Genomic DNA, 55,849 nt, shown 5'->3' on the forward strand with positions numbered 1-55,849 from the left:
CACCCTCGCCCCCGCAAGCACTTCGCGTGGGGCGCGATGGATCCTGAACCAAGTTCAGGATGACGAGGTTTTGTGACGAGGTGCGGCAGCGGCCACGAACGTCTGCTGGTACGCCGCACGCCGTCTGCCATCCCCCAAAATCCTCCCCGGGACGGGGAGGGGGACCGCTCGCGAAGCGAGTGGTGGAGGGGGCCCGCGGCAATCACCCTCGCCCCCGCAAGCACTTCGCGTGGGGCGCGATGGATCCTGAACCAAGTTCAGGATGACGAGGTTTTGTGACAGGGTGCGGCAGCGGGCACGAACGTCTGCTGGTACGCCGCACGCCGTCTGCCATCCCCAAATCCTCCCCAGGACGGGGAGGGGGACCGCTCGCGAAGCGAGTGGTGGAGGGGGCCCGCGGCGAGCAGGGAGCAAGAGGCGACCCCCTCCGTCACCGACGTCGCCTCCCCAATATTGGGGAGGAACCACGTCAATCCTCCTCCAGCACCAGCAGTTCCACCTGCAGCGCCAGGCGCGGGTCCGCGCCGATGCGGTGATCGACCGACGTGACCGTGGCGTCCGCCACGAGGCGCTTCGGCAGGCTGAACTCGTGCTCCGGCAGGAAGGCGATGAACTCCTCGCCTGCCGCCACGGCCTCGTCGCCCTTGAACGAGAGGTCGATCCTGTGCCGCGCCCCGGCGAAAGTAACGCTGGCCCAGTTCCGCTCCGCATGGGCGATGAAATCCGCGTGGCCTTTTGCGAGCGTCTGGAGTTCTTCCCGAAGGCGTTCGGCGCAGCTGCGGCGGTAGCGGCGGCGCGGCGGCAGGTGCGGTTTCGCAGGCGGATCAAGTTGCATGGGTTTTCTCGCGATGATAGGAGTTCATGAAATGTTCCACTCGTCTTTCCATCGGCGGGCGGGGCTCGCGGCCCCTGCGCAAGTCGAACACGAAGCGGGGATCGCGCGCTGCCAGGCGGCCGAATTCGGTCGGCGGCATGCTGGTGCGGCGCAGGAAAACCTCGATCTTTCGGATCAGCACGGGCGGCTCCTCTTCGGCGGCGATTCGGCATGCCAATGCGTCGCCGCCGAAATCCTACTTGTCTAGGAAAAATACTTCATATAAGAGAAAATCCCTATCCCATGTTGGAGAAGCGCCGATGGATCCGCGCGAAAGACTGGCCGCGCTGGCGAGCGAGACCGGCAACAGCCTGGCCGCGCTGTCGCGCATGATCGGGCGTAATTCTAGCTACTTGCAGCAGTACATCACCAAGGGAAGCCCGCGGAAGCTGGAGGAGGAGGATCGGCGCCGGCTGGCCGAGTTCTTCGGCGTGCGCGAGCTGGAGCTCGGTGCTCCCGAGGAAAAATCCTCGGTCGATCGGCGTGAATGGGTCGAGGTGCCGCGCTTGGCGCTCGAAGCCTCCGCAGGGCCCGGCGCGACCCCGGCGGAGGAAATTCCCTTCGATGCGTTGCGCTTCTCGCGTCGCTGGCTGCGCGAGAATGGGCTCGATCCGGCGCAGCTCTCGGCGATCCGGGTCATGGGCGATTCGATGGACCCGCTGCTGCGCGACGGGGACGAGATCCTCGTCGACCGCTCGCCGCGCCCGTTCCGTGAAGGCGTCCACGTCATCCGCCTAGGCGAGGCGCTGCACGTCAAGCTGCTGCAGGCTGTCCCGCCCGACCGCCTGCGCCTGATCAGCAAGAACCCGGCGTACGAGCCGGTCGAGGTCGCTGCCCAGGATGTCGACGTCGTCGGCCGCGTGGTCTGGAAAGGCGGGCGGCTCTAGGAGGCGGGGCCCCGCGGTCGCACGGGTAGCTGCCCGGGTCGCGATGGATGGCAAAGCGCCGCCGGTGCTTCCACCCGCGGCGCCCCGGCACCCCTTTGGCGAGCGCCTAGTGGTCTCGGCGCACCGTCAGCGCGGCCAGCCGAGATCCCTCACCCTTCTCCAGCCTGGCGAGCACGTCGGCCTTGGCAGCCATAGCGCGCGCCGAGGAGTCCTTGATGCAGTTCGTTTTCAGTATCGTGATTTTCAGCGGCTCCCGCGTCGCGGAATTCGCTCCGCAAACCAGCCTGACCGCCCTGTGGATGCGCCGGTCGAGTTGCTGAAGGCCAGCTTCGGACGCGAGATTGAGATCGCTGTAAACCACTTCTCGTTGTTCCTGCGCTTGCGCCGGTCCGGCAAGGCAGAGGCTCAGTGCGCCGATCATCGGCGTCAGCAGATGTTTGCTACGCATGCGTATGCTCCCTCGGTTGCTTCCGTCCGAACGCTGCCTTGCTGGCTTTCTAAGCAAAACCGGCGCGCGAAACGAACTCGTCTCCCTGATATTCGTTCTGTACCGCGAGTGGCCGGACGTTTGACACTATTACGCGCGATTCTCAATACAAAAATCCGCAGTGCCTCTTTTCATATCACCAATTCTGCACTGCTATGCTTATATCCCTAAGTAAAGATCGCTAGACCAATAACTCTATTGCCTAGATGTCTACTAGTTGCTTAGCGTTCTACTCAGCCATCCGCGTCCTGCGGTTCGGACCGCGGCGCTCATCGGGTCGCTTGCAAACCGGGGCCGCTCCCGCCACCTAGCCGGGCATGACCGCCGCACCCGTATCGCCCCTCCGGGCCGCCATCGTTCCCGTCACGCCGTTCGTGCAGAACTGCTCGCTCGTGTGGTGCAGCAAGACCATGCGCGGCGCCCTGGTCGATCCCGGCGGCGATCTCGACAAGCTGAAGGACGCGGCCCGGCGCGCCGGGGTCACGCTCGAGAAGATCCTGCTGACCCACGGCCACGCGGACCACTGCGGACAGGCTGGCATGCTCGCCGCCGAGCTTGGCCTGCCCATAGAAGGCCCGCACGAAGCGGACCGGTTCTGGATCTCCCGTCTCGACGAGGACGGTCCCCGCTTCGGCATCGAAACCAGAGTGTTCGAACCGACTCGCTGGCTGCAGGATGGCGACACCGTAAGCTTCGGCGAAATCGAGCTGGAGGTAATCCACTGCCCGGGCCACACCCCGGGCCATGTGGTCTTCTTCCACCGGCAGACCAAATTCGCCTTCGTCGGCGACGTGCTGTTCGAAGGCTCGATCGGACGCACGGATTTCCCGATGGGCAACCACCAGGATCTGCTCGATTCGATCACCGGCAAGCTCTGGCCTCTGGGAGACGAGGTGACCTTCGTTCCCGGTCACGGCCGCACCAGCACGTTCGGCCGGGAGCGGGAGGGCAATCCCTTCGTCGGCGACGCGGCGATCGCGGCCGGGCGCCAGCCCCGCTTGCGCGGCGGCGAAAAATCGCTATAGGGCGCGCCTCACCGCAGGGCCGAACCGCCGCCGCCGCGCTTGCGCGGGCACGGGGCTTGGCCTAGGGCGTTGTCGAAAATTCAGATCGAATATCCAAGGAATAGGTGCCGCAATGGCTGTCCCCAAAAGAAAAGTATCGCCGCATCGCCGGGGCAACCGCCGCTCGCACGATGCCCTCAAGGTCGAAGCGTTCCACGAATGCGGCAACTGCGGGGAGCTGAAGCGCCCGCACAACCTGTGCATTGCGTGTGGCCACTATAACGGGCGAGAGATCGTCTCCGTCGGGCTCTAAGCCCAGTTAGCAAGGAAGATCGCATGAGCCTGCCGCGTATCGCGATCGATGCGATGGGCGGCGATGAAGGCGTGCGCACGATGATCTCCGGCGCCGCCCTCGCGCGCCGCGATCACGATCGCTTCCATTTCCTGCTGGTCGGCGACCGGGCGCGCATAGAGCGTGCCCTGGAAGCCCATCCCAACATGCGTGAAGCCAGCGAGATCCTCCATTGCGAGGATGTCGTCGGCGGCGACGAGAAGCCGACTCAGGCGCTCCGCCGGGCCAAGACCACTTCGATGGGCCTGGCCATCCAGGCCGTGAAGGACGGCCGCGCCGGCGCCGCCGTCAGCTCCGGCAACACCGGCGCGCTGATGGCGATGAGCAAGCTGGCCCTGCGCACGATGCCGGGGATCGACCGGCCCGCGCTTGCCGCGCTCCTGCCCACGCTCGGCGAGGATGACGTGGTCATGCTCGATCTCGGCGCGAACACCGATTGCGACGCCCGCAACCTCGTCCAGTTCGCGATCATGGGCGCCGCTTATTCGCGGATCGTCACCGGGCGCCAGGCGCCCCGCGTGCGCCTGCTCAACATCGGCACCGAAGAGACCAAGGGGACGGACCAGCTCCAGGTCGCCGCCGCACAGCTCCGCGCCGCCACCGGGCTCGACATGAGCTTCGAAGGCTATGTCGAGGCCGACAAGATCAACCGCGGCGATTGCGACGTTGTCGTAAGCGACGGGTTCTCCGGCAACATCGCCCTCAAGGCGATCGAAGGCTCGGCCCGTTTCGTGACCGACCTGCTCAAGACCGCGTTCCGCAGCTCGCTGCGCTCGAAGATCGGCTTCCTGATCTCGCGCCCGGCGACCGAGCTGCTGCGCCACCACCTCGATCCCAACAACCACAACGGCGCCGTCTTCCTCGGGCTCAACGGCGTCGTGGTGAAGTCGCACGGCAGCGCCAACGCCGCCGGCGTGGCCAATGCCGTGGCCGTGACTGCACGCCTGCTGGAGGAAAGCCTGACCGAACGCATCCTGGCCGATCTGGCCGAACTGGGCGAAGCGCGCCTGCGGGAAACCCGCGGCGGGGTGCCGGCCAAGTGATCCGCTCCGTCATCAAGGGTTCGGGCTCGGCTCTGCCGGCCCGCGTGGTCACCAACGACGAGCTCGCGCTCCAGGTCGACACCACCGACGAATGGATCCGCGAGCGCACCGGCATCACCCAGCGCTACATCGCGGGGGAGGGGGAGACGACCGCCAGCCTCGCGACCGCCGCGGCCCGCGCAGCCCTGGCCGACGCCGGGATCGATGCGGCCGAGATCGACCTGATCGTGCTCGCCACCGCCACGCCGGACCAGACGTTCCCCGCCACCGCCACCCAGGTGCAGGACGCGCTCGGCTGCAACGGCGGCGCCGCGTTCGACATCGCGGCGGTCTGCACCGGCTTTCTCTACGCGCTCGGCACCGCGGATTCGATGATCCGCGCCGGCATGGCCACGCGCGCTCTGGTGATCGGCGCCGAGACTTTCAGCCGCATCCTCGACTGGGAAGACCGCACCACGTGCGTCCTGTTCGGCGACGGGGCCGGCGCGATGGTCCTCGCGGCCGAGGAAGTTGCCGATGAGGGCCCCGGCGTTCTCGGCACGCGCCTGCACGCCGACGGCGCCCACCGCGATCTGCTGCATGTCGACGGCGGCCCTTCCACCACCGGAACGGTCGGCAAGCTGCGCATGAAGGGCCGCGAGGTGTTTCGCCACGCGGTCGTCAACCTTGCCGAAGTGCTGCAGGAAGTGCTCGTGGCGACCGGCTTCACCAGCGACGATATCGACTGGGTCGTGCCGCACCAGGCCAACCGCCGGATCCTCGAAGCCACCGCCAAGAAGCTCGGCCTGCCGGTGGAGAAGGTCATCATCACGGTCGACCGCCACGCCAATACTTCGGCGGCCTCCGTCCCGCTCGCGTTCGACGAAGCACGGCGTGATGGACGCCTGAAACCGGGCGATCTTGTCATGCTGGAAGCCATGGGCGGTGGGTTCACCTGGGGTGCCAGTCTGATAAGATTGTAGTAATGTATGGAAATTCGCGCGCTGAACTTGCCAACTGGCGCGGGTTTGTTAGGTAGGATCGCGTAGGATTTCGTTGGGAGGGTGGCAACGCCGATGATGCGTTCCGTGGGGACATTGACTCGTGCCGACCTGGCCGAGACTATCAATCGCAAGATGGGCTTCTCCCGGTCGGAGAGTCTCGCCCTCGTGGAGCAGATCCTCGCCAAGATGTGCGACGGGCTGAGCGAAGGCCAGAACGTCAAGATCTCCGGCTTCGGCAGCTTCATCCTGCGCGACAAGCGGGAACGCGTCGGCCGCAACCCGAAAACCGGGGTCGAAGTACCGATCACGCCGCGCCGGGTCCTGACCTTCCGCGCCAGCCAGAAGCTCAAGGCAAGGATCGCCGAAGGGTGAGCGAGGGCGGGCCGGACCAGCTGCGTTTCGACGACGGCAAGGACGCCCAGGCCCTCCGCACGATCGGCGAAGTCGCCAACGCCCTCGGCATCCGCCAGCACGTGCTGCGCTACTGGGAACAGCAGTTCCCGATGCTCGAGCCGCTCAAGCGCAGCGGCGGCCGGCGCTACTACCGGCCGGACGACGTCGCCCTCGTCCGCACGATCGACCGCCTAGTCAACCGCGAAGGCTACACCCTGAAGGGCGCGCGGCAGGCCATCGCCGGCGGCACCGCTGCTCGATCAGCTTCTGTCAGCGCACCTGCGCCTGCGCCCGCTGCCGAAGCAGCCGCACCGGCGCCGGACATCCTCCCCCAACTCCGCGCCATCCGCAACCGCCTCGCCCGAGCCCTCGACGCCGCCTGAGGCGCTCTACTCGTCCGTCCGTGGTGAGCCTGTCGATCCACGGGTCAGCGCGCCCTATCATCCTTCGACAAGCGCAGGACGAACGGAGCGAGCACTGACCGACTCAGTGCTACCGCCGCAGCGCCTGGCGATCCCCGTCACCCTGAACTCGTTTCAGGGCCCATTCCGCCGCTGGGGCGGAGCTTGCCCGAGGGGCAAGGCGGGGCCGCTCGCGCCTGTCCGCGCGCATCGGTCCCGGCGGAGCGATGGATGCTGAAACGAGTTCAGCATGACGAGTTGGGAAGGATAGGGAAAGGGCACTACCCGATTTCCCTCCTCGTCACCCTGAACTTGTTTCAGGGCCCATTCTGCCGCTGGGGCGGAGCTTGCCCAGGGGCAGGGCGGGGCCGCTCGCGCCTGTCCGCGCGCATCGGTCCCGGCGGAGCGCTGGATGCTGAAACGAGTTCAGCATGACGAGTTGGGGAGCATGGGAAAAGGGCGCCACCCTATCTCCCTCCTCGTCACCCTGAACTTGTTTCAGGGCCCATTCCGCCGCTGGGGCGGAGCTTGCCCAGAGGCAAGGCGGGGCCGCTCGCCCCTGTCCGCGCACATCCGTCCCCGCGGAGGAATGGAAGCTGAAACGAGTTCAGCATGACGGGATTGGGGAGCATGGGAAAAGGGCGCCACCCTATCTCCCTCCCCGTCACCCTGAACTTGTTTCAGGGTCCATTCCGCCGCTGGGGCGGAGCTTGCCGAGGGGCGGGGCGGGGCCGCTCGCGCCTGTCCGCGCGCATTGGTCCCGGCGGAGCGATGGATGCTGAAACGAGTTCAGCATGACGAGTTGGGAAGGATAGGGAAAGGGCACTACCCGATTTCCCTCCTCGTCACCCTGAACTTGTTTCAGGGCCCATTCTGCCGCTGGGGCGGAGCTTGCCCAGGGGCAGGGCGGGGCCGCTCGCGCCTGTCCGCGCGCATCGGTCCCGGCGGAGCGATGGATGCTGAAACGAGTTCAGCATGACGGATGGAGGAGGCGAACCAGAGCTGGTTCGCATCCGCCCACGGCAGGCTCAACCAACCTCCGCCGGAACCACCCCCGGTCGCAACACCGCCCCATAGTCCTTCTCCGTCGGCGTCTGGCGCACGTGCATGAAGGGGATCCACACGTCCCCGTACTCGGCCCGTTGGTACCACACGTCGAGCACGTCGTAGGAAGCCCAGAGCCCGTCCGGCTCGAGCAGGCGAATGCCCTCTCCGATGCGTGGGACGACCAGGAACTTCAGCGTGCTCTGGGTCTGATGGGTCTCGTTCTGGACTTCGATTTCGATCAAGGTGCGTCGCCCCCAGCGGAAAGCCGAAGCTTGGCACCGAAGACCTTGCCGAAATGCAAACCTGGCCCGGTTTTCCTCAGCGGCTCTCCGGCCCCAGCGCGGGGTCGAGGTCACGCGGGCGGGTGAAGCGGACCAGCTTGCCGGATCCTTCGGCCAGATCGGCCCAGCTCTCGATGGCGAGCTCGAGCAGCGCGAAAGCGGCGGTGGGAAACTTCTCCGCCGCCTGTTCGAACAGCGCGTCCTCTTCCGCCGGGTCGACCAGGCGGAACACCAGCTCCTGCAGGCCGGGGTTGTGGCCCACCAGCAGCACCGTACCGGGATCGCCCTCGATCTCGCGCAGCAAGTCCATCAGCGTGGCCGCACCCGCCAGATAGGCGCGCTCATCGAACGCCGGGGCGATGCGCAAGCCGCTCGCGTCGATCGTCCGCCGCACGCGTTCCGCCGGGCTGGCGATCGCGGCGTCCCAGGCGATCCCGCTTTCGGCAATATGCCGGCCGATCAGCGCGGCGCCCCTGCGCCCGCGGTCGTTGAGCCCGCGGTCGAAGTCTCGCAAGTCGAGGTCGTCCCAGTCGGACTTCGCGTGGCGCAGCAGCCCGAGCCGTTTCACTTCACCCGCGCTCCTGTTCCCGCGCCTCGTCCGGCGCCGGCGCCGATGAAAGCCCGCCGGCGAGCCGCTGTAAAGCCTCGTCGAGCGTGCAGCGGATCACCGGCGTGCCCTTCGGGAAGGCGGAAAGGAGGCGGCTCGGAAACGCCGGTGAGAGAACCACGAAGTGCCCGCGGTCGTCCTTGCTGCGGATCAGGCGGCCGAACGCCTGGGCCAGCCGGGCGCGGATGATCGCATCGTCGTGCGCCCCGCCGCCGCCCGCCGCGCGCCGCGCGCGGTGGAGGATCGAGGGCTTGGGCCAGGGCACTTGCTCCATGGCCACGCAGCGGAGCGATTCGCCCGGAACGTCGACACCGTCGCGCAGTGCGTCGGTACCTAGCAGGCTGGCGCGCGGATCGTCGCGGAAGATGTCGACCAGCGTTCCGGTGTCGATCGGATCGACGTGCTGGGCATAAAGCGGCAGGCCCTCGCGCGCCAGGCGGTCGGCAATGCGGCCATGCACGACGCGCAGGCGGCGGATCGCGGTAAACAGGCCGAGCACGCCGCCACCGCACGCCTCGATGATCCGGGCGTAGGCTCCGGCGAGGCCCGCTAGGTCGCCCTTCTTCACGTCGGTGACGATCAGGACTTCGGCGTTGTTGGCATAGTCGAACGGGCTTTCCGCCGCCGCCAGCAGCGGCTGGGCTTCGATGTGGGCGGCGCCGGAGCGGGCAATCGCGCCGAGCCAGTCCTCGCCGTCCCGCAAAGTGGCGCTGGTCAGCATGACCCCGTGGGCCGGCTCCAGCACGACTTGCGCGAACGGCTTCATCGGATCGAGGAACCGCCGGTGAATGCCGATGTCGAACTCGCGCGCGTCGGAGCGGTCCACGGCAAGCCAGTCGACGAAATCGGGATCGGCCGGCCCGCCGAGGCGGTTGAGCAGGGCTTCCCACGCCGCCAGCGTGTCGGCCCGCCAGGCGAGCGAGTGGCGCGCGCCCTCGATCCGCGCTCGGCCGGGGCCGTCCAGCCAGTCCGGCGGATCGGTCACGAGCGCTTCCAGGCGCACGCCGAGCTTGAGCAGCGGCTGGCGGATCTCTGCGAGCGCGACCGCCGCCTGCTGCGCCATCTCGACCAAGTAGCCGTCGAGCTGCGCCGCTTCGGTTTCGATGCCGTAACCCGCTTCCTGGCCGCCGCTCTCGTCGCGCGAGTAGGTCGCCGCGCGCACGGCGGCGAGCAGCGCTTCGATCGGCCCGGAGGGCGTGCCGTCGGCGATCCGCTGCAGCCAGCCGGTGCCGGGCAGGGCCTCCGCCGCCTCGCAGGCCGCGGCGACGGCATTACCGCCCGCCTCGTCATAGCTGGCGACGTCCGCCAGCCGCGCCGCCAGACCGCGCCGGCGGCCCCTGGAGCCGCGCTCCGGCCCGACGATCCAGCGCTTGAGCTCGACGGCTTCCTGCCCGGTCAGCGCGGCGGCGAATGTGCTGTCGGCCGCGTCGAACACGTGGTGCCCTTCGTCGAACACGATCCGCGTCGGCCGCTGGGCATGGTCGCGGCCGCGCGCAGCATTGATCATCACCAGGGCATGGTTGGCGATCACCAGGTCGGCCTGCGCGCTGGCCCGCGCGGCGCGCTCGATGAAGCACTTCCGGTAGTGCGGGCACCCGGCATAGACGCACTCGCCGCGCTGGTCCGTCAGCGAGCGGATGGCCCGCTGGCGGAACAGGGTGCCGAGCCAGCCGGGCAGGTCGCCGCCGATCATGTCGCCGTCCTGGGTATAGGCCGCCCAGCGGGCCACGAGATGCGCCAGCACCGCCGCGCGCCCGCCGAACCCGCCTTGCAGCGCGTCCTCCAGGTTCAGCAGGCAGAGGTAGTTCTCTCGCCCCTTGCGCACGACCACCGGCTTGCTGCCGTCGGGCCGCTCCGCAGGCCAGGCCCGGGTGCTTTCCCGGCGAAGCTGGCGCTGCAGGTTCTTGGTGTAGGTCGAGACCCACACCGTCCCTTGCGACTTCTCCGCCCACAGCGATGCCGGGGCGAGGTACCCCAGCGTCTTGCCGATGCCCGTGCCGGCCTGGGCCAGCAGGATATGCGGCGCGCGGCGCTTCTCGCGCGGGGCGAACACGCGCCCGGCCTCACGCGAATAGGCGCGCTGGCCTTCGCGGCGCTCGGCCCCTTCGCCGGTCAGGCGCTCGAGCCGGGCGTCGATCTCGAACTCGTCGATGGCGACTTGCGCGGGCTGCGGCCGCTCCGGCGCTTCCTCCCACTCGGGCAGGCGCGAGAACAGCCATTTTTCCGCCCGCTCCGGCTGGCGGATATGCGGCACCAGCACTTGCGCCCAGGGCCAGCGCAGCCGCGCAAGCGACTGCAGCGCCGACCAGGCGCCCTCGCGCTCCTGCCAGTCCTCCGCCGTGCAGCGGTCGAGCAACTTGCCGGCAGCCGCCTGCAGCAGGGCCGGCACGGTGTCGTCGCTCGCCGGCTCCGGCAGGTCCAGCGCATGGGCCAGGCCCTTGGGGGTGGGCACGACGAACTTCGCCGGATGGACGAAGGCATAGAGCTCCAGCAGGTCGAGCCCCGACAGGTCCGGATAGCCGAGCCGCGTCGCCACCAGCGGCGCGTTGAGCATGAGCAGCGGGGTGTCCGCCGCCGCCATGATCGCCTCGCCCTTGCCGAGCGCGCGAGTCGTCCCGCCCCGGTTCAGCCAGGTGCCGGCGTGGCTGGCATGGAGCGCGGGAATGGACAGGGCGGGCATCCCCTGATCGATGCCCGCCCTGGAACGAAAAGTAAACGCCCGCAGCGGCTTAGCGGGTCACTGCCTCGGCAATCGCGGCGATGTGCCGGTGATCCGTGCCGCAGCAGCCGCCCAGGACCGTCAGGTGCGGCAGGCTGGCCATCAGCTCGCCATGTTCGCGGCCAAGCTCCTCCGCATCGCCGGCGTCGAGTTCCTCCATCCCGTCCAGCTCGGCATGGCTGAGCCGCGAGGCATTGGCGCGCAGGCCCCTGATGCGCTTCGTCCATTCGCCGCCCGCGAGCAGCGCGGGGGCGAAGTGGGAGGGGTGGGCGCAGTTGATCATGTAGTAGGCGGGCCCGCCGCCGGTGGCGCGATCCACTGCCGCGATGGCGTCCGCGATCGTGTCGCCCGTCGGCAGCCGCGAATCGGTTTCCACCGTGAAGGAGATGGCCGCAGGCAGGCCCGCGTCCTCCGCCGCTTGCACCAGCCCGATCGCCTCCGGGACGTTGGTGATCGTGATCCCGGTGATCATGTCCGCGCCGGCGTCGGCGAAAATGCCCGCCTGCCAGGAATGATACTCGCGCGCCTCGTCCACGCTCATGACCTTGCCCGGGTCGTAACCGTCCCCGCGAGGGCCGATGCAGCCGCTGACCACGATCGGGCACTCGGGCGTCTCGTGCCGCCGGCGCAAGTCGACTAGCATCTCGATCGCCTCCCGGTTGCAGGCCGCCAGCTCCTCCAGCGACATTCCCAGCGGCTCGGCCCAGTCGCGGCTCGCCCGCCAAGTCGCGCTTTCCAGCACGAAGCCGGTCCCGGCCTCCTTCGCGATGGCGAGGTATGTCTCGAAGTACCGCTCCAGGTGAGCCCGTCCGCCGGGCTTGCGCAGCATGTCGACCGCCGCGAAGCAGGCGAGGTCCACGCCGTCCAGGAACAGCAGCGTGGTCTCCAGCCCGCCGTCGGTCAGGAACAGTTTGTCCTGGAGTTGCGGCAAGTCGCGCGCCCTGGTCGGCGTAGCAGTAAGGGTATCGGTCATCTCGTGTCCTCTCTGAGTTGCATCGACACCGGCTCAGGCGCCTCCCGCCACGGGCAGAAGTGTGGTAGAAGCGGCACGGCGGTCGTGTCGAAGAGTGGGCACAATGTACCGGCGCCGGGGCGCCCGGTTCTAGCGGACCCGTGGTCGGTTAGTTGGGAAGCCCGCGTAAATTGCTGTTTTGGCGGCCCTGTTTCGGGGCCCGAACGACGGAGCCAGTCGATGCACGGCACTCTCGAGGCGCAAAAGCGACCGGCGGTACAGTCCGCCGAGCCTACCAAGGGGGAGCGCACACGCCAGCGGCTGATGGACCTCGCCGAAGACGCGGTGATGCACAAAGGCTTCGCGGCCACGTCGATCGACGAACTGGTCGATGCCGCGGGCATCACCAAGAGCGGCTTCTTCTACCACTTCCAGGACAAGGACGACCTGGCGAAGCAACTCGTCGCCCGCTTCATCGAGCGCGACACGCAGCTCCTCGACGAACTGGCAGGCCGGGCCCGCTCGCTGTCCGACGATCCGCTGCAGAGCTTCCTCATCTTCCTCAAGCTGTTCGCCGAGATGATGGACGACCTGCCCAACGTGCACCCGGGCTGCCTGGTCGCCTCGGTGATCTACCAGGACCGCGCCTTCAAGCGCGACGTTTCGGCAATGGCCGCCCGGGCGATCCTCCTCTGGCGCGAACGCTTCCACGCGTGGCTGAGCGAAGTGGCCGAACGCTATCCGCCGAAGCTGGAGACCGACCTCGTGGCCCTGGCCGACCACTTCAGCGTCGTCGCCGACGGCGCCATCGTCACCTCCCGCGCCCTGCAGGACAAAGCGGTCTTCGGCCGCCAGGCGCGGCTCCTGCACGACTACGTGAAGCTCCTGTTCGACGGCCGCTAGCTGCTGGCCACGCAGCGCCAGCTTGCCGGGTCGTTCGGGTTCCCGTTGCCGGTGAAGCGCGCGACCTTCGGGAAGGCGCAGTGCGGGCGGGTGAGCGAGCCGTCGGCCTTTCGGCCGATCAGCACTTCGGGCGCATCGCCGCCTTCGCTCCAGGCGTCGAGCGTATCGAGCACCGCCACCTGGTCCGCGCCCGGGCCTCCGGCGCAATGGCCGACTCCGGGATAGAGGAAATGGCGCATGTTCTGCGCCGCCGCCGGTGCGCTCGCGAGCACGGCGCGGGCATAGTCGTTGGTGCCGACCGGGCTCGGGCCCGGATCGCTTTCCCCGTGCCACAGCAGCAGCTTGCCCCCGCGGGCGAAGAACGGCCGCAGGTCCGGGTCCTTCGCTTCGTACATCTTCGCGAATTCCGTGCTCCGCAGCGCCCGGAGATCGGCGATGGAGAAAGCCGACAGGTCGACCGTGCGGCCGAGCGCGATCGGGAACAGGGTCTCGAGCGCGCTGTAGCTCATGTCCGCGCCGGTGCCGTTGGTGCCGACGAACGCAGACCAGCCGGCTTCGCCGCCGCGGCTCAGCGGGTGCATCGCCCAGTCGCCCTGGCCGTCGCCGGCGCCCTGGTAGACCGTGCGCAGCGCCGTCACCTGCGCGGGGGCGAGGCAGCTGGCGGTCTTCGCGCCGCTGCATTGCAGCTCCGCCGGATCCCAGCCGCACTGGCGCGGATCGTTGATCAGGCCGTCCTCGACCCCGTCCCGGCCGTCGCAGGCTTTCAGCGCGGCGCTTTGCGCCAGTTGCAGGTCGGCCGGGGAGAACCCGCCGTTGCCGCGCGCGAACGCCTGGTTGCGGAAGATCGCGCTGCTCTGCACTTGCAGCGTATAGACCGGCGCGCCGGCGCTGATCGCGTCGTAATCGTCCGGGAAGCGCTGCGCTTCCATCAGCGCCATGCGCCCGCCGGTGGAGCAGCCCTGGAAATAGGCGCGGCGATGCGGGCGGGCGTAATGCTCGGCGACCAGCTTCTTGCCGGCGACCGTCATCTCATGGACTGCGCGCCAGCTGAAGTCCTTCAGCGCCTCCGGGTTGGTGGCCCAGGAGGTGTTCCACACGGTCGTGTCCGCATGGCCGCCGTCGGTCTGGAACGTCGCGTAGCCCTTGCGCAGGCCTTCGCTCGCGGCCTGGAGCGTGACGTTGCCCGCCCAGCCGCCGCCGCCGAGGCCCAGGACTTTGCCGTTCCAGCTTGCCGGCAGGCGATAGACCACGCCGATGTTCGAACCGGTTACGGGGGAGAGCGTCGCGGTCACCTCGCAGAAGCCCGGCAGGCCGTTCGCTTCCGCGACCCACTTGCCGCTGGCGCTGGTCGCGCCCAGCATCGCCGGCGTCACTGCCTCACAACGGTCCGCGCCGGCGAGGGCGGGATAGCTCGCTGCCGAAGGTGCGGTGGCCTGCTCGCTGTCGTTGGCGGTGCAGCCTGCGGCGAGCGCCGCCAGTGCGACGGTGGTGAAAAACCTCATTGTGCCCCCTCTTCCCGGGTTATTGTTGACTTTATCCTGCCACAGCCGGGCACGAGCGCAAGACGGGAATTGCGCGCTGCTCAGGCCTTGGCCGCGCCGCGCCTTGCGAGGGCGACACCCACCGCCGTCAGCGCCATGCCCAGCAGGGCGGCGGTGCTGAGGGTCTCCCCGAACAGCGGCCAGGCGATCAGGGCGGTGCAGGGCGGAACCAGGAAGAACAAGCTGGCGACTTGCGCCGCAGCGCCCCGGCGGATGAGCACGTAGAGCAGGCTGATCGCCCCGAGCGACAGGACCAGTACGAGCCAGAGCAGGGCGAACACGAACTCCCCATTCCAGTCGATCCGCATGTCCTCGAACAGCAGCGCCAGGGGGAGGGTGGCGATCCCGGCGGCGGCGAACTGGACGACGCTGCCGGTGCGCAAGTCCATGCTTCCGCAGTACCGCTTCTGGTAGAGCGTGCCCGCGGTAATGCCGAGCAGGGCCACGAGGCAGGCGACACTGCCCAGCGCATCGCCGGGCCCCTGGCCGAGCTTCCGCTCCAGCACCAGCGCCACGCCGAGCAGCCCCAGAGCGAGCCCAGCCCATTGCCACGCCGTCACCCGCTCGCCGAGAAGCATCCCAGCAAGCGCGGCGGTAAGGAGCGGCTGCAGCCCGACGATCAGCGCCGCGACTCCGGCTTCGACCCCCAGCGAGATGCCGAGGAACACACCGCCGAGGTAGACACCATGCACCAGCAACCCGGCGACCGCGTAATGGCCGACCTCGCTCATCCGGCGCGGCCACGGCGCCCGCATGGCAACAGCGACGAGCACGAGCAGCGCCGCGGCAATGGCATAGCGCAGCGCCAGGAAGGTCAGCGGGCCGGCGTGGGGCAGGCCGAGCCGCGCGCCGATGAAGCCGGTGCTCCACAACACGACGAACAACGCGGGCACGCCGATGTCCGACAGGTGCATCGTGAACCTGGACGTCATGTCAGCCCCCCGCAATCGCATGGCTGCCGGGGCCTTACCCGGCGTATTCCTCCAGCCGCTCGCCGGCGCTGACCCAGCGCTCTTCGGCGCGCTCCAGCTCCTGCACGAGGTCCGCCCGGCGGCGCGACAGATCGCCCATCTTCAGGTCGCGCAAGTCGCCGTCCGCGGAGGCCGGGTCGGCCATCGCCTGGTCGATCCGCGAGACTTGCGCCTGCAGACGCGCGATCTCCGCCTCGGCGTCCTTGACCTCCTTGCGCGCAGCCCGCTCCTCCTCGCGCGAGCGGGCGGCCGCCTTGCGGTCCTTCTTGCTGCCTGCCGGGCGCTTGTCCTGCTTCGGCTGGTTCCGGCCGAGCACGAAATCGATGTAGTCCTCGATGCTGCCGGCGTAGTCCACCGCCGTGCCGTTATCGACCAGCACCAGCCGGTCGGCGGTCAGCTCGACCATGTGGCGGTCGTGGCTGATCAGGATGACGGCGCCTTCGTAGTCGTTGAGCGCCTGCACAAGCGCCTCGCGCGCGTCGACGTCGAGGTGGTTGGTCGGCTCGTCCAGGATCAGCAGGTGCGGCGCGTCGCGCGTGATCAGCGCCAGCGCCAGCCGCGCGCGTTCGCCGCCCGAAAGCTGCCCGACGTTGGTCGTCGCGCGGTTGCCCGAGAACCCGAACCGGCCGAGCTGGGCCCGCACCGCGCCCGGCGTCTTGCCGACCATCGCCCGGGTCATGTGCTCCAGCGGCGTGTCGCCGGAGGCCAGCTCTTCCACCTGGTACTGCGTGAAATAGCCGACCCGCATGCGGCCAGACGACTGCATCGCCCCGTCCATCGGCGGAAGCTGCGCGGCCAGCAGGCGCGCCAGCGTGGTCTTGCCGTTTCCGTTGCGCCCCAACAGCGCGATCCGGTCGTCCGGGTCGATCCGCAGGTTGAGCCGCTGGAGGATCGGCGTCTCGCCATAGCCCACCGCTGCGAGGTCGAGCGTGATCAGCGGCGGGCGCAGCTCGTCGGGGCTGGGGAAGTCGAAGCTGAGGCTCGGGTCCTCCATCAGCGCGGCGATCGGCTGCATTTTCGCCAGCATCTTGGCGCGCGACTGGGCTTGCTTGGCGGTCGAGGCGCGGGCGCTGTTGCGCGCGACATAGTCCTGCAGCCGCGCGCGTTGCGCATCCTGCGCGGCCCGGGCGGATTCGAGCTGCGCGGCCCGTTCGGCCCGCTGCTTTTCGAAACTGTCGTAGCCGCCGGCATAAAGCGTCAGCTTGCCGCCCTGCAGGTGCAGGATCGTATCGACCACGTTGTTGAGCAGGTCGCGCTCGTGGCTGATGACGATCAGCGTGCCGGGGTAGGACTTGAGGAAGTTCTCCAGCCACAGCGTCGATTCGAGATCGAGATGGTTCGATGGCTCGTCCAGCAGCAGCACGTCGGGCGCGGAGAACAGCAGCGCCGCCAGCGCGACGCGCATCTTCCACCCGCCCGAGAAGCTGTCGAGCGGCCGCGCCTGCATGTCCTCGTCGAAGCCGAGGCCGGTCAGGATGATCGCGGCGCGCGAGGGGGCGGAGTAGGCGTCGATCGCCAGCAGCCGGTCGTGGAGATCGCCCAGCCGGTCGGGATCGGCGCAGTGTTCGGCTTCCTCGAGCAGCTCCGCCCGCTCGACATCCGCCGAGAGCACCGCTTCGAACGGAGTGATCTTCCCGCTTGGCGCTTCCTGCGCGATGTAGCCGAGCTTGGTGCGGCGGGGCATCTCGATCGCACCTTCGTCCGGATCGAGCTGTCCGATCAGCACTTTCATCAGCGTGGACTTGCCCGCGCCGTTGCGGCCGATCAGGCCCACGCGCCCGCCGGGAGGGATCGCGGCCGAGGCCTTGTCGATGATGGTGCGGCCGCCGAGGCGCACGGTGATGTTGCTGATGGTGATCATAGAAGCCGCGCCCCTAGCAGCGCCGCCCGCCAAACCCAACCGATTGGCGATAGCTGCGTGAAATGCGCCTCGCCGCGCCCCGGCGGCACGCGCGCGACAATGGCTTGCGCTGGAGCCGCAGAAGACTAGCGAAAGGCGATGGACTTCGACGATCTGCTCCGCCGCTACTTCGGCACCTCCGACCTCGATGCGGTGACGCCGGGCGGGCAGGCCGCCGGCATCGACCGGATGCTGGTCGATTTCGGGCTGGAGCGGGACCGCGGCAAGCGGTTCGCGATCTGGTCCCTGCTCTACCTGCTCGGCGCCGCGCCCGATCTCGAGGTCGCCTTCAAGGACGATGCCGACCGGGAGGCGGCGCGCAACTTCATGGACCTCATGGCCGCGGCGGAAGGGGAGTGACCCCGATGGAGATGGTTCCCGGCCGGTTCGACAGCGAGTGGTTCCTGCGGGAGTACTGGCAGAAGAAGCCGCTCCTGATCCGCAATCCTTGGAAAGCATGGGAAAACCCCATGGAGCCGGACGAACTGGCCGGGCTCGCGTGCGAGGACGGCGTCGAGTCGCGGCTGGTCACCCAGGCGAGCGACAACTGGGAACTGGAGCACGGCCCCCTGCCGGAACCGCGCTTCGGCCAGCTCGGCAAGAAGCCGTGGACGCTGCTGGTGCAGGCGGTCGATCACCTCGTGCCGGAAGTGGCCGCGCTGCTCGAACCGTTCCGCTTCATCCCCAACTGGCGGGTGGACGACGTGATGGTCAGCTACGCCGTGGACGGCGGCGGCGTTGGGCCGCATTTCGACCAGTACGACGTGTTCCTGGTGCAGGGCCTCGGCCAGCGCCGCTGGCAGCTCGGCGGCCTGTGCGACGACGCCACCGAGCTGTTGCCGCACGACGACTTGCGCTTGCTCGCGGGCTTCGAGCCGGCCGAGGAATGGGTGCTGGAGCCTGGCGACATCCTCTACGTGCCGCCGCGCTTCGCCCACAACGGCGTGGCCGTCGGTGACGACTGCATGACGTATTCGATCGGCTTCCGCGCGCCCTCGCGCCGCGAGCTGGTCGGCGGCTGGGCGGAAAGCCTGCTGGCAGAACTCGACGACGACGACCGTTATGCCGACCCGGACCTGCCGGCGCAGGACAATCCGGGCGAGATCACGCCCGAGGCGCTCGACAGGCTCCACGCCATGGTTGCCGAGAAGATGCTCAACCGGGCTGCCTTCGCGCGCTGGTTTGCGCAGTACAGCACCACCCCGAAGAATCCGGAGTTCGACTGGCGGCCGGAAGAACCGATCGGGATCGACTACCTGCGCCGCTGCCTGGCGGAAGGCGTGCCGCTGCTGCGCAATCCGGCGAGCCGCTTCTCCTTCGTCCGGGAACTGGGCTCGCTGCTGCTGTTCGTCGACGGCCAGTGCCTTCCCTGTACCGGAGACGCGGCGAAGTTCGCCGAGCTTATCAGTGCGCACGACCGGCTGACGGTCGATCCCGCCATGAGCGCATCGGAGCCGGTGCTGGAGCTGATCGTCGAACTCTACAACATGGGCAGCATCGCGTTCGATCTGGAGGATTGACGCTCGTCCTCTAGACGGCCGAAGTCTCGCTCCACTCCCCGGGAGCGATGCCCTCCAGCGTCCAGTCGCCGATGGACCAACGCACGAGCCTCAGCGTCGGCAAGCCCACCGCCGCGGTCATCCTGCGCACCTGCCTGTTGCGCCCCTCGCGGATCGTCAGCTTGAGCCAGCTGTCGGGAATGCTCTTGCGGACGCGGATCGGCGGGTCGCGCGGCCAGATATTCGGGGCGTCGATACGTTCCGCTTCGGCTGGCCGGGTCAGGCCGTCCTTCAAGCGCACGCCCTTCCTCAGCAGTTCCAGGCTCGCATCGGCCGGCTTGCCTTCCACTTGCACGAGATAAGTCTTGGGCATCTTGAAGCGCGGGTCGGCGATCCGTGCCTGCAGTCGCCCGTCATCGCAGAGCAGCAGCAGCCCCTCGCTGTCCCGGTCGAGCCTCCCCGCCGGATAGACGCCCGGCACAGCGATGAAATCGGACAGCGTCTGCCGCTCGGTCTCCGTGCCGCGATCAGTGAACTGGGAGAGCACGCCGTACGGCTTGTTGAACAGGATCAGCCGCGCCATGCCCGTAAATCCTTCATGTTTCGCTCCGACCGGGCCGCGGGATCCGCTTGCCTTTGGTCCGGCTGGTCAGATGGAATCTGCCGCACCGGTCGCATCGATAAGGCAGGAGCGGCAGGCCGAACCGCGCGGCGGCGGAGACCGCATCCTGCTCCGTACCGTAGCGCACCTTTCGGGCGCATATGCTCAGCCTCGTTCGCACGTCGGTCCCCTATGCGCCCGCAGGCGGAGTGTCAGCCAGCGAATGTTCTCGCGCTCCCGCCGACTCGGTGCTTGCACGGGCGCTCCCCTTCGGCAAAAGCGCGGCCATGATTGACGAGACCCTGATCGAAGGCGCCCGCGTGTCCAAGGCCTGGCCGTTCCAGGAGGCGATGAAGCTCGTCAAACGCTATCCCGACGGCAAGCCTGGTGGCGCGCCGGTGCTGTTCGAGACCGGCTACGGCCCCTCGGGCCTGCCGCACATCGGCACGTTCCAGGAAGTCCTGCGCACCACGCTGGTCCGCCGCGCCTACGAGATCGTCAGCGGCGGCGCGCCGACGCGGCTGGTCGCCTTCAGCGACGACATGGACGGTTTGCGCAAGGTCCCCGACAACGTGCCCAATGCCGACGTGCTCGCGGCCAACATCGGCAAGCCGTTGAGCCGCATCCCAGACCCCTTCAACAGCGGGTTCGAGAGCTTCGCCCATCACAACAACGCGATCCTGCGCACCTTCCTCGACCGCTTCGGCTTCGAGTACGAGTTCGTCTCCGCCGCCGAACGCTACAACTCCGGCGCGTTCGACGGCGCGCTGAAGAACGTGCTCCAGCACTTCGGCGCGATCATGGACATCATGCTGCCGACCCTGCGGGAGGAGCGCCGCCAGACTTACTCGCCGGTCCTGCCGATCAGCCCGACCAGCGGCGTCGTGCTGCAGGTCCCGGTCGAGGTGGTCGACGCCGGTGCCGGGATCATCCGTTTCGAGGACGAGGGCAGGGTGGTCGAGCAGTCCGCCCTCGGCGGCCTGTCCAAGCTGCAGTGGAAGGTCGACTGGGCGATGCGCTGGTACGCGCTGGGCGTCGACTACGAGATGTGCGGCAAGGATCTGACCGACAGCGTCACCCAGTCGGGCCGGATCGTGAAGGTTCTTGGCGGGCGCAAGCCGGAAGGGCTGATCTACGAGCTGTTCCTGGACGAGAAGGGCGAGAAGATCTCCAAGTCGAAGGGCAACGGCCTGACGATTGAGGAGTGGCTGACTTACGGCACCGAGGAGAGCCTCGGCTTCTACATCTTCCGCGAGCCGAAAAGCGCCAAGAGCCTGCACGTCGGGATCATCCCCAAGGCGGTCGACGAATACTGGCAGTTCCGCGCCAAGATTCCCGAGCAGCCGCTCGAGCAGCAGCTCGGCAACCCCGCCTGGCACTTGCTCCGGGCCAATGGCGACAAAGGCGGCGCGGGCGACACATTGCCGGTCAGCTACGGCCTGCTGCTCAACCTCGTCGGCGTGCTCGGCACTCATGCCACGCACGAGCAGGTCTGGACGTACCTCGGCAACTACGTCCCCGATCTCGATCCGGCGCATCGTCCCGCGCTGGAAACGCTGATCGACTGCGCGCTCGCCTACAACCGCGATTTCGTCGCACCCACGCTGACCCGGCGCGCGCCCGAACCGAACGAAGCCGAGGCCCTGCGGGCGCTCGACGCCGAACTGGCGAAGGCCACCGAGGACACGCCCGCCGAAGAGCTGCAGACCGCCGTCTACGAAATCGGCAAGCGCGAGGAGTTCGGCTTCGAAAACCTGCGCGATTGGTTCCGCGCGCTTTACGAAACCCTGCTCGGCAGCTCGCAAGGCCCCCGCATGGGCAGCTTCATCGCCCTCTACGGCATCGAGAACACCCGCCGCCTCATCGCCGAGGCGCTGGCGCGGTAGGGGGTTCCAATAGGATCGAGGAGCTCCGCCCTAAATCCTCCCCGGAACGGGGAGGGGGACCATCCGAAGGATGGTGGAGGGGGCCCGCCGCATGCGCTGCGCCAGGAGGCGGGCCCGCTCCGTCAGCCCTGCGGGCTGCCACCTTTGCAGGGGAGGACGCGACGATGGGCGATCCCCGCGCGGCCCTGCGCGTGTGGCAGGATGGATCCTGAAACAAGTTCAGGATGACGGATGGGGCTGTCTGAACCTGCCCCCCACCAATCGTCACCCTGAACTTGTTTCAGGGTCCATGTGGCAGTCACGCACGGACGCCTCCGTGGGGCGCGTACCTGAACTCTCTGATCATCTAAGGACAGGCTACCCCTCAAGCCCAGGGCCGGGTCCGGTACCACTTGGTGATGATGTACTTCACCCCGGCTTTCACCGGCATCCCAGCGTGCAGCGTCCACGGGTTCGGCACGCCTTCCGCATCGGCGTTGTTCCACGCCAGGAGCGCGCCCTGCTTGGGTTCGATCGACAGGCCGATGTGGCCGAAGTCGGTGCTGCCGCCGTCTTCCACAGCGTTGAGGAAGACCATCGCGGTGTAGCTCCGCTGCCCGCCGCGGGTCTTCTCGGTGGCCCAGTACTTGGCATCGGTGAAGAACCAGTCGCAGTGCGCCTGGAACTGCTGGCCCGGCAGGTAGCGCTGGCCCTGGATCGTCTCGCCCCAGCGTGAGTCCAGGCCGAGCAGGTCGTCGATCCGGCGGCTGATCTTCTTCACGAACGGATCGGCCGGATCGACGTCGCCCGAATAGGAGGTCCGGTAATCCGCGCCGTAGGAGAGATCGAACACCTTGCTCGGCTTGGCCACCTGGTCGATCATCTCGATCATCCGTCGGCACTCGTCCGCGCTCATGAAGTCGCCGAGCGCGAAGATCTCCGCCAGGTCGGTCGGCAGCTTGTAGATGTCCTTGTTCGCGGCGAGCCGCTTGCGAACGGTTTCGCCGACGCGCTTGAGACCGCTCCGGTCCGGCACTTCGCCTTCGGGAACCCTGATGGTGGTGACGTTGGAGGCCATTGGCCCATCTTCCATGCGCCGCGGCGGCGATGCAAGCCTCGCTTTATCCGCCCGCCCCTGAACGCAGAAGCCCCCGGCTTTGCGGCCGGGGGCTTCGCTTCGCCGGTCCACTCAGTCCGGCAGAAGTGTGGTGCGCCTTACCAGAAGAAGTCGTGGATCACGTCGACCACTTCGCCGCGGCGGACGTCCACCAGCAGGGCGTCGTCGTAGTAGCGAACCCAGCGGTAGGGGCCGTAGACCTCCGGCAGGCGGTACTGCCACGGATCGTTGATCCAGTAGCGGTTCGAGTAGAACAGCGAGTCGAGGAACACCCCGATCCCGAGCCTGCGGTAGTTGTAGTGCCGGTAGGGCGAATAGTAGCGGCCCGGGCGGTACACATGCCGGTTGTAGTTGCGGTAGTTGTACCAGTTGTATCGGGAGTCATCGCGCCAGCGGCGATCCCAGCGGCTGTAGTCGTGACGGCGGCCGTCGCGCCAGTCGCGATCGTTGTCCCGCCGCCCGTCGCGCCAGCGGTCGCTATCACGGCGATCGTCGCGCCAATCGCGGTTGCCATCGCGGCGGTCGTCACGCCAGTCACGCTCGCGATCGCGGCGGTCGTCGCGGTCACGCGAGTCGACGTTGCGGTTCGGGTCGACATAGGCGGGATTGCGCACGGAACGCATGGGCGGGGCATTGCCGGTGTTCCAGCCGCCCCGCGCCACCGGAGGATCGTTGCGGTGCTGCGTGCGGACGGCTTCGCGGCTGTTGCGCTGCGGACGGGCTTCGGTGCGGGCCTCGCGCTGTTCCGCACGCTGCGCCTGCGCTGCCGACCGTTCCGCCTGGCGCTCGGCGCGACGTTCGGACTGCGCAGCCTGGCGCTCTTCGGCGGGCGCGGTGCGCCAGCCCCGGCGCTCGCCGTCCTGCGCCTGTGCGGGCACGGCCGCAAAGGCAAGGGCGGTTGCCAAGGCGGCGATCGCGCCGCCGGTGTAGATTTGAGGACGTTTCATTCGCGGCATCTCCAAGGCTGCCGCTGAGTGGCCGCGGCCTATGATGTCATAGGATTAGGTGAGTCGTGCTGTCGCGGCGGTGAACCGACCGCCGGACGTCCGTTCAGGTACATTAACCTTAACCTGAATAGTCCTTGCGGGTTCTTCGCCATTCATGGCATTGAGGACGTGGTCGCGACATCATCGAACGGGATGGAGCAGCCTGTGACGACGGTAGCACGGCACCTCACCATCCACGGGCGCGTGCAGGGCGTCTTCTACCGCGGCTGGGCGGTCGAGACGGCGCGCGAACTGCGCCTCGTCGGCTGGATCCGCAACCGGCACAACGGGACTGTCGAAGCGATCGTGCAAGGTGGCGAGCCAGCCGTCGAGCGCTTCATCGCGCTCGCCCACGAAGGCCCCGCCGGCGCGGAAGTGGAGCGGGTCGAAGTCCGCGAAGTCGGGCCCAGCGGCGAGCTGGAGGTCTTCAAGCAGGAGAGGACGGTCTAAACGACCCGGCCAGTCGGCGGCCGGACCAGATCCTCCCCCGGAGGGGGACCGCCGCCGAAGGCGGTGGTGGAGGGGTGTAACCGTCTCAGATAGGGTGACACCCCTCCGTCAGCCCTGCGGGCTGCCACCTCCCCTTACAGGGGAGGAATTGAGTCTCACACGAAGGCACGAAGACACGAAGACGTGCGCGCGACGCCTTCGTGTCTTCGTGCCTTCGTGTGAGTCTGAAAGGGGAGCTGTGTCCGCGTTCTGGCGGAAGTCTGTGCGTGGCTGACAGATGGGCCCTGAAACAAGTTCAGGGTGACGATGGTGGGGTTGGCCGGGTTCGGACAGCCCCCATTTCCGCCATCCTGATCTTGCTTCAGTCGTCATCCTGAACTTGTTTCAGTCGTCATCCTGAACTTGTTTCAGTCGTCATCCTGAACTTGTTTCAGGATCCATCCCGCCCACGCGCAGAGCAGGCGGGGGCGACCCGCCTGTCAGCGCGTCAGCTTCTTGTAGGCGAGGCGAGTCGGCCGGTCGGCCGCGTCGCCGAGCCTGCGCCGCTTGTCTTCCTCGTAGGCCGCGAAGTTGCCTTCGAACCATTCGACGTGGCTGTTGCCCTCGAACGCCAGGATGTGCGTCGCCAGGCGATCGAGGAAGAAGCGGTCGTGCGAGATCACCACGGCGCAGCCGGCGAAGTTCTCGATCGCGTCTTCCAGCGCGCCGAGCGTTTCCACGTCGAGGTCGTTGGTCGGTTCGTCCAGCAGCAGCACGTTGCCGCCGGTCTTGAGCATCTTGGCCATGTGCACGCGGTTGCGCTCACCGCCCGAAAGCTTGCCGACGTTCTTCTGCTGGTCGGCGCCCTTGAAGTTGAACGCGCCGACATAGGCCCGCGTGCTCGCGTCGGCGCCATTGATCTTCATGTAGTCGAGCCCGTCGGAGATTTCCTCCCAGACGTTCTTCTTCGGGTCGAGGTGGTCGCGGCTCTGGTCGACGAAGCCGAGGCGCACGGTCTCACCGATCTCAATGGAGCCGCTGTCGGGCTGTTCCTTGCCGGTGATCAGCTTGAACAGAGTCGACTTGCCGGCGCCGTTCGGACCGATCACGCCGACGATGCCGCCCGGGGGCAGCATGAACGAAAGGTTCTCGAACAGCAGCTTGTCGCCATAGGCCTTGGAGATGTTCTTCGCCTCGATGACTTTGCCGCCGAGCCGCTCCGGCACCTGAATGACGATCTGGGCCTTGCCCGGCTTGCGGTTGTCCTGCGCTTCCTGAAGCTGCTCGAACTTGCGGATACGGGCCTTGCTCTTGGTCTGGCGCGCGGCGGGCGTCTGCCGGATCCACTCGAGCTCTTCCTTCAGCGCCTTGCTGCGGCCGCTTTCCTCGCGCTCTTCCTGGTCGAGGCGCTTGGCCTTCTTCTCCAGGTAGCTCGAGTAGTTGCCTTCGTAAGCGAAGTATTTTCCGCGATCGAGCTCGAGGATCCAGCCGACTACGTTGTCCAGGAAGTAGCGGTCGTGGGTGATCATCAGCACCGCACCGGCATATTCCTTGAGGTGGTTCTCCAGCCATTCGACGCTTTCGGCATCGAGGTGGTTGGTCGGTTCGTCCAGCAGCAGGATCGAAGGCTTCTGGATCAGCAGGCGGGTCAGCGCCACGCGGCGCTTCTCGCCGCCGGAGAGGTTGTCGACCTCCCAGTCGCCCGGCGGGCAGCGCAGGGCCTCCATGGCGATCTCGAGCTGGTTGTCGAGCGTCCAGCCGTCGACCGCGTCGATCTTCTCCTGGAGCGTGCCCATCTCCTCCATCAGCGCGTCGAAGTCGGTGTCGTCCTTCGGATCGCCCATCTCGGCGCTGATCGCATTGAAGCGGTCGACCATGTCGGCGATCTCGCGGGCGCCGTCCTTGACGTTCTCGAGCACGGTCTTGCTCGTATCGAGCTCCGGCTCCTGCTCCAGGTAGCCGACGGTGATGTTCTCGCCCGGCCAGGCCTCGCCGGTGAACTCGGTGTCGATGCCGGCCATGATCTTGATCAAGGTCGACTTGCCGGCGCCGTTCGGGCCGACGATGCCGATCTTGGCGCCCTGATAGAACTGCAGGTTGATGTTGGAGAGCACCGGCTTCTGTGCGCCGGGGAAGCTCTTGGTCATGTTCTTCATGACGTATGCGTATTGGGCGGCCATTGTCGTCCTTCGGGGCGTATCGGGTGAATGCAGGGTTGGCCGGGCAGATAGGGGTTGCGGCCGGGCGGGGCAAGCGGGTTGGCAGCGCGGCCGGGCTTCGGTAGCACCTGCCGCATGAAGCATCTCCCTGCAGCGCTTCTCGCGCTTTCGCTCGCCGTTCCCGCTCATGCGGACGGGCTTTCCGATGCAGCCGACGCGGCGCTCGCCGGCGACGCCGTCGCCTGGGAGTTCGTGGAAGGCATCACGACCGAGGTCGGGCCGCGCCAGGCAGGGACCGAAGCCGAAGCGCGGGGCCGCGCCTGGGCGATGGAGTGGCTGCGGGGACAGGGCTTTGCCCGCGTGGCCGAGGAACCCTACACCATGAAGACCTGGGTGCGCGGCGAGGAGCGGGCGGAGATCGTCTCCCCGTTCCCGCAGCCGCTGCGGATCACCGCGCTCGGCAACAGCGCCGCCACCCCGGCAGAAGGGCTGACGGCGGAAGTGGTCGGCTTCATGACTTACGCCGATCTGGAAGCCGCGCCGGCGGGCAGTCTGGCCGGCAAGATCGCCTTCATCAGCCACGACATGCGCCCGACGCAGGACGGCTCCGGCTATTCCTTCGCCGGCCCCGCGCGCTGGACCGGCCCCGCGCTGGCGGCGAGCAAAGGCGCCGTCGCCACCGTCATCCGCTCGATCGGCACCGAAAGCCACCGCACGCCGCACACCGGCGGCACGACTTTCCCTGAAGGCGCTGCGGCAACTCCGGCGGGCGCGCTGTCGAACCCCGATGCGGACAACCTCGAACGCATGCTGGCGCGCGCCGAAGGCCGCCCGGTCACCATGAAGCTGGTGCTCACCCCGCGCGTGCTGGGCGACACGCAGAGCGGCAACGTCGTGGCGGAAGTCACCGGCCGCAATCCATCGCTGCCGCCGGTCCTGCTGGCCTGCCATCTCGACAGCTGGGATCTCGGCACGGGCGCGATCGACGACGCCTCCGGCTGCGGCATCATCGCCGCCGCAGCCAAGGCGGTGGCCGCCACCGGCCAGCCGCTGCGGACGATCCGCCTGCTGTTCGCCGGGGCCGAGGAGACCGGCGTCTGGGGCGGCAATGCTTATGCCGCCGCGCACAAGGACGAGCCGATCGCAGCGGCGCTGGAAAGCGACTTCGGCGCCGACCGGATCTGGCGGCTCGACAGCAACTTCCACACCAGCAATCCCGAACTGCACAACAAGCTGGCGCAGTCGGTCGCGCGCTTCGGTGTAGCGGGCTCGACCGCCGAGGCTACCGGCGGCGCCGACATCGGCATCGCCCGCGACCAGAAGACTGCGATCCTGGATCTGCAGCAGGACGGCACCCGCTACTTCGACCTCCACCACACGCCGGACGATACGCTCGACAAAGTCGATCCGGCGCAGCTGCGCCAGAACGTCGCGGTGTGGACTCAGGTCGTCGGCATCCTCGCCAACGAGGCGAAGGCGATCAAGCCGGCAAGGTAGGGCGCTTTCGCCGGGTCAGGCAGTCGGGACCCGGCTGCGGCTGGGCGAGATCTCCCAGACCCGGTCCTGCGGGAAGCAGGGTTTGAACGTGCCGAAGCTGCGCTCGCCTTCGCGCAGTTCCACGGCATGGCGGCCGATCGCCTTCCGCGACTTCTCGAGCGCCAGCCAGGGGTTGGCGGCGGAACACTCGATCGTCTGCGCCTCCCCGTTCGCCTCGGCATCGAGCAACAGCGTATAATGGGGCATGGGGTGGGCTCCTTCCAGCACCACCCTCCGGCATTTCGCGCGGTTCCGCACTAAGATAGATCAAGGCGCCATAGGCTGCGCCCGCGAGGCGGTAGGTAGGACGTGTTGGAAAATGGTCGGGGAGACAGGATTCGAACCTGCGACATCCTGCTCCCAAAGCAGGCGCGCTACCAGACTGCGCTACTCCCCGACTCTTTTTCGCGGGCGGATGGTGGGCCCGGCAGGATTCGAACCCGCGACCTAGCCGTTATGAGCGGCCAGCTCTAACCGCTGAGCTACAGGCCCCGTCCGCTATACGCCAGGCGTCGCCTAGACGCCGCGCGCCGCCGTGGCAAGCGCGGCTAGCGCTCGACCGCCTCCATGATGCCGCGCACGCCGGTCGGGCGCACGCCTCGCATGTCGAGATAGGCCAGCACGCGGAGCCACCAGTCGTAAAGCGCCTCCAGGTCCCCGGCGTCGCGTACATAAGGCGTGTGGCCGGCTTCCAGCGAAGGGCTGTGGAAGGAGAACACCAGCAGCGGCAGGCCGTCGTCGAGCGCCATGTCGATGCCGCGGATCGCCTCGTCGACGGTAACCCCTTCCGGCGTCAGCGGGATCCGTTCGAGCAGGCTCAGCCGCGCCAGCACCCCGCGCAGCCGCGGCGCCCGCCACAGCGCCGGGTAGAGCCAGTCTCCCTGGCGCCGGAGCATGCCCCAGAACACCGTCGTCAGCGGCAGCTCGAGCAGGTCGCGCCCCTCGTCCACCCAGTAGGGCGCCAGCGGATGGCGGCGGAAATCCGGGCCGCCGGCGGCCGAATAGTCGAACTTGGCACGCACGGAGCTGTCGATCGCCAGCCCCTCCGCCGTGAGCAGCTCCGCGGTGCGGGGGCCGACGCCGTATCGGCCCGCCCGGTAGATCAGTGGAGCTACGCCGAAGGCCTCCTCGATCTTCGCGCGCAAGCTGCCGAGCTTGGCCGCTTCCAGCCGCGCCGGGAGATTCCCGGCGAAGGAGTTGCGTGCGTTCACCTCCTCCTCGAAGGGCGGGTTGACCCACGGGTGCAACTGCATGCCGATCTCCGCCTTCCCCTCGAGCAGCGCGGGCCGGAGGATCTCCGCCGCGAGCGGGCAAGTGGCGATGGGCCAGTCTACCAGGTAGATCGGCGCCACGCCGGCCTCTTCGCAGAACTGCTGGAACCGGGCGAGTTGCCCCACGTGGCCGATGCCGTGGCCGTCCCGGGTGAGCGGCCCCGTCCAGTCGAACTCCTCCTCGGTATCGACGGTCACGATGAAGCGCTGCCCGAAGTCCGGCGCGAACCGCGCCATTCTGCCGGCCGGTGGCGGTTCAGGAATCGTCGTCATCGCGCACCCCCCCCAGGGCTCGGCGTTCGCTCAGGCGGCGGCGGAGCCGTTGCCCTCGGCATGGCTATGGCCGGGCGCCGCCACGGTCAAGTGAGGCAACGTCAGGATCGCCTTGCCGTCGCGCACGGTCAGCGCGCCTCCGGCCGCTTCGGCTTCGGCCCGGGCGAGGCGGAACGTGAAGCCGCTGCCGAACATCCCGGCGCTGATCGCCGGCGTCCGGCTTTGCGGGGAGCCGCTGAACAAGTCCTCCTCGGCGGCGAGCCCCGCCGGCAGTTCCGCCTCCAGCTCGATCCCGGCCTCGCTGCCGCGCAGCGCCAGCTCGATCGTCTCCCCGGGCGCCAGCGCGCCGGCGAGCGAGGCCAGCAGGCGCCAGGCGAGCAGGGCGCTGTCCTCCTCCCCCAGCCGCACGGCGAAGCTCTCGCCGGAGGTCAGCAGGCGCAGCCGGGCGCTGCGCGGGCGGGTGACGCCCTCCAGCCGGCGCAGCGTGCGCTCGACCACCAGCAGGAAGTTGCAGCTCTCGTCGGACAGCTCCAGCGCGTCCGTCGCCAGCCGGCTCAGGCGATCGAGCTCGTCGAACCCGGCCAGCAGGCGCGCGGCGTCGACCCCCACCGCCGCCGCCAGCGCGCGATAGGCGTTGGGCGCGGGGCCGAACAGCTGTTGCTGGATGATCTCGGCGAAGCCCTGGATCGCGTTCACCGGCGTGCGCAGCTCGTGGAGCACCTCGCGCATCCGGCCGCTGGCGCCGTCGGCGGATGCCTGCTCCGCCGGGAGGGGGCGCCGCATCCGCCCGCGATAGCCACGGAAGGTGCCGGTCTGCTCCTCGAAATAGGGTGCGGCGTCGATCGACCAGGTTCCGGCCACGAGCGGCGCACCGGGCACGTCCGCGCGGCCCCCGCGGACCGGCAGCCGGCGGCGCAGGGCAAGCTCGGTCGCCGCGTCGCAGAAGCCGGACACACCCGAGCCCCTGGCGGCGAGGCGGAGGCCGACGAGCAGCGGTGCGACCGGCGCCTCGGCCCAATCGATCGTCCCCGCGGCGTCGGTGGAGAAGTCGAACGCGCGCGGCGGTTCGGTGCGCGCGGGCGTCGCGCTGTCCTGGAGCGGCGGACGCGGGGCGATCACCGCCGCGGCCCAGCTTCCCTCGCGCTCTTTCCGGAAGGCCTCGATCCTTTTCACCAGTGCGCCGATGCCGCTGGCCGGGGCTTCTGCCGCCGGGGCGGGGGCGGGCTGTTCGGGCTCTTCCGGCGCCGGTTCCGGCCACGGGAGCACGAGGTCGCCGACGCCGAGCCGCGCCAGTGTCTGCTTGGCGGTCTCCGGCAGGTCGCGGCGGTGGCGCAGGAACCCGCGCGCGGTCATCGGCAGTTCCGGGATCAGCGCGTTCCACTCGTCCTCGCTGAGCCGGGCGGTGGCCATCGCCGCGGCGGACGCCTGCGGCTCGCCTTGCGCCAGCTGCCCGACCAGGCGTGGATTGCGCAGCCGCAGCCCCGGCTCGCGCAGGATTCGCGATTGCTCCGCCGCCGCGAGGTTTTCGCCGATCTCGCCAAGGCGCCGATAGGCCGCGTCGACCAGCGGCCCCGTCGCTTCGGCCGGCATGCTGCCGAGCAGATCGAGCAACTGCCGGAACTGAGTCCGCGCCGCCTGCTCGCCCGCAGCGCCGGAGCGCAGGACTGTGGCAAGGCGATCGTCGAACAGCATCGGGTCTCCGGCGGCGTGGCGGGGCGGATGCACGCGCGCACGATCGCCTTAGCGCGATGCGCAGCGAACAGAACGGGATGCTGCGGGTGCGTTGCAAACCGGGACAATTGCGGGCATAGGCAATTAAATTGCCGTTGAAGCTATGCTTTTGGCGCTTAGTTTCAGGCTTGGGATCGCAACAGCAGGGCTTCGGTAGCCGGGGCATCGGAATTCTATGGCAACGCTCGACTCAATCGATCGGCGGCTCCTCGCCGAATTGCAGGCCGAAGGCCGCGTAACCAACGTCGAACTGGCGCAGCGCGTCGGCCTCACTGCGCCGCCGTGCCTGCGCCGCGTCCGCGCGCTCGAGGAAGCCGGCGTCATCAAGGGCTACCATGCGGAGCTCGACGCCTCGAAGCTCGGCTTCGCCATCACCGTGTTCGCCATGGTCAGCCTGAAGAGCCAGGCCGAGGAAGACCTGCGCGCGTTCGAGGATCACATCCGCACCCTGCCCGAAGTACGCGAATGCCACATGCTCAACGGCGAGATCGATTTCATCCTCAAGATCGTCAGCAAGGACCTGCAAAGCTTCCAGGAACTGCTCACCAGCAAGCTCACCCCCGCGCCCAACGTGGCCAGCGTGAAGACCTCCCTCACCATCCGCACCGCGAAACAGGAACCAGGCGTCCCGCTGGACTGAGTGCTTTTCGGCAGCGCGGGTCCTCCCCGAAAGGGGAGAGTGTGAGCTAAAAAAACAATCCTCCCCCGGAGGGGGAGGGGGACCGCCGCCGAAGGCGGTGGTGGAGGGGGGTAGCCGCTAGCCGTGACACCCCTCCGTCAGCCCTGCAAGCTGCCACCTCCCCTTGCAGGGGAGGATCTACGGACTCCAGACATCCGCGCCCACGGCCAAATGGGCCCTGAAACAAGTTCAGGGTGACGATGAAGGTAGCCGCTGTAGGTGCGAGCTCAAAACCCCGTCATCCTGAACTCGTTTCAGGATCCATCCCGCCCCACGCGAAGAGCTGGCGGCTGCGGAGCGCGGCTGCGGAGCCGACGAGGCTCACAATGACACGAAGCCGCATGCACGACACCTTCGTGTCTTCGTGCCTTCGTGTGAGCTAAAAAACGATCCTCCCCCGGAGGGGGAGGGGGACCGCCGCCGAAGGCGGTGGTGGAGGGGTGTCCCCGCCAGCGGATGGCAACACCCCTCCGTCAGCCCTGCAAGCTGCCACCTCCCCTTGCAGGGGAGGATCTACGGACTCCAGACATCCGCGCCCGCGGCCAAATGGGCCCTGAAACAAGTTCAGGGTGACGATAGGGGTTGGGGGTAGGTTCAAAAACCCCGTCATCCTGAACTCGTTTCAGGATCCATCCCGCCCCACGCGAAGAGCTGGCAGTGACGAGCGGAGGAGCAATCAGCTCCCCCGCGTCTCCATCCAGTCCTCGAGCCACTTGATCGAATAGTCGCCGTTGAGCACGTCCGGCTGCTCCAGCAGCGCGCAGTGCAGCGGGATCGAGGTCTTCACCCCGTCGACCACCATCTCCTCCAACGCGCGGCGCAGGCGCATGATGCAGCCTTCGCGGGTGCGGCCGTAGACGATCAGCTTGGCGATCATCGAATCGTAGTACGGCGGGATGCGATAACCGGCGTAAAGCCCAGAATCGACGCGCACGTGCATGCCGCCGGGCGCGTGGTAGGCGTTCACCAGGCCGGGGCTGGGCGCGAAGGTCCACGGGTCCTCGGCATTGATCCTGCACTCGATCGCGTGCCCCTTGAACTCGATCTGGTCCTGCGTGAACGACAGCGGCCTGCCGTCGGCGATGCGGATCTGCTCGCGCACCAGGTCGACGCCGGTGATCGCCTCGGTCACCGGATGCTCGACCTGCAGTCGGGTGTTCATTTCGATGAAGTAGAACTCGCCGTTTTCCCACAGGAACTCGACCGTGCCGGCGCCGCGATAGCCCATGTCGGACATTGCGCGGGAGACGATCCCACCCATCCGCTCGCGGTCTTCCGGGGTGATCACGGGGGAGGGGGCTTCTTCCAGAACCTTCTGGTGGCGCCGCTGCAGCGAGCAGTCGCGCTCGCCGAGATGGATCGCGTTGCCCTTGCCGTCGCCGAACACCTGGAATTCGATGTGCCGCGGATTGCCGAGGTACTTCTCGATATACACCGTGTCGTCGCCGAACGCGGCTTTCGCCTCGTTGCCGGCCTGCTTCATCAGCGTTTCGAGCTGGTCGGGCGAAGTGCACACTTTCATGCCGCGCCCGCCGCCGCCCGAAGCGGCCTTGATGATCACCGGATAGCCGATCTCCTCGGCGATCTGCGCCGCTTCGACGGGGTCGGAGACGGCACCGGCCGAACCGGGCACCAGCGGCAGGCCGAGCGCGCCCGCGGTGCGCTTTGCCTCGACCTTGTCGCCCATGGTGCGGATGTGCTCGGGCTTCGGCCCGATCCAGGCCAGCCCGTGCGCTTCGACGATCTCCGCGAACTGGGCGTTCTCCGAAAGGAAGCCGTAGCCCGGATGGATCGCGTCGGCATGGGAGATCTCGGCGGCGGAGATGATCGCCGCGACGTTGAGATAACTGTCGCGCGCCGGCGGCGGGCCGATGCAGATGGCATGATCCGCCAGGCGCACGTGCATTGCGTCGGCATCCGCCGTCGAGTGTACGGCGACCGTCTCGATGCCCATCTCGTGCGCCGCGCGGTGGATCCGCAGGGCGATCTCGCCCCGGTTGGCGATCAGGATGCGGGATATGGCCATGGCTTAGCCGACGACGATCATCGGCTGGTCGAACTCGACCGGCTGGGCGTTCTCGACCAGGATCTGCTTCACGACGCCGGCCGAAGGCGCGGTGATCGGGTTCATCACCTTCATCGCTTCCACGATCAGCAGCGTGTCGCCGGCCTTCACCTGGTCGCCGACTTTCACGAAGTCGTCCGCGCCGGGCTCGGGAGCCAGGTAGACGGTGCCGACCATCGGCGACTTGATCGCATTGCTGTGGTCGGGTTCGGCGGGAGCTGCCGGCTGGGCCGACGGAGGCGGAGCCTGCGCGGCCATGGGCTGGGCCATGATCTGCTGCGCCGGGGCGGCAACGGCCGCGCGCGACACGCGAATCCGGCGGTCGCCCTCTTCAACCTCGATCTCGGTCAGCCCGGTGTCGGCCAGCACATCGGCCAGCTGGCGGACCAGCTTCTCATCGATCGTCATCCCCGGGCCGCGCCCGGAAACAGCCTTATTTTCGGCCATGTAGTCCTCGTTCTGGGTCGGTCAGGGGTGGCCTATGCGGCGACAGGCGCGACAAGGCAAGGGTGAGCGATCAGGCTCAGAGCCGTGCCGCCGCTTCCAGCGCCAGTTCGTAGCCGAACGGCCCGAAGCCGGCGATCGTTCCCTTCGCCGCCATGCCGACGAAGCTCTTGTGGCGAAACGCTTCCCGCGCGAGCGGATTGGAGACGTGCACCTCGATCACCGGCACCTTGATGGACCGGATCGCATCGTAGAGTGCCAGGCTCGTATGGGTCAGCGCGCCGGCGTTGAGGATCACCGCCTTGGCCCCGTCGGCCTGCGCCTCGTGCAGCCAGTCGCACAAGTGCCCTTCGTGGTTCGACTGGCGCATCTCGATGCTCAGCCCCAGCGCCTTGCCTTTGTCCTCCAGCCGCCCGGCGATGTCGTCCAGCGTGTCGTAGCCGTAGATCTCCGGCTCCCGCGTGCCGAGCAGGTTCAAGTTGGGTCCGTTGAGGACGAACACGGTGTCGGTCATGTGGAATTCCCCTTGTGCGGGTGGCATAGCGGCAAGGCGCCGCCCGGGCAAAAGCGAAAAGAGTCACGCCGAGACGCGGAGGCCCCAAGTGAGGTGAACACCAATCCTCGTCACCCTGAACTCGTTTCAGGGCCCATTCCGCCGCTGGGGCGGAGCTCGCTCTTGGGCAGCGCAGGGCCACTAGTGCCTGCCGGAGCACACCGGTCCCGGTTGAGAGATGGATGCTGAAACGAGTTCAGCATGACGAGGTTTTTTGGGGAAGGATGGGAGGATATCGGGGTGGCTGCGTCTACCTCCCCCCTCCCGCTTGCGGGAGGGGCCGGGGGTGGGCCTGGACGCGTGCACCCTACGTCTCCACCCCCTTTGCCTTGCCCCACTGCCGGGCAGCGGTGTAGCCGAGGTATCCCGTCCCGAAGAGCGTATAGAGCTCGGTCGGCAGAGCGCCGAGATAGGCGGTGATCCCACCGCCGATCGCCCGCGCCAGCGAGGGGTCGAATGCGGCCAGCACGCCCATTGGCAGCGACCACAGGATCAGCGCGTACATCACGTAGAGGAAGCTCGGGCGGGCCCGGCTGGTCCAGGGATCGGGCGAGCGGGCTTCGGCCACCACCGCCGAGAGCCGCGCCTCGATCCGGCGCATCTCCTGGGTGCCCTGCAACTCGAGCAGTTCCAGCTTGGCCCTGGCGCGGGCGTCCTTGTCCGGGATCACCTTGTCGATGATCGAGGCGATGGGTCCGATGAGCGATTCGAGAACGGGCATGGCGCAACTCCGCAGCAGCGATTCGCGCTATATGAACCCATTTGGTTCGAATAGGAAAGTTGTTTGTGCCTAAATCGGCAGTCCTACGTAGTTTTCCGCAAGGCTCGTCTGCGCCGCCCGGCTCGTCGCGATGTAGTCGAGTTCCGCCACCTGCATCGCCCGCTCGAACGCGCCGTCCTCGGGGAAGCGGTGCATCAGCCGGGTCAGCGACCAGCTGAACCGCTCCGCCTTCCACACCCGGGCCAGCGCCCGGTCCGAATAGCCCGCGATCGCATCGCCGTCGTTCGCCCGGAAGAACCCGGTCAGCGCCTCGGCGGCATAGTGCACGTCGGACGCGGCCAGGTTGAGCCCCTTGGCCCCCGTGGGCGGGACGATATGCGCCGCATCGCCGCACAGCAGCAGGCTGCCATGCCGCAGCGGCGCGAAGACGTAGCTCCGCAGCGGCGCGATGGATTTCTCGAGCGCCGGCCCGCGCGTCATCTGCGCCGCGGCTTCCGGGCCCAGGCGGATCGCCAGCTCGTCCCAGATCCGTTCGTCCGGCCAGTCCTCGATCCGCTCGCTCAGCGGCACGTCGACGTAGTACCGGCTGCGCGTTTCCGAGCGCATCGAGGCGAGGGCGAAGCCGCGCTCGTGGTTGGCGTAGATCAGCTCGTGGTTGCACGGCGGCACGTCGGCCAGAATGCCGAGCCAGCCGAACGGATAGACCCGCTCGTACTCGCGCCCGACCGAAGCCGGCACCGCCTTGCGGCTCGGCCCGTGGAACCCGTCGCACCCGGCGATGAAGCGGCAGTCGACACGGCGCTCGGCGCCGTCCTTGCGGTAGGTCACGAACGGCGCGTCGCCGTCCACCTCGTGCAGGGCGACGTCCTCCGCATCGTAGATCACCTCCAGCCCGCGCTCCTCGCGCGCCGCCATCAGGTCGCGGGTCAACTCGGTCTGGCCGTAGACGACCACCTGCTTGCCGGTCAGCGCGGCCACGTCGATGCGGATCAGCCGCTCGCCGTCGGCCAGGTTGAACCCGTCGTGCGGCAGGCCCTCGGCCTTCAGCCGTCCGTCGAGCCCGAGCCGCTCCATCAGCGAGACGGTGATCTGCTCGAGCACGCCGGCGCGGATCCGGCCGAGGACGTATTCGGGGGAGCGGCGCTCGATCACGACGCACTCGACCCCTTCCGCGCGCAGCAGATGGCCGAGCAGCAGCCCGGCCGGCCCGGCGCCGACGATGCAAACCTGTGTTCTCATGGCCCGGCCTCTAGGCGCAGGTCGCGCCTGCGCGCAATCGCCTTCACGGCCGCCCGCGTTAGCATTCCGTTAGCCATGCGTTTTCGCAGCCCCTTAGGCCCCCCGTAGTAATACGACCCGCGAAATCGGGGAAATTCTCAGTGCGAATTCCGGGCATACTGCAGCGGCTGCGTGACGACACGGCGGGCAACGCGCTGGCGATTTGCGCCGCCGCGATCCTGCCGCTGACCGCGGTGATCGGCTCCGCGCTCGACATGAGCGTCGCCTACATGACCCGCGCCAAGCTGCAGAATGCCTGCGACGCCGGCGTCCTGGCCGGCCGCCAGTTCATGCAAGGCACGACTTTCGACAGCGCCGTCGAAGCGGAAGCCGCCAAGTTCTTCGCGTTCAACTTCCCCGAGGGCACCTCCGGCTCCACCGGGATCGACTTCACGGTCGAGCAGGATGCCGACAACAGGTCGCAGTTGGTCGGCTCGGCAGAGGCCTCGGTGCCCACATCGCTGATGCGCATCTTCGGCTACGACGCGATCCCGCTGGAAGTCTCCTGCGACGCCACCCGCGACATGGGCCACAACGACATCGTCCTGGTGCTGGACGTCACCGGTTCGATGAACTGCCCGCCCGGCGTTGCCGGTTCTTGCGGCGGCGTCGAACAGGCCGGCTCCAGGCTCGGCCGCCTGCGCAACGGTGCGATCGGCCTCTATCGGGCGCTCGACTCGGGCGACGGATCGGTGACCCGCTACGGCATCGTGCCCTATTCCCACACCGTGAACGTCGCCCGTTCGCTGATGAACCGGGATATCCTGGTCGATCAGCAATACATCAACGGCACCTGGGACTACCGGATCTGCGACACGAACGGCCACCAGATCTGGAACTGCCAGAACCGCTCCGTCGACGGGCCGCGGCCCAGGACCGGCGTGCAGACGATCAACGGGCAGCAGAAGTATATCGACAGCCTCAGCTTCCGCCGCAACGGATCGAAGACCGTCCACATCAGCAATTCCTACTGGAACAACGCTAACGGCGCCTATCCCGGCAACCGGCAGGGGTTCAGGGACAGCGGCATGGGCTGCATCGAGGAGCGGCCGAGCGTCGGCACCCCGACCAACCAGTTCCAGATCCTCACCACCGTCTCGCGCGCCGACGTCGACACCCGCGCCGGCAACGGCGGCAATCAGGATCACCTGCAGTTCGGCCGCTACGATCCCTTCGTCCAGCGGGGCCAGACGCAGGAAGGCTGCCCGCCCGAAGCCACCCGCCTGCGCCAATATGCCAGCGAAGGCGCGTTCCAGACCGCGATCGATACCGCCACCGCCTTCGCCACCGGCGGCACGTACCACGACATCGGCATGCTCTGGGGCGCGCGGTTCGTCTCCCGCACCGGCTTCTTCGCCGGCAACAACTTCAACCAGGGCGACAACGTGACCGAGATCGACGACGTGCCGGTCAACACGCACATCGTCTTCATGACCGACGGAATGCTCGATACCGGCGCGACGCTCTACTCCGCCTACGGCGTCGACACCTACCAGCGGCGCCTCGGCACTTCCGGGTCGCAGAACGGGCGCCATATCGACCGCTTCGACTCGGTCTGCGAGACCATCAGGAACATGGGCGTGACCGTGTGGGTGATCGCCCTGGACGTGAGCGACACCGACGACATCGAGCCTTGCGCCACCACCTCCGACCATTTCTTCGTCAGCGACGGCACCGACCTCGAGCAGGTGTTCGAGCGCATCGGCCAGGGCATCGGCAACCTGAGGCTGACGCGATGATCGGAAGTTTCCTGCGCTCGCTGCGGCGCGATGCCCGGGGCGCGACGATCGTCGAGTTCGCGCTGATTGCGATGCCGCTCTGCGTGCTCGTAATGGGCGCATTCGACCTTGGCCACCAGAGCTACATCCGCACCGTGATGCAAGGCGCACTCAACGACGCGGCGAGGCGCGCCGCGGTGGAGGACCCGGCATTCACCGCCAGCGGCTCGACCACGGAGGAGCGGGTGGAGAACACCATCGCGCAGCGGCTGCAGGCGATCACCCCCGGCGCCACGATCACCATCAGCCAGAGCAACTTCTACGACTTCAGCGGCATCGGCAATCCCGAGAAGCTGATGCGCGACGAGAACGGTGACGGCTCCTACGACGCCGCGGACGGCGACTGCTTCTCGGATCTCGACGAGGACGGGCAGTACGACACCGACACCGGCCGCTCCGGCATCGGCGGGGCGAACGACGTCGCGTTCTACCAGGCCGATCTCGTCATGCCGCGCCTTCTGCCCGTGGCCGGCCTGATCGGCTTCTCGCCGAACTACGAAATGAGCGTCGCCACCGCGGTCCGCAACCAGCCTTACGGAGAGCAGCGCACGCCGCCGGTCGTCTGCGGGGACGAGGCATGAAAGTGCCGCGCTTCAACGGCCTCCTGCGCCGCATGCGAGCGGACGAGCGCGGCGTCGCGTTCATCGAGTTCGCCTTCGCCGCGCCGGTGCTGCTGTTCGCCACGCTCGGCGGGCTCGAACTCGCCAACTACGCGCTCACCCACCTCAAGGTGAACCAGATCGCGATGACCGTCGCCGACAACGCCGGCCGCGTCACCACCGGCATCGACGAGGCCAACCTCTACGAGGTTTTCGCCGGCGCGAACGTGATCGGGGAGTCGGTAGATTTCGAAGCCAACGGCCGCATCGTGCTGTCCTCGCTGCAGGACAACGGCCGCACCGGCAACCGGCATGGACAGACGATCAACTGGCAGCGCTGCTGGGGCGATCTTCCCATCGATCCCGCCTACGGCGAGGAGGGCGACGGGCGGAACGACGCCTCGCTGGAGCAGGGCATGGGCCCGCCCGGCAACAGGATCCAGTCCATCCCCGGCACCGCGGTGATGTTCGCCGAGGTCACCTACGAATACCAGCCGCTGATCTCCGCCACGATCCTGCCCCTGTCAGGCACGATCCGCCACGAAAGCGCCTTCAACGTCCGCGGCCGCCGCAACAACGACATCAGCAACACCCAGGACCTCGCCCGCCTCGATTGCTCCTGAGGGGGTTCATCGGAAAGCCTGCTTTCGCGATCGCCTCGCCAAGCGTCAGGGCCAGGAGCCGGGCGCTATTACGGCAACTGCAGCCCGGTAAAGCGGGCGAAGAAGGCGAGCACGTCGGACGCTTCTTCGATGATCTTGTCGGTCGGCTTGCCCGATCCGTGGCCGGCGCGCGTCTCGATGCGGATGAGGTGCGGCTGGCCGTTCGGATCGGCAGCCTGCAGCGCGGCGATGTACTTGAAGCTGTGCCCCGGCACGACGCGGTCGTCGGTGTCGGCCGTCGTCACCAGCATGGGCGGGTAAGCCACGCCCGGTTTGATGTTGTGATAGGGCGAGTAGGCCAGCAGGGTGCGGAAGTCGGCTTCCCTGTCCGGGTAGCCGTAATCGTCGACCCAGTACCGCCCAGCGGTGAACCGGTCGAAGCGCAGCATGTCCATCACGCCGACCGCCGCATTGGCGGCGTCGAACAGGTCCGGGCGCTGGTTCACCACGGCGCCGACCAGCAAGCCGCCGTTGGAGCCGCCCTGAATCGCCAGGCCTTTCGGGGAGGCAATGCCGTTCGCCTTGAGGTACTCGCCGGCAGCGATGAAATCGTCGAACACGTTCTGCTTTTGCGCCAGGCGGCCGGCGTCGTGCCATGCTTTGCCGTACTCGCCTCCGCCGCGAAGGTTCGCCAGCGCGAACACACCGCCCTGCTCCAGCCAGGCGAGCCGCGTCGGCGAGAAGCTCGGCGTCAGCGAGACGTTGAACCCGCCGTAGGCGTAAAGCAGCGTCGGCGCCGGGCCGCTCGTCCCCTTCTTGCGGACGATGAACATCGGCACGCGCGTGCCGTCCTTCGAGGCGTAGAACACCTGCTCGACCGCGTAATCGTCGGGATTGAACGCCACCTTCGGCACGGCCCATTCGGAAACCTCGCCGCTGCGCACATCGTAGCGGTAGATCGTCGTCGGGCGGTTGAAGCTGCTGAAGGAGAAGAAGGTCTCCGCATCGCCCATGTCGCCGCGGAAGCCGCCGGCGGTGCCGATGCCGGGGAGGTCGACCGACGAGAGCTTCCTGCCCTGCAGATCGTGCACGCTGACCTGCGACTTCGCATCCGCCAGGTAGGACGCGATCAGCCGCCTACCGACGATCGATGCGCCGTCCAGCGTCGCCTCGCTCTCGGCGACCACGGGCGTGACCGGGTTGCCCGGCCGACCGACGTCCATCGCCACGATCTTCAGCTTCGGCGCGTCCTTGTTGGTGATGAAGAAGAAGCGCGCGCCTTCGTTGCCGATGAAGCTCCAGTTGTTCTCCAGCCCCGTGACCAGCGCCTTCGGCTCCGCGCCCGGATCGCGCAGGTCGATCGCATGGACCTCGTAGCGGTCGTCGGTGCCCTCGGCGGTGGTGACGACCAGCCAGCGGCCGTCATCGCTCACGCTGGCATAGTGGCCGTAGCTCGGCTTGTCCGGCGTCGCGTAGACGAGGCGGTCGGCCGTCTGCGGCGTGCCCAGCTTGTGAAAGTAGATCCTGGCGTTGAGGTTGGTGGACTGGAACTCCTGCCCCGCCTGCGGTTCCGGGAAGCGGGTGTAGAAGAAGCCGCTGCCGTCCTTGGCCCACTCCATGCCGGAGAACTTGACCCACTTCACCTCGTCGCCGGTGTCCTCGCCGGTGGCGACGTCGAGCACTTTCACCGTGCGCCAGTCGGAGCCGCCGTCCTGGATCGAATAGACCAGGTACCGGCCGTCCTCGCTCGGCGTCCAGTCGGCGAGGGCGGTCGCCCCGTCTGCCGACCAGGTGTTGGCGTCGATCAGCACGCGCCCTTCGCCGCCCAGGCTTTCGCGGACGAACAGGACCGACTGGTTCTGCAGCCCGGAGTTGTGGGCGTAGAAATAGCGCCCGCCCTTCTTCACCGGCGCGCCGAACCGCTCGTAGTCGTAGAACTCGGTGATGCGCCGCTCGAGCGCCGCCCGGCCCGGCAGCGTGGCGAGGAACCGGTCCGTGACGGCGTTCTGCGCCTCGACCCAGCCCTTCACTTCCGCATCGCTGCGGACATCGTTCTCGAGCCAGCGGTACGGATCCGCGACCGCGACCCCGAACTGCTGCTCGGCGACCTCGGCCGTGCGTGTCCGCGGATAGGACAGCGGCGCGCGCCCCTCCGCCGCAGGCTCCTCCGCGGGCGACGCGGCGTCCGCGTTGGCGGTCAAAGCGAAGACACTGGCGAGAAGACCGATAACCAGGCTGCGGTGCATATGGCGTTCCATCGATTGTGGCGGTTCGGCGAGCGTGAGTCCCTCATCCGCACCTCTTACCGATGTGCGCCGCGATTGCACCAGGGCTCCTTGCATGTGCGTCCCCCGCGTGACCCCCCGAGGGTTAGACGCTCGGGCGCGCGGTTTCCGCATTCGACTGGCAGCGCTGCTGGGGCGATCTCCCCGTCGACCCCGCTTACGGGGAGGAGGGCGACGGGCGGAACGACGACACGCTCGAGCAGGGCATGGGCCCGCCCGGCAACCGGATCGTCTCCATCCCCGGCACCGCCGTCATGGTCGCCGAGGTGACCTACGACTACCAGCCCCTGGTCTCCTCCACGATTTTCCCGCTGACCGAGACGATCCGCCACGAAAGCGCCTTCAACGTCCGCGGCCGCCGCAACAACGACCTCAGCAATACGCAGGAGCTGGCGCGGCTGGAGTGCGACTGAGGGGGCAGGGACCCGCGGAACCCGACCGCTAGCCGAGCAGCAGCCCGGCCGGCCCCGCGCCGATGATGCAAACCTGTGTTCTCATGCCCCGGCTCTAGGCCGAGCTCACCCCCCCACGCAATCGCCTTCGCGTCCTCCCCTCCCGCATCCGCGAGGGAAGCTCCCCTTCCTCCCCTCCCGCTTGCGGGAGGGGCCGGGGGTGGGCCTGCCGCACTAGCCGCTTGGATTCGGAACCTTCATTTGGAAAAGGCTCAAGCGCTCTCGCCCGACGAATTTGGCACGGTGGCGTCACACGAGTTCGGCATCCCACGAATTTCGCCGGGCTGTACGCTGGGTCACGCGACAAATTTGGCATTACTTCGGCCTCACTGGTTGGGCCTAAGGTGGGGTGGTCAATTCGCTGAGACCTCACGTAATTGGCGCGTTGAGACAGAAGCCTTTTGGTGAATTGGCAAGGACTTTTCATTTGTCGTTGTCGGCAACGGAGGTAGCGGTTCGGGCTTAGCCCATTCCGGTGCAGCCACGAGTGGCGGGAGCGGCGCGACCTTTTCACCTTTAGCAGCCAGCTTAGCCAGCACCGCCTCCTGCATCGTTCTCAGCATCAGCCACCTTCTTGCGCGGTGTACATTCGCAGGCACCTCACCTTTCAACCAGAAGGCCATCCAATCGACTGTAGCTTCGTTCAGGTATAAGTGCTCACGAGGCCTCTGCAGATGGTGGCCACCTTCCGGGAAGAACAGCCATTCAATGGGCTTATCGTTCGCCGCATAAGCACCCAAGGTTTCATGGTCTATCCCAATATAGTCTCCTTTATTTGGCTCCTCACCCATATGCGTCGTTCGTAGAGTCGGCGTGCGAATACGATCCGCATTGAAAGTTGTTTCATGCTCAATCCATGTTTTCTTGTCTTCGTAGAACGGCTTTCCATATACTAATGATTTAAATCTGAGATGGTCCGAGAACGACCCAGTATACGCATCGACTAGAACAGCTGCGGCCAATGGATACTTGCCCGGGTGCGTAACAGCGTAAAAGCCCAGAAAGCCAGATCTCGAAAATCCAGTATAACCTATTCGATCTTGGTCAGCCAAACCTGACTGAACCAGGTGATGCACCAAGCTTTCGAGCTCCCTGTAAAACTCGGTAACCTCTTCGAGTCTACCGGTGTTCGCCCGGCTGATACTACCTAATTGAACCACGCCGATACCTCTCGCTGCTAAGGCTTGCGCACTATCGCCGGTACCTCGAAACGGACCATCTGGAAGAAAGAAATCGCGATTGTAGAAGTAGTTTTGTATGACAATCGGAATTGGCGTTCGGGGTATATAACCCCTAGGTAGCCATAAACCCGCGGAGTATTGCTTACCATCTGGATCCTGCCAATTTATCTCCGTCGATTGAGACCACCTGACAATCGAGAGTTTAAGATCGGCTTTCGTCAATTCCTGGTAACGGACACCCAGCTTAGCAACCACCACCGGTGGCTGGTTGGCTCCCTGTTCTAACGTCACGCTCAAGTCGGGGAGTTTCCTTTGTTGTCCGGAGGATGAAAACTTCGCCGCGGCTGGGCGAATACCTTCCTGTCTCCAGGTGCCGCCAACCAGTCTGTAAAGCATTGATTGCTTTTGCTTGGATCTGAAATCGATTCGACTGAGCATTAGATGTGTTTTGGAAAGCCACTCTGCTTCAGTCGTCCCGATGATACGATCTGCGAGGAATGAGTATGTTGGCCCCAAATCGACAGACTTATTATCATTTAGAGAGACTAGGATAATCCTACTTTCGCGATATCTCTTGAAACCCGCTTTCGGATCTACCTCTGAGCTGCCCTTTGCGAGCCCCCCTATCAAAACTACGTGCTGCTCATCGGGCGACCATGCAGGCTCGCCATCTGGAGCGGATAGAGGCGCAAGCTCGCGGACAGCCGCCGACGCAGTGTTTAGCAGCGAAAAAGAACGAACGCCTTCTAAGTCAGAATATCCGACCACGTAACGACCGCTGGGCGATGCGGCCCGCTCCCAGGTCGGAAATGTGGCAAACGATCGGAGCCGTACCGGCGGAGTATCGGATTGAGCCAGTACCCAACGATCTTCAAATTGGGCCACCGATGCAAGCCGCCAACTCCTGAGCGCGTTAAAATTGGGAAGCTCTTGGGAGGAAGGAGGCCGACCGAAAGGAGCATACTCCAATTCATGGGCGGGGTAGCGCACTACTGGGGGCAACTTGACGGAGCCTCGCGATGCGAGGAGCAGTGCGTCTCCCGCGATGATGTATGCAATGAAGTCTTCAGCACTCGCGATAATTTTCTCTCGTCCGGAATGGACCTCGATTGAAACTAATCTGAGTGAGTCTTCGCCATCTGGCTCAAGGAAGTACACTTTCCGCCCGTCCGGACTAAAACGAACGTCGAATGGTCCCGCGCGTTGCTGCCTACCGGAAGTGGAACTCCTTCTGATGGTCAACAGAGGCCCACCTGGACATCTTTCTGATACGCGACTGAAATTCTCAACGACACATCGAGAACTCCACACCAAGATCTCGTATAAGACACTGTCGGTAACTAGGTTTCCACTACGCCGTGTGGTGAGAAAGTAGAGGCGGTTCTGAGAAAAGAGGATTGGTGTTGACCCCTCGCCCGTTGGAAGGAACGGCGATTTTGGCGAACTCCCATAATAGGTAAGCTCAACCGAATCTCTCGACGTCCATGATCGTTGCTCACCCGATGGACTGTTAGAAGTCTTTGCCCAGCTGCTCGGCCCAACGAGCATGCAGGCCGATGCCAGCAAGCAAATCAAAGCGATCCTCAAGGAAATCTTGAGATACAGGGACGTAATCACTCGAAAGACGTCCGAAGAACCAGGAAAATGCGACGAAGTCGTGGATCTCCATAGGTACTGTACCCATTTATATCCGCGCGAAATGGCGGCTTCTTATCAAAGATGTTCTGTACGCCCATCGCTATTTCGGAATTACCTAAAGTTCTCCATACTCTATTTAACCCAAACGTAGCAGACAAGTCGTGATACGTCTGAGAAGAAACTCGCTCGGCGCCCTGCCGAACAACATTCAAGTCTGAATCGAATGACTCAGGGTCGGCACCATTCCGAACGCTATAACTGCTATAGAACTGAGAATCCCAGCTTACCCGCAGTCCGCTGATCTCCCAGAGAGCTCCGAGATTCGCTTGCCATTTCAAGGGCCCGCCAATGTAACCAGTGCGGTCCCGAAACTGCTCACCAATGCCGGTCTGACGCTTGAAGCCGATGCTGCGCGAACCAACAGCGCGAAGGCTGACCTTGCCAACGCCTGTTTCTAGGGAATAGTCCGCCTGGACGTCTATCGCTTTCACTCGCGCCCTGAGAGCGTTGATCAATGATGTGTCCAAAAGCGTCACACGACCAGGGCCTCCGTCCCCCGTGATCTCGCGAACAATGCGATCCGAGTACAATTCTTCATCCGCGAAGATCAGCGACGGATCGAGAATAGTAATCTCGTCTCTCTTTTTTATCTGCGTGTAATCGACGGATAGGCGGAGCCCTTCCACAACCCGCGGGGTGATTACCACGCCGAACGAAAGGCTTTTTGATCGCTCCGGGCGAAGCGACCGATTTCCTCCCGTAACGTAATCAAATGGGCCCGATGTTCCTACGAACTCTTCGCGAACCGGATCAAACGGTCCAATAGGAAAGTCGTACGAGGAGACTAGCGAGCCGATTTGTTCGATGGCGGGAGGCAGGAATCCGGTTGAATAACTCAGCCTGAACGCGGCATCCGCAGACGGGGCCCAGCGAGCAGCGAGGGTGAAGCTTCCGGCCTCTTTGCGGCTGGTCGACATGGAGAAGTCGCTCGGTTCTGGGCTACCGACAATCGTATTGACAGGATCACCGCCCGTAGTTCGGTAACGATCAAATCTTAGAGCGCCCTGCAGGTCAAATTCGTAGATGAATGATCCCCCGTTGCTACTATCGACTAAGGGCAAGCGCAGTTCAGTATAGACGCTATCTACGGACTGTGACCGTCTGGGAAAGGTCGTTAGATCTGAATGAATCGTGGTCTCCGACTTTTTCGCTACCTCCGCGCGATGCTCGAGAAGCGCCGTCATTGTTACGGGCCGGCCCCAGATCCTAGCGATCTCACCGGAGACTCGCCCGGTTAGGGTATGTTGGAGAGTCGTATAGGGTCCGGCGAGAATGTCCCAGTCAGGTCTCTCATAGCCAGAAAAGTCGATTGGAAACTTGTTCAGATCTCTGAATACATCGATGTCGCCCGACGCGACGTCTATGAAGAACTCGTTCGATAGTGGCGTGCCGGTATACCTCTGCCGATTGGTGGATCTTCCGAATGTATAATCGAGCGTGCCACTCCATTTCTTGGACAATCTATAAATAAGTCCGGAAGACACAGTGAATGTTTGAGATTCAAATCTGGACGGCTTAACTCGCAAGCCGACCGACGGAATGTGAGCGAAAACGAACTGTTGAAAGGGATTTCCCTCGTCATCTGGGAAGAAGAAGGCAGATCTGTAAGGCGCTCTATCGGTGCCGATGGATGTGGTGTCGAAAATAGATAAATCGACCAGCATGTCGATTCTGTTAGACAACTGGTGTCTAACATTCAGATTAGTGGACCACGCGGTTTCTTGAGCGAATATGCTACGATATCGCCCGGAGGCATCGTCCGAAAGTCCGACACTGACCTGACCCGCATTCGCTACAAGGGGACCTAGGCCGTCGACATCCCGTCCGGCATAGCCACGGGGGATCGCGATTCGATCGGAACCAACTTCTGTTCCGTCGTCCAGAACCAGCGGCCCATTGAGAGATGTGATATTCGTAAATTGTCCGGCGGGGAACAATACGAACCCGTTTGCGAGGGCTCTTGAACGAGCATCGAGTGTCAGCGAATTGTCTTTTGCATAAAGTGGCCGCTGCTCTTTGATTGCCGCAGAGAACGACACGCTAGTTTTACCCTGGTTGGGCGAAAACCCTCCCTCAATAGACGCTCGGTAAGATTCTCCTCCCCCTCGGAACGTGCCGTCCAAGCCTACTTCGAAATTGATCCCCCGATATTGCGCTTCCGGATAATGTTTACGACACCCCCTACCGCGCCGCCACCGTAGATCCCACCGGCAGTTGAAGGTAGGACTTCGATCCTGTCGATTGCTGACAAAGGAACACCCGCCAAGTCGGATTGTAGCTGGCTAAAACCTCCGCCAAGCACCCTCGGAGCACGACGACCGTCTATGAGTATGAGTGTTTGGTTCGTACCAAGTCCCCGTAGAGACACCGCGCTTATTGTGTCAGTTCTGTCTGCACTTTGCGCCGATGTTGAACTTACGTAATTCATGGGTAGATTCTTGCGGATGAAGTCTTCTATGTTTGAGTAATTCGACCTTTGAATATCTTCTTGAGTGAACACGACATAAGGCTGGGGATCGTCCTCCGCCCTTCTAATATCGACGTTCTGAGAGCGAGATCCGACCACCAGGATCTCGGCAATGCCCTCCTGCCCCCCACGAACGGTATCGTCCCCATATGAGGACGCACTCCCACCCGCTGCGACCTCGGCGCCGCTATCGGCGCCTAATCCGTTTCCCTCCGCACTCCGCACTGTGATCGCGCCCGAACTGTCGATGCGGTGCACGAGCCCCGAACCGCGCAGCAGGCGGGTGAGGGCTTCTTCGAGGGTCATGGCTCCGCTGAGGGCCCGCGCGCGCTTGCCGCGGGTTAGGTCGGAGGGAAAGTAGATCTCGCGGTTGCCCTGGCGGGCGAGGTCGGTCAGCGCCTTGCCGAGATCTTGCGCCTGGACCTTGAAGGCCTGCTTCGGGCCCGTGTCCTGCCCCGAGCCCTGTCCCGAGCCCGCGTCCTGCGCCGCGGCCATGGCCGGCATGGCGATCGCGACGGCGGCCGAGGCCATCAGTGCGACGAAATTCCCCCTACGGTTTCCCCTGGTATGCTTGCGCGTCATGTTTCACGCCCCTCCCCCGAGCGTGAGGGGTTCGGCACACTCTGCCCACCCCTCGGCCTCAGGGACGGGCGAGAGTCACACAACCGCAAAAAAAGTGAAACGGAAAGTTAGCGCTCGGCCCTGAGCACGGCGGACCCGTCGGGGCGGGGCTCGACCGCGAGCGGGAAGACCTCGCTCATGGCGCGGGCGAAGCGCAGGGGATCGTTGGTCTTGAACACGCCGGTGACACGGTATTCGCCGACGGCGGGGTCGGCGAGGCGGATCGGCTTGTCGGTGTAGCGGTTGATCTCGGCGATCGCGTCGGCGAGCGTCTCGTCCTCGAACACCAGCAGCCCGCCGCGCCAGGCGGCGACCTGGCTGCTGTCGACCGCGCGCACGGTGGCCGGCCGCGCGGCGGCGGTGAGCAGACTCTCGCCGGCGCGCAAGGTCAGCTCGCGGACCGGGGCGCCGCTGTCCGGCGGCGGCGTCAGCGGGCGCACTTTGACCACGCCTTCGACCATCGAGACCCGCACCTCGCGCCCGTGGAGCTTGACGTTGAAGGTCGTTCCCACGGCGGTGATCCGCTGGTCGCCGGCATAGACCGCGAACGGGATCGGCTGCCCTTCGGCCACCTCGAACAGGGCCTGGCCCCTGGTCAGCACGACCGCGCGCTCCTCGCCCGAATAGGCGACCCGGAGCTCGCTGTCGGTGTCGAGCGTGGCCACGCTGCCGTCGGGCAGGAGCACGGCGGAGCGCTCGCCGACGCCGGTACGGTAGATGCCGTTGTCGACGGGGGCGGATTGGGCTTGCTGCGGGGCGCCGGGCGGGGCGAGGGGGCTCGCGGGCCGGTCGGTCGCGGTGCCGAACCAGAGCAGCACGCCGGCGAGGGCGGCGGCGAGACCGGTCAGCGCGGCGGCCGGCCAGTAGCGCGAGCGTTCCGGCGCCTTGGCCAGCGCCGCTTCGCGCAGGGCCATCAGCTCGGGCGCGGCGGCGTGGCTCTGGACGCTGTCGAGCGCCCACACGGCGTCGTCGAAGGCGCGGGTGTGCTCGGGGTGGGCGAGCCATGCGGAGAGCTTGCGCTCCTCCGCCTCGCTCAGCCCGCGCTCTGCGCGCAGGACCCAAGCGGCGGCGGTTTCCGACAGGGGCTCGGGGCTTCCGGAGCGTTTCAGGCGAAGCGGGCTCATGTCACGCGCCCCCGCCGATCCGCCAGGCAGGCCGTGGCCCGGGTGATGGTCTGCTCCACAGTGCGCTTGGAGACGCCGAGCCGCACGGCGATTTCCGCGCGCGGCATGTTCTCGAGCCGGGCGAGGATGAAGATGGTCCGCATCCGTTCGGGCATCTCGTTGAGCGCGGCGAGGATGCAGTCGAGCTCCTGCCGGCTGCCGAGCTGCCGCTCGGGCGAGAAATCCTGGGTGACCTGGACCTCCTCGACAAAGCCCGCTGCTGGGTTGTCGCTGCGCACTTTGTTACGGCGGAAGAGATCGCGGGCGACATTGGCGGCGGCGGTGAACAGGTAGTTCTCGACGCTGTCGAGATCCTCGAGCGAGCCGTGGCGGGCCATGCGCAGGAACACGTCCTGCGAAAGGTCCTGGGCATCGCTGTGCTGGATTCCGCGCCGCATGAAGTAGCGCAGGAGCACCGACTGATATTTGCGAGTGAGATCATCGACGCTGACCGAGCCTCGTGAAGGGAATTCTGGATGCTGATCAACCAGAGCCAAAGCCTGAGCCACCTTCTCCGCATCGTTCAAGAGCAGGGACGCGCGAGACGGAGAGTACCACATCTATTCGGCCGAGGCGCCTGGAGCTTGGCGGTCGGCGACTCCTCAGAATTCGAGGCGCCAGATCTCGCTGACCCAGCGCGATCCGAACTGCTCGACCACCTCGGCCTCGACAGGGCGAAAGCCGGCGCTTGCGTAGAGTCGACGTGCGCCGGTGAGCTCGGCGTTGGTCCACAGGACCATGCGCTTGTAACCCCTTCGGCGGGCGTGGCCGACGCATCGCTCCACGAGCAGGCGGCCGACGCCGCGCCCACGGGCACTCTCGTCGACGATCAGGAGCCTTAGCTGGGCTTCCTCGTCGGATCGGCGGCACATCGCGATGCAGCCGGCCGGGCGGCCGGCGATCTCGGCGATCCAGCCGCGCTCGTCCTCACTGTCGGGCCGCAGCAGGAACTCGTCGCAGATTGCCGCAACCACGGCGCGGAAATCCTCGCCCCAGCCGAACAGGTCGCTGTAGAGCGCGCCGTGGCGGTCGACGACCCAGTCGCGGTCCTCCGGCGTCATCCGGCGCAGCGCCGCGGCGTGGACGGGATTCTGGGAGGCGGCCTCGGTCATGGAGCCGGTGATGCCACGCGGCGGTGTTTGTCCGCAACCGTGGGGGAGGGGCGGCATGGCGCAAGCCAGCCGCCCCGTCGCCGATCAGAACGACTTGCGCACCGTCACGCCCACAGTGCGGGGCTGGCCGATGTTGTAGGCCAGCCGTCCGCGCCCGCCACGCTCCCGGTCGAGCGAGAGCAGGGCGTTCTCGTCGAGCAGGTTGTTGACGTAGAGCGATGCCTCGAGCCCGTTGTCCCAGCCGAGACCGACCGAGAGGTTGATTAGCTGGTAATCGGGCAGCTTCAGCGATCCGAAATCGGCGGTCGTGGTGCCGTCCGCGCGGGTCCGGGGATCGAAGTGGATGAAGTTGAAGGTGCTTGCGCCCGGCTCTTGGTCGCTCGCCTGGGTGTAGCGGCTGCCGACGTGCTGGAAGGTGGCATTGGCGAACCATTCGCCGAAGCTGGTCGGCTGGGTGTAAGCAGCCGTTGCGGCGACCTGGAACTTCGGCACGGTCGGCAGGCGGTTGCCTTCCCGGATGCCGGCGATCACCGCGCCGCCGGCGCTGGTCACCGTGCTGTCGAACTCGGCCTCGATCAGGCTGCCGGCCATCGACAATTCGAAGCCCGGCGCCACTTCGGCGCCGAGTTCCACTTCCACGCCCTTGGTGTGCGCGGACGGTACGTTGAACACGATCCGGCTGGAGCAGCTGCCCGCATCGGCCGTGACCTGCAGGTTGGAGATGTCGGTGTAGAAGGCGGCCGCGTTGAGCGTGATGATATCGCCGAAGTACTTCACGCCGGCTTCGTAGTTCCACAGAGTCTCGTCGTCGTAGGTCGGCCGGTTGCCGTAAGTCTGCGCGTCCGGACCGTTGGCTCCGCCCTGGCACAGCGGGATGTTGAGCGGATCGTTCACGCCGCCGAGGCGGAAGCCCTTCGATGCCTGGACGTTGAACGACATGTCGGGAGTCGGCTCGTACGAGAGGATGAGCCGCGGCGAGAAGCCGCTCGACGAGGTGGAATCACCGATCCGCGTGTCGCCGTTGGCGAACACGCCGCCCGAGATGAAGTCGCGGCTTTCCTTGAAGTCGTAGTAGCGGCCGCCGGCGGTGACGGTCAGCTGGCCGAAGTCATAGCTCGCTTCGCCGAAGACCGCCTTCTGCTCGATGTCGTAAGGTATGTCGGCGGAATAAGGGTTGTCTGGCGGGGCGACGCCATTCGCCGCTCCGGCTGAGACCCCTGCACCGAGAGCCGCGTCGACGAAAGCATCGTAGCCGGGCGTGGGCAGGCGCTGCTCGTAGATGCGCTTCGTGTCGGAATAGAACCCGCCGAGCACCCACTGGAAGGGGCTGTCGTTGTTCGAGGCCAGGCGGACTTCCTGGGCCCACTGCTCCAGCTCGGTCGTGTCACGCAAGTTCGAGGGCAGCAGGACCGCCGCCGGATCGACGCCCGCCCCGAGCAGCGGGGTCACGGTAACCGATCCGCTGAGAGCGCTGGCATCGCGGCTGACCAGGATGTTGCGGTCCATGTAGCTGGTGATGGAGGTGAGCTGGATCGCGCCGAGGCCGACCTCGATCGCCAGATCCGCCAGCAGCGTTTCGTCGCGGAAGCCTTCCTTCAGCAGCAGGTACTGCTCGCGCTCCGCAAAGGTCTCCGGGGTGCTGTTGAACCGGTTGTAGTAGAGATTGTAGGCGTCCTGCCGGTTGAACCCGTCGGTCCTGATCTCCTGGTAGACCACCCGCGGGGTGATCTGGATGTCGGCGGTAGGCTCGAACAGCACCGACACGCGGCCCCCTATGCGGCTGCCGTCGTTGATGTTCTCCTCCGCGGCCGGGCCGATCGCGTCGACGAAGCCGGCGTATTTGGTGCCGTAGCCGACGATACGGACAGCGGCGTTGTCGCCCATCGGCAGGTTGATCGCGCCCTTGAGGTGATAGCCGAGATCATCCTCGTCCAGCATATTCACGTTGGCTTCGACCTGGCCTTCCACGGTATCGAGGCGCGGCTGGTTGGTGATGTAGCGCAGCGTACCGCCGACGGAGCCGGAGCCGAACAGCGTTCCTTGCGGGCCGCGCAAGGTTTCCACGCGGTTGAGGTCGAAAAGATCGAAGTCGGGCGTGAACAGCGAGAGCGAGATCACCGACTCATCGAGATAGACGCCGACCTGTTCCTTCACGCCTGGCTGGTCGCGGACGATCTGCCCCGCCGAAACGCCGCGTACGGAGACCTGGCTCTGTCCCGGCCCGAGGTTCTGCACCGTAAGGCCGGCGACGTTGCGCGACAGGTCCTCGATCGTATTCGCGCCGGACCGCTGGATGTCTTCCTGCGTCTGGGCGTTGATCGAGAAGGGTACGTCGACGATCGCGGTAGCCCGCTTGGTCGCGGTCACGATGATTTCGCTGTTGTTCGATCGGCCGCTGACGTTCGCATCGACCTGCCCGTCCTGCACATCCTGCGCGTCTTGCGCAGAGGCAGGCAACGCTATGAGCGCACCAGCGGCACACCCGACGAGGAGCCCCCGCAGCAAATGCCATCGGGCGTACGTTCCAGACCTAGCCATCCCTACTCTCCCATAGAGGCCGTTTGCCGGCCTTCGCGGGGAGATTGTTTCAAACGGAACGGCTTTACAATTCAAAAGCCTGAGCCGGTCGAAGCGCGGCGACGACATGTGGCCGTGACGACACAGTAGCGAAGCCTTCCGCGACGGCGATTCGGCGGCCCCTGCCGGGATGAAGATCCTCAGGTTCGGGTCGATCTCAAGGGGGGAAACCACTGGTCGGGACGACAGGATTCGAACCTGCGACCCCCACACCCCCAGTGTGATGCGCTACCAGGCTGCGCTACGTCCCGATCCAGTGGAGGGGCGCCTATAGGCCCGAGCCGGGAGCAAGGCAAGCGCGGCTGATTGCCAGTACAAACCTTTGCTGCTAGGCGCGGCGCACTTGGCGGGAGGGGGCCGTAAAGCCTTGCCCGCTGTCGACCGTAACGGACATTCTCCTTACCGATAGGCCACCACGATGCTTGACCTTCTCTCCGCCGCCGCCTCCCAGGGAGCCGCGCCGGGCTGGACCGGATTCCTGCCGATCATCGGCATGATCGCCATCTTCTGGTTCCTGATCATCCGCCCGCAGATGCGCCAGCAGAAGGCGCACCGGGAGAAGATCGCAGCCATCAAGAAGGGCGATCAGGTGGTCACCGCCGGCGGCCTCGTCGGCAAAGTCACCAAGGTGGACGACAACTACGCCGAGATCGAGATCGCCCAGGGCGTCCGCGTGAAGGCGGTCCGGGCCACGATCGGCGACATCATCCAGCCCGGCGGCAAGCCGGCCAACGACTGACAGCAGGCAGGGTAGACGACCGGACATGCTCGATTTTCCCCGCTGGAAGCGCATCTGGCTCTGGGTGCTGACGCTGGCCGCCGTGGCGGCCGCGATCCCTTCGCTGGTGCTGCACAACGGCGGGCGCTGGCCCGCGCAGTTGCCGGACCCCGTGGTCAACCTGGGGCTGGACCTTGCCGGCGGCAGCCGCATCCTGCTCGAAGCCGATCCGCGCCAGGTCGCGCAGCAGCGGCTGGAAACGATGGAGGAGGGGGTTCGTGACGCCCTGCGCCAGGCCGAGCCGCGCATCCGCATCGGGGAGATGTCCAGCGCCGGCGGCCGTCTGTCCTTCATGCTCGACGATCCGTCGCAAGTCGATGCCGCGCGCGATCTGATCGAACCGCTCACCACCGGCGCCGGTCTTTCCGGCCAGCGCGACTGGACGATCGAGGTGCTCGACGGCACCCGCTTCGTCCTCACGCAGACCCAGGCCGGCCTGGCCGTCGCGGTGGACCAGGCGATGGACAGCGCCAAGGACGTGATCGACCGCCGCGTCGACGCGCTCGGCACGCGCGAGCCGACTATCATCCGCGAAGGCGAGACCCGCATCTCGGTCGAAGTGCCGGGCCTCGACGATCCGGAGGCGCTCAAGGAGCTGCTCGGCCAGACCGCCAATCTCGAATTCAAGCTGGTCGACCAGACCGCACTGCCGGCCGACGTGGCGCAAGGCATCGCCCCGCCGGGCAGCGAGATCGTGCCCTATGCCGAAGGCACGGACTTCGCCGGCACCTCGATCGCGGTGAAGCGCCTCGGCGGCATTCGCGGTGACTCGCTGACCAACGCGCAGCAGAGCTTCGATCCGCAGACCAACGAGCCGGTGGTGAACATCACCTTCGACCCGGTCGGCGGGCGCCGCTTCGCCCAGCTGACCAGCGAGAACGTCGGCAAGCCGTTCGCCATCATCCTCGACGGCAAAGTGCTTTCCGCGCCGAACATCAACGAGCCGATCTTCGGCGGCACGGCGCAGATTTCCGGCAACTTCACGACCGAGACCGCGAACCAGCTGGCGATCTCCCTGCGGTCCGGCGCGCTGCCGGTCGATCTGACGGTGATCCAGCAGGGCACCGTCGGCCCGGAGCTCGGCGCGGACTCGATCCGCAAGGGCGTGATCGCAATGCTGGTTGGCGCGCTGGCCGTGATCGTGCTGATGACGGTGACCTATGGCCGCTTCGGCATCTATGCGAACATCGCGCTGGTCATCAACGTGCTGATGCTGGTCGGCATCATGTCGCTGATGAACAGCACTCTGACGCTGCCCGGCCTAGCCGGTTTCGTGCTGACGATTGGCGCCGCGGTGGACGCCAACGTGCTGATTTACGAGCGCATACGCGAGGAGCGGAAGAAGGGCCGGCGGGTGATCGCGGCGGTCGAGAACGGCTACAAGGAAGCGAGCCGGGCGATCTACGACGCCAACGTCACCAACTTCATCGCCGGCGTGCTGCTGTTCCTGTTCGGCTCCGGCCCGGTGCGGGGCTTCGCCATCGTGCTGATCATCGGGCTGTTCACCAGCGTCTTCACCGGCGTTACGCTGACCCGCATGTGGGTCGCCGGCTACCTGCGGCGCGCGCGCCCCACCGACCTGCATATTTGAGGGACCCGCCATGCGATTGCTCAAGCTTGTCCCGGACAACACCAACATCCACTTCCTTAAGTGGAGGATCCCGTTCTACGTCGTCAGCCTGCTGCTGATCGCGGCCAGCATCACGCTGGTGTTCACCAAAGGGCTCAACCTCGGCGTCGACTTCGTCGGCGGCCAGCAGATCCAGGTGACTTTCACCGAGCGGAACGAGGCGCCGATGGCCGAACTGCGCGAGCGGATCGGCGCGCTCGGCTATGGCGAGCCGGTGATCCAGAGCACCGACGCAGCCAACGCGGTCAACATCCGCTATCGCATGCCGCCGGAAGTGCAGGACGATCCGGCAGCCTCCGAGGCGATGACCAGCGAGGTGATCACCACGATCACCGACAACTTCGCCGACGCGCG

The 55,849-nt window shown here is 66.4% G+C and carries 51 protein-coding genes and 3 tRNA genes (1 of these 54 cut by a window edge); 21 read left to right on the top strand and 33 right to left on the bottom strand.

Features of this window, described 5'->3' with window-relative positions; all coding sequences use genetic code 11:
• Window positions 1-469: 469 nt before the first annotated feature.
• Together GRI75_RS05795 and GRI75_RS05800 are read right to left on the bottom strand one after the other, a co-directional pair.
• Complete coding sequence (locus GRI75_RS05795; protein ID WP_160746030.1) at window positions 470-835, bottom strand: hypothetical protein; 366 nt, start codon at window positions 833-835, stop codon at window positions 470-472.
• Window positions 825-1,016, bottom strand: a complete 192-nt coding sequence (locus GRI75_RS05800; RefSeq protein WP_160746031.1) for a hypothetical protein — start codon at window positions 1,014-1,016, stop codon at window positions 825-827. Before GRI75_RS05800 ends, GRI75_RS05795 begins: the two co-directional genes overlap by 11 nt.
• 118 nt (window positions 1,017-1,134) lie before the next feature.
• On the opposite strand from GRI75_RS05800, the gene GRI75_RS05805 reads away from it, so the two are divergent.
• Complete coding sequence (locus GRI75_RS05805) at window positions 1,135-1,761, top strand: S24 family peptidase (protein WP_160746032.1); 627 nt, start codon at window positions 1,135-1,137, stop codon at window positions 1,759-1,761.
• 106 nt (window positions 1,762-1,867) lie between these two features.
• On the opposite strand, the gene GRI75_RS05810 is transcribed toward GRI75_RS05805, so the two are convergent.
• Window positions 1,868-2,209, bottom strand: coding sequence for a UrcA family protein (locus GRI75_RS05810; protein WP_160746033.1), 342 nt, complete (start codon window positions 2,207-2,209; stop codon window positions 1,868-1,870).
• Window positions 2,210-2,565: 356 nt separating this feature from the next.
• Here GRI75_RS05810 and GRI75_RS05815 point away from each other — a divergent pair, with 356 nt between their 5' ends.
• From GRI75_RS05815 to GRI75_RS05840, 6 genes are all read left to right on the top strand, one after another.
• Complete coding sequence (locus GRI75_RS05815; protein ID WP_160746034.1) at window positions 2,566-3,273, top strand: MBL fold metallo-hydrolase; 708 nt, start codon at window positions 2,566-2,568, stop codon at window positions 3,271-3,273.
• 112 nt (window positions 3,274-3,385) lie between these two features.
• On the top strand, window positions 3,386-3,565 hold the full coding sequence (gene rpmF, locus GRI75_RS05820; protein ID WP_160746035.1) for a 50S ribosomal protein L32: 180 nt from the start codon (window positions 3,386-3,388) through the stop codon (window positions 3,563-3,565).
• 23 nt (window positions 3,566-3,588) lie between these two features.
• The gene (gene plsX / locus GRI75_RS05825) at window positions 3,589-4,647 is read left to right on the top strand and encodes a phosphate acyltransferase PlsX (protein WP_160746036.1); all 1,059 of its coding nucleotides are present in this window, start codon (window positions 3,589-3,591) and stop codon (window positions 4,645-4,647) included.
• A complete protein-coding gene (locus GRI75_RS05830; protein ID WP_160746037.1) occupies window positions 4,644-5,609 on the top strand; it encodes a beta-ketoacyl-ACP synthase III in 966 nt (321 codons plus the stop codon). Before plsX ends, GRI75_RS05830 begins: the two co-directional genes overlap by 4 nt.
• Window positions 5,610-5,702: 93 nt before the next feature.
• Window positions 5,703-6,002: an integration host factor subunit alpha gene (locus GRI75_RS05835; RefSeq protein ID WP_160746038.1), complete on the top strand. Its 300-nt coding sequence runs from the start codon at window positions 5,703-5,705 to the stop codon at window positions 6,000-6,002.
• Window positions 5,999-6,406 (top strand): MerR family transcriptional regulator, encoded by a 408-nt coding sequence (locus tag GRI75_RS05840; RefSeq protein ID WP_160746039.1) that lies wholly within the window; start codon window positions 5,999-6,001, stop codon window positions 6,404-6,406. Before GRI75_RS05835 ends, GRI75_RS05840 begins: the two co-directional genes overlap by 4 nt.
• Window positions 6,407-7,452: 1,046 nt before the next feature.
• On the opposite strand, the gene GRI75_RS05845 is transcribed toward GRI75_RS05840, so the two are convergent.
• From GRI75_RS05845 to GRI75_RS05860, 4 genes are all read right to left on the bottom strand, one after another.
• Window positions 7,453-7,713 (bottom strand): hypothetical protein, encoded by a 261-nt coding sequence (locus tag GRI75_RS05845; protein ID WP_235911368.1) that lies wholly within the window; start codon window positions 7,711-7,713, stop codon window positions 7,453-7,455.
• Between the two features lie 76 nt (window positions 7,714-7,789).
• The gene (locus tag GRI75_RS05850) at window positions 7,790-8,320 is read right to left on the bottom strand and encodes a SixA phosphatase family protein (RefSeq protein WP_160746040.1); all 531 of its coding nucleotides are present in this window, start codon (window positions 8,318-8,320) and stop codon (window positions 7,790-7,792) included.
• A 1-nt stretch (window position 8,321) separates the two neighbouring features.
• A complete protein-coding gene (locus tag GRI75_RS05855) occupies window positions 8,322-11,039 on the bottom strand; it encodes an ATP-dependent DNA helicase (RefSeq protein WP_160746041.1) in 2,718 nt (905 codons plus the stop codon).
• 49 nt (window positions 11,040-11,088) lie between these two features.
• A complete protein-coding gene (locus tag GRI75_RS05860; protein WP_160746042.1) occupies window positions 11,089-12,051 on the bottom strand; it encodes a homocysteine S-methyltransferase family protein in 963 nt (320 codons plus the stop codon).
• Window positions 12,052-12,270: 219 nt separating this feature from the next.
• Between GRI75_RS05860 and GRI75_RS05865 the strand changes: the two genes are divergently transcribed.
• The gene (locus tag GRI75_RS05865; protein ID WP_160746043.1) at window positions 12,271-12,933 is read left to right on the top strand and encodes a TetR/AcrR family transcriptional regulator; all 663 of its coding nucleotides are present in this window, start codon (window positions 12,271-12,273) and stop codon (window positions 12,931-12,933) included.
• Here GRI75_RS05865 and GRI75_RS05870 read toward each other — a convergent pair.
• The 3 genes from GRI75_RS05870 to GRI75_RS05880 form a co-directional block, all read right to left on the bottom strand.
• Window positions 12,930-14,435 (bottom strand): tannase/feruloyl esterase family alpha/beta hydrolase, encoded by a 1,506-nt coding sequence (locus GRI75_RS05870; protein WP_160746044.1) that lies wholly within the window; start codon window positions 14,433-14,435, stop codon window positions 12,930-12,932. The two genes, GRI75_RS05865 and GRI75_RS05870, sit on opposite strands and share 4 nt — an antisense overlap.
• Before the next feature lie 80 nt (window positions 14,436-14,515).
• On the bottom strand, window positions 14,516-15,406 hold the full coding sequence (locus GRI75_RS05875) for a DMT family transporter (protein WP_160746045.1): 891 nt from the start codon (window positions 15,404-15,406) through the stop codon (window positions 14,516-14,518).
• A gap of 34 nt (window positions 15,407-15,440) precedes the next feature.
• Complete coding sequence (locus GRI75_RS05880) at window positions 15,441-17,306, bottom strand: ABC-F family ATP-binding cassette domain-containing protein (RefSeq protein WP_160746046.1); 1,866 nt, start codon at window positions 17,304-17,306, stop codon at window positions 15,441-15,443.
• Between the two features lie 138 nt (window positions 17,307-17,444).
• Between GRI75_RS05880 and GRI75_RS05885 the strand changes: the two genes are divergently transcribed.
• Window positions 17,445-17,705, top strand: a complete 261-nt coding sequence (locus GRI75_RS05885; protein WP_160746047.1) for a hypothetical protein — start codon at window positions 17,445-17,447, stop codon at window positions 17,703-17,705.
• Between the two features lie 5 nt (window positions 17,706-17,710).
• Window positions 17,711-18,865 carry a JmjC domain-containing protein gene (locus tag GRI75_RS05890; RefSeq protein ID WP_407925134.1) on the top strand — a complete coding sequence of 385 codons (1,155 nt, stop codon included), beginning with the start codon at window positions 17,711-17,713 and terminating at the stop codon, window positions 18,863-18,865.
• Between the two features lie 10 nt (window positions 18,866-18,875).
• Here the strand turns inward: GRI75_RS05890 and GRI75_RS05895 are convergent, their stop codons facing one another.
• Window positions 18,876-19,427 carry a pseudouridine synthase gene (locus GRI75_RS05895; RefSeq protein WP_160746048.1) on the bottom strand — a complete coding sequence of 184 codons (552 nt, stop codon included), beginning with the start codon at window positions 19,425-19,427 and terminating at the stop codon, window positions 18,876-18,878.
• Window positions 19,428-19,732: 305 nt separating this feature from the next.
• Here GRI75_RS05895 and GRI75_RS05900 point away from each other — a divergent pair, with 305 nt between their 5' ends.
• Window positions 19,733-21,331, top strand: a complete 1,599-nt coding sequence (locus tag GRI75_RS05900) for a lysine--tRNA ligase (RefSeq protein ID WP_160746049.1) — start codon at window positions 19,733-19,735, stop codon at window positions 21,329-21,331.
• A 364-nt stretch (window positions 21,332-21,695) separates the two neighbouring features.
• Here the strand turns inward: GRI75_RS05900 and GRI75_RS05905 are convergent, their stop codons facing one another.
• Together GRI75_RS05905 and GRI75_RS05910 are read right to left on the bottom strand one after the other, a co-directional pair.
• Window positions 21,696-22,388: a prolyl hydroxylase family protein gene (locus GRI75_RS05905; protein WP_160746050.1), complete on the bottom strand. Its 693-nt coding sequence runs from the start codon at window positions 22,386-22,388 to the stop codon at window positions 21,696-21,698.
• 137 nt (window positions 22,389-22,525) lie between these two features.
• A complete protein-coding gene (locus GRI75_RS05910; protein WP_202389626.1) occupies window positions 22,526-23,374 on the bottom strand; it encodes an RcnB family protein in 849 nt (282 codons plus the stop codon).
• A 204-nt stretch (window positions 23,375-23,578) separates the two neighbouring features.
• Here GRI75_RS05910 and GRI75_RS05915 point away from each other — a divergent pair, with 204 nt between their 5' ends.
• Entirely contained in the window at window positions 23,579-23,863 is a 285-nt protein-coding gene (locus GRI75_RS05915; protein ID WP_160746052.1) for an acylphosphatase, read from the top strand.
• Between the two features lie 479 nt (window positions 23,864-24,342).
• Here the strand turns inward: GRI75_RS05915 and ettA are convergent, their stop codons facing one another.
• Window positions 24,343-26,022: an energy-dependent translational throttle protein EttA gene (gene ettA / locus GRI75_RS05920; protein WP_160746053.1), complete on the bottom strand. Its 1,680-nt coding sequence runs from the start codon at window positions 26,020-26,022 to the stop codon at window positions 24,343-24,345.
• A gap of 114 nt (window positions 26,023-26,136) precedes the next feature.
• Between ettA and GRI75_RS05925 the strand changes: the two genes are divergently transcribed.
• Entirely contained in the window at window positions 26,137-27,498 is a 1,362-nt protein-coding gene (locus GRI75_RS05925) for a M20/M25/M40 family metallo-hydrolase (protein ID WP_160746054.1), read from the top strand.
• Window positions 27,499-27,513: 15 nt separating this feature from the next.
• Here the strand turns inward: GRI75_RS05925 and GRI75_RS05930 are convergent, their stop codons facing one another.
• From GRI75_RS05930 to GRI75_RS14745, 5 genes are all read right to left on the bottom strand, one after another.
• The gene (locus GRI75_RS05930) at window positions 27,514-27,744 is read right to left on the bottom strand and encodes a hypothetical protein (protein ID WP_160746055.1); all 231 of its coding nucleotides are present in this window, start codon (window positions 27,742-27,744) and stop codon (window positions 27,514-27,516) included.
• Between the two features lie 113 nt (window positions 27,745-27,857).
• Window positions 27,858-27,934 (bottom strand) — tRNA-Pro (locus tag GRI75_RS05935).
• Between the two features lie 19 nt (window positions 27,935-27,953).
• Window positions 27,954-28,029 (bottom strand) — tRNA-Ile (locus GRI75_RS05940).
• A gap of 56 nt (window positions 28,030-28,085) precedes the next feature.
• The gene (locus GRI75_RS05945; protein ID WP_160746056.1) at window positions 28,086-29,081 is read right to left on the bottom strand and encodes a polysaccharide deacetylase family protein; all 996 of its coding nucleotides are present in this window, start codon (window positions 29,079-29,081) and stop codon (window positions 28,086-28,088) included.
• Between the two features lie 30 nt (window positions 29,082-29,111).
• On the bottom strand, window positions 29,112-30,806 hold the full coding sequence (locus GRI75_RS14745; RefSeq protein WP_160746057.1) for a sensor histidine kinase: 1,695 nt from the start codon (window positions 30,804-30,806) through the stop codon (window positions 29,112-29,114).
• 181 nt (window positions 30,807-30,987) lie between these two features.
• Here GRI75_RS14745 and GRI75_RS05955 point away from each other — a divergent pair, with 181 nt between their 5' ends.
• On the top strand, window positions 30,988-31,452 hold the full coding sequence (locus GRI75_RS05955) for an Lrp/AsnC family transcriptional regulator (protein ID WP_160746058.1): 465 nt from the start codon (window positions 30,988-30,990) through the stop codon (window positions 31,450-31,452).
• Between the two features lie 715 nt (window positions 31,453-32,167).
• Here GRI75_RS05955 and accC read toward each other — a convergent pair.
• The 5 genes from accC to pobA form a co-directional block, all read right to left on the bottom strand.
• Entirely contained in the window at window positions 32,168-33,517 is a 1,350-nt protein-coding gene (gene accC, locus GRI75_RS05960) for an acetyl-CoA carboxylase biotin carboxylase subunit (RefSeq protein ID WP_160746059.1), read from the bottom strand.
• A 3-nt stretch (window positions 33,518-33,520) separates the two neighbouring features.
• A complete protein-coding gene (accB, locus tag GRI75_RS05965; protein WP_160746060.1) occupies window positions 33,521-34,003 on the bottom strand; it encodes an acetyl-CoA carboxylase biotin carboxyl carrier protein in 483 nt (160 codons plus the stop codon).
• Window positions 34,004-34,079: 76 nt separating this feature from the next.
• Complete coding sequence (aroQ, locus tag GRI75_RS05970) at window positions 34,080-34,514, bottom strand: type II 3-dehydroquinate dehydratase (protein WP_160746061.1); 435 nt, start codon at window positions 34,512-34,514, stop codon at window positions 34,080-34,082.
• 346 nt (window positions 34,515-34,860) lie between these two features.
• On the bottom strand, window positions 34,861-35,274 hold the full coding sequence (locus tag GRI75_RS05975; RefSeq protein ID WP_160746062.1) for a holin family protein: 414 nt from the start codon (window positions 35,272-35,274) through the stop codon (window positions 34,861-34,863).
• A gap of 69 nt (window positions 35,275-35,343) precedes the next feature.
• Window positions 35,344-36,513, bottom strand: coding sequence for a 4-hydroxybenzoate 3-monooxygenase (pobA, locus tag GRI75_RS05980; RefSeq protein ID WP_160746063.1), 1,170 nt, complete (start codon window positions 36,511-36,513; stop codon window positions 35,344-35,346).
• 140 nt (window positions 36,514-36,653) lie between these two features.
• On the opposite strand from pobA, the gene GRI75_RS05985 reads away from it, so the two are divergent.
• Genes GRI75_RS05985 through GRI75_RS05995 form a run of 3 tightly spaced genes read left to right on the top strand, consistent with a single transcriptional unit; the run spans window position 36,654 to window position 39,552 of the window.
• On the top strand, window positions 36,654-38,291 hold the full coding sequence (locus GRI75_RS05985; RefSeq protein WP_160746064.1) for a Tad domain-containing protein: 1,638 nt from the start codon (window positions 36,654-36,656) through the stop codon (window positions 38,289-38,291).
• Window positions 38,288-38,911, top strand: a complete 624-nt coding sequence (locus tag GRI75_RS05990; RefSeq protein WP_160746065.1) for a TadE/TadG family type IV pilus assembly protein — start codon at window positions 38,288-38,290, stop codon at window positions 38,909-38,911. The genes GRI75_RS05985 and GRI75_RS05990 overlap by 4 nt, the downstream gene beginning before the upstream one ends.
• On the top strand, window positions 38,908-39,552 hold the full coding sequence (locus GRI75_RS05995) for a TadE/TadG family type IV pilus assembly protein (protein WP_160746066.1): 645 nt from the start codon (window positions 38,908-38,910) through the stop codon (window positions 39,550-39,552). The genes GRI75_RS05990 and GRI75_RS05995 overlap by 4 nt, the downstream gene beginning before the upstream one ends.
• 68 nt (window positions 39,553-39,620) lie before the next feature.
• On the opposite strand, the gene GRI75_RS06000 is transcribed toward GRI75_RS05995, so the two are convergent.
• Complete coding sequence (locus GRI75_RS06000) at window positions 39,621-41,789, bottom strand: prolyl oligopeptidase family serine peptidase (protein ID WP_235911369.1); 2,169 nt, start codon at window positions 41,787-41,789, stop codon at window positions 39,621-39,623.
• Window positions 41,790-42,022: 233 nt separating this feature from the next.
• Between GRI75_RS06000 and GRI75_RS06005 the strand changes: the two genes are divergently transcribed.
• Entirely contained in the window at window positions 42,023-42,229 is a 207-nt protein-coding gene (locus GRI75_RS06005) for a hypothetical protein (RefSeq protein ID WP_160746067.1), read from the top strand.
• A 392-nt stretch (window positions 42,230-42,621) separates the two neighbouring features.
• Here GRI75_RS06005 and GRI75_RS06010 read toward each other — a convergent pair whose 3' ends face one another.
• The 8 genes from GRI75_RS06010 to GRI75_RS06045 form a co-directional block, all read right to left on the bottom strand.
• Window positions 42,622-44,439 (bottom strand): S9 family peptidase, encoded by a 1,818-nt coding sequence (locus GRI75_RS06010; RefSeq protein ID WP_160746068.1) that lies wholly within the window; start codon window positions 44,437-44,439, stop codon window positions 42,622-42,624.
• 623 nt (window positions 44,440-45,062) lie between these two features.
• On the bottom strand, window positions 45,063-47,186 hold the full coding sequence (locus GRI75_RS06015; RefSeq protein WP_160746069.1) for a TonB-dependent receptor domain-containing protein: 2,124 nt from the start codon (window positions 47,184-47,186) through the stop codon (window positions 45,063-45,065).
• A gap of 86 nt (window positions 47,187-47,272) precedes the next feature.
• A complete protein-coding gene (locus tag GRI75_RS06020) occupies window positions 47,273-48,196 on the bottom strand; it encodes a TonB-dependent receptor (protein ID WP_160746070.1) in 924 nt (307 codons plus the stop codon).
• Between the two features lie 107 nt (window positions 48,197-48,303).
• Entirely contained in the window at window positions 48,304-49,359 is a 1,056-nt protein-coding gene (locus GRI75_RS06025) for a FecR family protein (protein ID WP_160746071.1), read from the bottom strand.
• Window positions 49,356-49,958 (bottom strand): RNA polymerase sigma factor, encoded by a 603-nt coding sequence (locus tag GRI75_RS06030; RefSeq protein WP_268891498.1) that lies wholly within the window; start codon window positions 49,956-49,958, stop codon window positions 49,356-49,358. Before GRI75_RS06030 ends, GRI75_RS06025 begins: the two co-directional genes overlap by 4 nt.
• A 42-nt stretch (window positions 49,959-50,000) precedes the next feature.
• A complete protein-coding gene (locus GRI75_RS06035; RefSeq protein ID WP_160746073.1) occupies window positions 50,001-50,510 on the bottom strand; it encodes a GNAT family N-acetyltransferase in 510 nt (169 codons plus the stop codon).
• Window positions 50,511-50,594: 84 nt separating this feature from the next.
• Complete coding sequence (locus GRI75_RS06040) at window positions 50,595-53,048, bottom strand: TonB-dependent receptor (RefSeq protein ID WP_160746074.1); 2,454 nt, start codon at window positions 53,046-53,048, stop codon at window positions 50,595-50,597.
• 213 nt (window positions 53,049-53,261) lie between these two features.
• Window positions 53,262-53,338: transfer RNA gene (locus tag GRI75_RS06045), tRNA-Pro, on the bottom strand.
• Window positions 53,339-53,505: 167 nt separating this feature from the next.
• On the opposite strand from GRI75_RS06045, the gene yajC reads away from it, so the two are divergent.
• The 3 genes in view from yajC to secF are tightly spaced (at most 25 nt apart) and all read left to right on the top strand, a layout consistent with a single transcriptional unit that may run on beyond the window.
• A complete protein-coding gene (gene yajC / locus GRI75_RS06050) occupies window positions 53,506-53,826 on the top strand; it encodes a preprotein translocase subunit YajC (RefSeq protein WP_160746075.1) in 321 nt (106 codons plus the stop codon).
• A gap of 25 nt (window positions 53,827-53,851) precedes the next feature.
• On the top strand, window positions 53,852-55,456 hold the full coding sequence (gene secD / locus GRI75_RS06055; protein ID WP_160746076.1) for a protein translocase subunit SecD: 1,605 nt from the start codon (window positions 53,852-53,854) through the stop codon (window positions 55,454-55,456).
• A gap of 10 nt (window positions 55,457-55,466) precedes the next feature.
• Window positions 55,467-55,849, top strand: the start of a protein-coding gene (gene secF / locus GRI75_RS06060; RefSeq protein WP_160746077.1) for a protein translocase subunit SecF. Its footprint extends 595 nt past the window's final position; the window shows 383 of its 978 coding nt (coding positions 1-383); the start codon lies at window positions 55,467-55,469; the stop codon falls past the right edge of the window.

Source organism: Croceibacterium soli, assembly GCF_009828065.1.
Classification (GTDB): Bacteria; Pseudomonadota; Alphaproteobacteria; order Sphingomonadales; family Sphingomonadaceae; genus Croceibacterium_B; species Croceibacterium_B soli.

Bases quoted from the DNA above. Each gene is read 5' to 3' on its own strand.
- GRI75_RS05795 (WP_160746030.1), bottom strand. From the start codon at position 835: ATGCAACTTGATCCGCCTGCGAAACCGCACCTGCCGCCGCGCCGCCGC.
- GRI75_RS05805 (WP_160746032.1), top strand. From the start codon at position 1,135: ATGGATCCGCGCGAAAGACTGGCCGCGCTGGCGAGCGAGACCGGCAAC.
- GRI75_RS05810 (WP_160746033.1), bottom strand. From the start codon at position 2,209: ATGCGTAGCAAACATCTGCTGACGCCGATGATCGGCGCACTGAGCCTC.
- GRI75_RS05815 (WP_160746034.1), top strand. From the start codon at position 2,566: ATGACCGCCGCACCCGTATCGCCCCTCCGGGCCGCCATCGTTCCCGTC.
- rpmF (WP_160746035.1), top strand. From the start codon at position 3,386: ATGGCTGTCCCCAAAAGAAAAGTATCGCCGCATCGCCGGGGCAACCGC.
- plsX (WP_160746036.1), top strand. From the start codon at position 3,589: ATGAGCCTGCCGCGTATCGCGATCGATGCGATGGGCGGCGATGAAGGC.
- GRI75_RS05835 (WP_160746038.1), top strand. From the start codon at position 5,703: ATGATGCGTTCCGTGGGGACATTGACTCGTGCCGACCTGGCCGAGACT.
- GRI75_RS05855 (WP_160746041.1), bottom strand. From the start codon at position 11,039: ATGCCCGCCCTGTCCATTCCCGCGCTCCATGCCAGCCACGCCGGCACC.
- GRI75_RS05860 (WP_160746042.1), bottom strand. From the start codon at position 12,051: ATGACCGATACCCTTACTGCTACGCCGACCAGGGCGCGCGACTTGCCG.
- GRI75_RS05865 (WP_160746043.1), top strand. From the start codon at position 12,271: ATGCACGGCACTCTCGAGGCGCAAAAGCGACCGGCGGTACAGTCCGCC.
- GRI75_RS05870 (WP_160746044.1), bottom strand. From the start codon at position 14,435: ATGAGGTTTTTCACCACCGTCGCACTGGCGGCGCTCGCCGCAGGCTGC.
- GRI75_RS05875 (WP_160746045.1), bottom strand. From the start codon at position 15,406: ATGACGTCCAGGTTCACGATGCACCTGTCGGACATCGGCGTGCCCGCG.
- GRI75_RS05880 (WP_160746046.1), bottom strand. From the start codon at position 17,306: ATGATCACCATCAGCAACATCACCGTGCGCCTCGGCGGCCGCACCATC.
- GRI75_RS05885 (WP_160746047.1), top strand. From the start codon at position 17,445: ATGGACTTCGACGATCTGCTCCGCCGCTACTTCGGCACCTCCGACCTC.
- GRI75_RS05890 (WP_407925134.1), top strand. From the start codon at position 17,711: ATGGAGATGGTTCCCGGCCGGTTCGACAGCGAGTGGTTCCTGCGGGAG.
- GRI75_RS05895 (WP_160746048.1), bottom strand. From the start codon at position 19,427: ATGGCGCGGCTGATCCTGTTCAACAAGCCGTACGGCGTGCTCTCCCAG.
- GRI75_RS05900 (WP_160746049.1), top strand. From the start codon at position 19,733: ATGATTGACGAGACCCTGATCGAAGGCGCCCGCGTGTCCAAGGCCTGG.
- GRI75_RS05905 (WP_160746050.1), bottom strand. From the start codon at position 22,388: ATGGCCTCCAACGTCACCACCATCAGGGTTCCCGAAGGCGAAGTGCCG.
- GRI75_RS05910 (WP_202389626.1), bottom strand. From the start codon at position 23,374: ATGAAACGTCCTCAAATCTACACCGGCGGCGCGATCGCCGCCTTGGCA.
- ettA (WP_160746053.1), bottom strand. From the start codon at position 26,022: ATGGCCGCCCAATACGCATACGTCATGAAGAACATGACCAAGAGCTTC.
- GRI75_RS05925 (WP_160746054.1), top strand. From the start codon at position 26,137: ATGAAGCATCTCCCTGCAGCGCTTCTCGCGCTTTCGCTCGCCGTTCCC.
- GRI75_RS05930 (WP_160746055.1), bottom strand. From the start codon at position 27,744: ATGCCCCATTATACGCTGTTGCTCGATGCCGAGGCGAACGGGGAGGCG.
- GRI75_RS05945 (WP_160746056.1), bottom strand. From the start codon at position 29,081: ATGACGACGATTCCTGAACCGCCACCGGCCGGCAGAATGGCGCGGTTC.
- GRI75_RS05955 (WP_160746058.1), top strand. From the start codon at position 30,988: ATGGCAACGCTCGACTCAATCGATCGGCGGCTCCTCGCCGAATTGCAG.
- accC (WP_160746059.1), bottom strand. From the start codon at position 33,517: ATGGCCATATCCCGCATCCTGATCGCCAACCGGGGCGAGATCGCCCTG.
- accB (WP_160746060.1), bottom strand. From the start codon at position 34,003: ATGGCCGAAAATAAGGCTGTTTCCGGGCGCGGCCCGGGGATGACGATC.
- aroQ (WP_160746061.1), bottom strand. From the start codon at position 34,514: ATGACCGACACCGTGTTCGTCCTCAACGGACCCAACTTGAACCTGCTC.
- GRI75_RS05975 (WP_160746062.1), bottom strand. From the start codon at position 35,274: ATGCCCGTTCTCGAATCGCTCATCGGACCCATCGCCTCGATCATCGAC.
- pobA (WP_160746063.1), bottom strand. From the start codon at position 36,513: ATGAGAACACAGGTTTGCATCGTCGGCGCCGGGCCGGCCGGGCTGCTG.
- GRI75_RS05990 (WP_160746065.1), top strand. From the start codon at position 38,288: ATGATCGGAAGTTTCCTGCGCTCGCTGCGGCGCGATGCCCGGGGCGCG.
- GRI75_RS05995 (WP_160746066.1), top strand. From the start codon at position 38,908: ATGAAAGTGCCGCGCTTCAACGGCCTCCTGCGCCGCATGCGAGCGGAC.
- GRI75_RS06000 (WP_235911369.1), bottom strand. From the start codon at position 41,789: ATGGAACGCCATATGCACCGCAGCCTGGTTATCGGTCTTCTCGCCAGT.
- GRI75_RS06005 (WP_160746067.1), top strand. From the start codon at position 42,023: ATGGGCCCGCCCGGCAACCGGATCGTCTCCATCCCCGGCACCGCCGTC.
- GRI75_RS06020 (WP_160746070.1), bottom strand. From the start codon at position 48,196: ATGACGCGCAAGCATACCAGGGGAAACCGTAGGGGGAATTTCGTCGCA.
- GRI75_RS06025 (WP_160746071.1), bottom strand. From the start codon at position 49,359: ATGAGCCCGCTTCGCCTGAAACGCTCCGGAAGCCCCGAGCCCCTGTCG.
- GRI75_RS06030 (WP_268891498.1), bottom strand. From the start codon at position 49,958: ATGTGGTACTCTCCGTCTCGCGCGTCCCTGCTCTTGAACGATGCGGAG.
- GRI75_RS06035 (WP_160746073.1), bottom strand. From the start codon at position 50,510: ATGACCGAGGCCGCCTCCCAGAATCCCGTCCACGCCGCGGCGCTGCGC.
- GRI75_RS06040 (WP_160746074.1), bottom strand. From the start codon at position 53,048: ATGGCTAGGTCTGGAACGTACGCCCGATGGCATTTGCTGCGGGGGCTC.
- yajC (WP_160746075.1), top strand. From the start codon at position 53,506: ATGCTTGACCTTCTCTCCGCCGCCGCCTCCCAGGGAGCCGCGCCGGGC.
- secD (WP_160746076.1), top strand. From the start codon at position 53,852: ATGCTCGATTTTCCCCGCTGGAAGCGCATCTGGCTCTGGGTGCTGACG.